Origin of the sequence: Prochlorococcus sp. ALOHA_ZT_50, assembly GCF_022447305.1 — a bacterium.
GTDB lineage: Bacteria > Cyanobacteriota > Cyanobacteriia > PCC-6307 > Cyanobiaceae > Prochlorococcus_A.
Genome location: NZ_JAKVCI010000010.1, coordinates 1 through 53,049, shown reverse-complemented (window position 1 = coordinate 53,049; position 53,049 = coordinate 1). Strand labels below are relative to the sequence as shown.

85 protein-coding genes (1 of these 85 only partly in view) are annotated in these 53,049 nt (G+C 33.0%); 83 read left to right on the top strand and 2 right to left on the bottom strand.

What is annotated here, in order from left to right; genetic code table 11:
• The 12 genes from MK115_RS03660 to MK115_RS03605 all read left to right on the top strand — a co-directional run.
• Positions 1 to 183, top strand: partial view of a hypothetical protein gene (locus tag MK115_RS03660; RefSeq protein ID WP_287609389.1) — the end only. The gene continues 255 nt to the left of window position 1, outside the view; the window shows 183 of its 438 coding nt (coding positions 256-438); the start codon falls outside the window, past its left edge; the stop codon is at positions 181 to 183.
• Positions 184 to 198: 15 nt separating this feature from the next.
• A complete protein-coding gene (locus tag MK115_RS03655) occupies positions 199 to 834 on the top strand; it encodes a hypothetical protein (RefSeq protein ID WP_287609388.1) in 636 nt (211 codons plus the stop codon).
• A 24-nt stretch (positions 835 to 858) separates the two neighbouring features.
• Positions 859 to 1,209, top strand: coding sequence for a hypothetical protein (locus tag MK115_RS03650; RefSeq protein ID WP_287609386.1), 351 nt, complete (start codon positions 859 to 861; stop codon positions 1,207 to 1,209).
• A gap of 2 nt (positions 1,210 to 1,211) precedes the next feature.
• Positions 1,212 to 1,697 carry a hypothetical protein gene (locus MK115_RS03645; RefSeq protein ID WP_287609384.1) on the top strand — a complete coding sequence of 162 codons (486 nt, stop codon included), beginning with the start codon at positions 1,212 to 1,214 and terminating at the stop codon, positions 1,695 to 1,697.
• A 296-nt stretch (positions 1,698 to 1,993) separates the two neighbouring features.
• A complete protein-coding gene (locus MK115_RS03640) occupies positions 1,994 to 2,125 on the top strand; it encodes a hypothetical protein (protein ID WP_287609382.1) in 132 nt (43 codons plus the stop codon).
• Positions 2,126 to 2,296: 171 nt separating this feature from the next.
• The gene (locus tag MK115_RS03635; protein ID WP_287609380.1) at positions 2,297 to 2,803 is read left to right on the top strand and encodes a hypothetical protein; all 507 of its coding nucleotides are present in this window, start codon (positions 2,297 to 2,299) and stop codon (positions 2,801 to 2,803) included.
• Positions 2,796 to 3,053 (top strand): hypothetical protein, encoded by a 258-nt coding sequence (locus MK115_RS03630; RefSeq protein WP_287609378.1) that lies wholly within the window; start codon positions 2,796 to 2,798, stop codon positions 3,051 to 3,053. The genes MK115_RS03635 and MK115_RS03630 overlap by 8 nt, the downstream gene beginning before the upstream one ends.
• Position 3,054: 1 nt before the next feature.
• A complete protein-coding gene (locus MK115_RS03625; protein ID WP_287609377.1) occupies positions 3,055 to 3,333 on the top strand; it encodes a hypothetical protein in 279 nt (92 codons plus the stop codon).
• A 210-nt stretch (positions 3,334 to 3,543) separates the two neighbouring features.
• On the top strand, positions 3,544 to 4,074 hold the full coding sequence (locus MK115_RS03620; RefSeq protein ID WP_287609375.1) for a DUF262 domain-containing protein: 531 nt from the start codon (positions 3,544 to 3,546) through the stop codon (positions 4,072 to 4,074).
• A complete protein-coding gene (locus tag MK115_RS03615; protein WP_287609373.1) occupies positions 4,061 to 4,240 on the top strand; it encodes a hypothetical protein in 180 nt (59 codons plus the stop codon). Before MK115_RS03620 ends, MK115_RS03615 begins: the two co-directional genes overlap by 14 nt.
• On the top strand, positions 4,230 to 4,685 hold the full coding sequence (locus tag MK115_RS03610) for a lysozyme (protein ID WP_287609371.1): 456 nt from the start codon (positions 4,230 to 4,232) through the stop codon (positions 4,683 to 4,685). Before MK115_RS03615 ends, MK115_RS03610 begins: the two co-directional genes overlap by 11 nt.
• Before the next feature lie 43 nt (positions 4,686 to 4,728).
• Positions 4,729 to 5,769, top strand: a complete 1,041-nt coding sequence (locus tag MK115_RS03605; protein WP_287609369.1) for a zinc-dependent metalloprotease family protein — start codon at positions 4,729 to 4,731, stop codon at positions 5,767 to 5,769.
• Between the two features lie 14 nt (positions 5,770 to 5,783).
• Here MK115_RS03605 and MK115_RS03600 read toward each other — a convergent pair whose 3' ends face one another.
• Positions 5,784 to 6,047, bottom strand: coding sequence for a hypothetical protein (locus tag MK115_RS03600; RefSeq protein ID WP_287609368.1), 264 nt, complete (start codon positions 6,045 to 6,047; stop codon positions 5,784 to 5,786).
• Positions 6,048 to 7,334: 1,287 nt separating this feature from the next.
• On the opposite strand from MK115_RS03600, the gene MK115_RS03595 reads away from it, so the two are divergent.
• The 63 genes from MK115_RS03595 (at position 7,335) to MK115_RS03290 (ending at position 45,073) form a co-directional block, all read left to right on the top strand.
• Entirely contained in the window at positions 7,335 to 8,828 is a 1,494-nt protein-coding gene (locus tag MK115_RS03595) for a hypothetical protein (protein WP_287609366.1), read from the top strand.
• Positions 8,829 to 8,847: 19 nt separating this feature from the next.
• A complete protein-coding gene (locus MK115_RS03590; protein ID WP_287609364.1) occupies positions 8,848 to 9,354 on the top strand; it encodes a hypothetical protein in 507 nt (168 codons plus the stop codon).
• Positions 9,355 to 9,379: 25 nt separating this feature from the next.
• Positions 9,380 to 9,541 (top strand): hypothetical protein, encoded by a 162-nt coding sequence (locus MK115_RS03585; protein WP_287609362.1) that lies wholly within the window; start codon positions 9,380 to 9,382, stop codon positions 9,539 to 9,541.
• Positions 9,519 to 9,989: a hypothetical protein gene (locus tag MK115_RS03580; RefSeq protein ID WP_287609361.1), complete on the top strand. Its 471-nt coding sequence runs from the start codon at positions 9,519 to 9,521 to the stop codon at positions 9,987 to 9,989. The genes MK115_RS03585 and MK115_RS03580 overlap by 23 nt, the downstream gene beginning before the upstream one ends.
• Positions 9,967 to 10,158 (top strand): hypothetical protein, encoded by a 192-nt coding sequence (locus tag MK115_RS03575; RefSeq protein WP_287609359.1) that lies wholly within the window; start codon positions 9,967 to 9,969, stop codon positions 10,156 to 10,158. The genes MK115_RS03580 and MK115_RS03575 overlap by 23 nt, the downstream gene beginning before the upstream one ends.
• Before the next feature lie 59 nt (positions 10,159 to 10,217).
• Positions 10,218 to 10,391 (top strand): hypothetical protein, encoded by a 174-nt coding sequence (locus MK115_RS03570; protein ID WP_287609357.1) that lies wholly within the window; start codon positions 10,218 to 10,220, stop codon positions 10,389 to 10,391.
• Positions 10,384 to 10,689, top strand: a complete 306-nt coding sequence (locus tag MK115_RS03565) for a hypothetical protein (protein WP_287609356.1) — start codon at positions 10,384 to 10,386, stop codon at positions 10,687 to 10,689. Before MK115_RS03570 ends, MK115_RS03565 begins: the two co-directional genes overlap by 8 nt.
• Before the next feature lie 55 nt (positions 10,690 to 10,744).
• Positions 10,745 to 10,957, top strand: coding sequence for a hypothetical protein (locus MK115_RS03560; protein ID WP_287609354.1), 213 nt, complete (start codon positions 10,745 to 10,747; stop codon positions 10,955 to 10,957).
• Positions 10,958 to 11,126: 169 nt separating this feature from the next.
• Complete coding sequence (locus MK115_RS03555; RefSeq protein ID WP_287609352.1) at positions 11,127 to 11,582, top strand: hypothetical protein; 456 nt, start codon at positions 11,127 to 11,129, stop codon at positions 11,580 to 11,582.
• Position 11,583: 1 nt separating this feature from the next.
• Positions 11,584 to 12,045 (top strand): hypothetical protein, encoded by a 462-nt coding sequence (locus MK115_RS03550; RefSeq protein ID WP_287609350.1) that lies wholly within the window; start codon positions 11,584 to 11,586, stop codon positions 12,043 to 12,045.
• Entirely contained in the window at positions 12,045 to 12,338 is a 294-nt protein-coding gene (locus MK115_RS03545) for a hypothetical protein (protein WP_287609348.1), read from the top strand. The genes MK115_RS03550 and MK115_RS03545 overlap by 1 nt, the downstream gene beginning before the upstream one ends.
• Positions 12,338 to 12,817: a hypothetical protein gene (locus tag MK115_RS03540; protein WP_287609346.1), complete on the top strand. Its 480-nt coding sequence runs from the start codon at positions 12,338 to 12,340 to the stop codon at positions 12,815 to 12,817. Before MK115_RS03545 ends, MK115_RS03540 begins: the two co-directional genes overlap by 1 nt.
• Positions 12,810 to 13,265 carry a DUF3310 domain-containing protein gene (locus MK115_RS03535; protein ID WP_287609344.1) on the top strand — a complete coding sequence of 152 codons (456 nt, stop codon included), beginning with the start codon at positions 12,810 to 12,812 and terminating at the stop codon, positions 13,263 to 13,265. Before MK115_RS03540 ends, MK115_RS03535 begins: the two co-directional genes overlap by 8 nt.
• Positions 13,253 to 13,879, top strand: a complete 627-nt coding sequence (locus MK115_RS03530) for a hypothetical protein (RefSeq protein ID WP_287609343.1) — start codon at positions 13,253 to 13,255, stop codon at positions 13,877 to 13,879. Before MK115_RS03535 ends, MK115_RS03530 begins: the two co-directional genes overlap by 13 nt.
• Before the next feature lie 53 nt (positions 13,880 to 13,932).
• A complete protein-coding gene (locus MK115_RS03525) occupies positions 13,933 to 14,391 on the top strand; it encodes a hypothetical protein (RefSeq protein ID WP_287609341.1) in 459 nt (152 codons plus the stop codon).
• Positions 14,388 to 14,603 (top strand): helix-turn-helix domain-containing protein, encoded by a 216-nt coding sequence (locus MK115_RS03520; RefSeq protein ID WP_287609339.1) that lies wholly within the window; start codon positions 14,388 to 14,390, stop codon positions 14,601 to 14,603. The genes MK115_RS03525 and MK115_RS03520 overlap by 4 nt, the downstream gene beginning before the upstream one ends.
• 35 nt (positions 14,604 to 14,638) lie before the next feature.
• Positions 14,639 to 14,818, top strand: coding sequence for a hypothetical protein (locus MK115_RS03515; protein ID WP_287609337.1), 180 nt, complete (start codon positions 14,639 to 14,641; stop codon positions 14,816 to 14,818).
• A gap of 19 nt (positions 14,819 to 14,837) precedes the next feature.
• Entirely contained in the window at positions 14,838 to 16,130 is a 1,293-nt protein-coding gene (locus MK115_RS03510) for a DnaB-like helicase C-terminal domain-containing protein (RefSeq protein WP_287609335.1), read from the top strand.
• 98 nt (positions 16,131 to 16,228) lie between these two features.
• Positions 16,229 to 16,633 (top strand): hypothetical protein, encoded by a 405-nt coding sequence (locus MK115_RS03505; protein ID WP_287609334.1) that lies wholly within the window; start codon positions 16,229 to 16,231, stop codon positions 16,631 to 16,633.
• The gene (locus MK115_RS03500; protein WP_287609332.1) at positions 16,633 to 16,755 is read left to right on the top strand and encodes a hypothetical protein; all 123 of its coding nucleotides are present in this window, start codon (positions 16,633 to 16,635) and stop codon (positions 16,753 to 16,755) included. Before MK115_RS03505 ends, MK115_RS03500 begins: the two co-directional genes overlap by 1 nt.
• Positions 16,742 to 16,972: a hypothetical protein gene (locus MK115_RS03495; RefSeq protein WP_287609322.1), complete on the top strand. Its 231-nt coding sequence runs from the start codon at positions 16,742 to 16,744 to the stop codon at positions 16,970 to 16,972. Before MK115_RS03500 ends, MK115_RS03495 begins: the two co-directional genes overlap by 14 nt.
• A complete protein-coding gene (locus tag MK115_RS03490) occupies positions 16,972 to 17,430 on the top strand; it encodes an HNH endonuclease family protein (RefSeq protein WP_287609321.1) in 459 nt (152 codons plus the stop codon). The genes MK115_RS03495 and MK115_RS03490 overlap by 1 nt, the downstream gene beginning before the upstream one ends.
• Positions 17,431 to 17,494: 64 nt before the next feature.
• The gene (locus MK115_RS03485; protein WP_287609319.1) at positions 17,495 to 17,854 is read left to right on the top strand and encodes a hypothetical protein; all 360 of its coding nucleotides are present in this window, start codon (positions 17,495 to 17,497) and stop codon (positions 17,852 to 17,854) included.
• Between the two features lie 5 nt (positions 17,855 to 17,859).
• Positions 17,860 to 19,179: a hypothetical protein gene (locus MK115_RS03480; RefSeq protein WP_287609317.1), complete on the top strand. Its 1,320-nt coding sequence runs from the start codon at positions 17,860 to 17,862 to the stop codon at positions 19,177 to 19,179.
• A 69-nt stretch (positions 19,180 to 19,248) separates the two neighbouring features.
• Positions 19,249 to 20,979, top strand: coding sequence for a DEAD/DEAH box helicase (locus MK115_RS03475; protein ID WP_287609315.1), 1,731 nt, complete (start codon positions 19,249 to 19,251; stop codon positions 20,977 to 20,979).
• On the top strand, positions 20,972 to 21,250 hold the full coding sequence (locus MK115_RS09330; RefSeq protein WP_353847953.1) for a helix-turn-helix transcriptional regulator: 279 nt from the start codon (positions 20,972 to 20,974) through the stop codon (positions 21,248 to 21,250). The genes MK115_RS03475 and MK115_RS09330 overlap by 8 nt, the downstream gene beginning before the upstream one ends.
• Positions 21,195 to 22,208 (top strand): DNA primase, encoded by a 1,014-nt coding sequence (locus MK115_RS03470; RefSeq protein WP_287609313.1) that lies wholly within the window; start codon positions 21,195 to 21,197, stop codon positions 22,206 to 22,208. Before MK115_RS09330 ends, MK115_RS03470 begins: the two co-directional genes overlap by 56 nt.
• 60 nt (positions 22,209 to 22,268) lie before the next feature.
• A complete protein-coding gene (locus tag MK115_RS03465; RefSeq protein WP_287609312.1) occupies positions 22,269 to 23,051 on the top strand; it encodes a hypothetical protein in 783 nt (260 codons plus the stop codon).
• 3 nt (positions 23,052 to 23,054) lie between these two features.
• Positions 23,055 to 23,720: a hypothetical protein gene (locus MK115_RS03460; protein WP_287609310.1), complete on the top strand. Its 666-nt coding sequence runs from the start codon at positions 23,055 to 23,057 to the stop codon at positions 23,718 to 23,720.
• 173 nt (positions 23,721 to 23,893) lie between these two features.
• Positions 23,894 to 25,084: an ATPase domain-containing protein gene (locus tag MK115_RS03455; protein WP_287609308.1), complete on the top strand. Its 1,191-nt coding sequence runs from the start codon at positions 23,894 to 23,896 to the stop codon at positions 25,082 to 25,084.
• Positions 25,084 to 25,497, top strand: a complete 414-nt coding sequence (locus tag MK115_RS03450) for a hypothetical protein (protein WP_287609306.1) — start codon at positions 25,084 to 25,086, stop codon at positions 25,495 to 25,497. The genes MK115_RS03455 and MK115_RS03450 overlap by 1 nt, the downstream gene beginning before the upstream one ends.
• Positions 25,448 to 26,269 (top strand): hypothetical protein, encoded by an 822-nt coding sequence (locus tag MK115_RS03445; RefSeq protein ID WP_287609305.1) that lies wholly within the window; start codon positions 25,448 to 25,450, stop codon positions 26,267 to 26,269. The genes MK115_RS03450 and MK115_RS03445 overlap by 50 nt, the downstream gene beginning before the upstream one ends.
• On the top strand, positions 26,266 to 27,012 hold the full coding sequence (locus tag MK115_RS03440) for a hypothetical protein (protein ID WP_287609303.1): 747 nt from the start codon (positions 26,266 to 26,268) through the stop codon (positions 27,010 to 27,012). Before MK115_RS03445 ends, MK115_RS03440 begins: the two co-directional genes overlap by 4 nt.
• Positions 27,012 to 27,482 (top strand): hypothetical protein, encoded by a 471-nt coding sequence (locus MK115_RS03435; protein ID WP_287609301.1) that lies wholly within the window; start codon positions 27,012 to 27,014, stop codon positions 27,480 to 27,482. The genes MK115_RS03440 and MK115_RS03435 overlap by 1 nt, the downstream gene beginning before the upstream one ends.
• Positions 27,483 to 27,591: 109 nt before the next feature.
• Positions 27,592 to 27,747: a hypothetical protein gene (locus tag MK115_RS03430; RefSeq protein WP_287609299.1), complete on the top strand. Its 156-nt coding sequence runs from the start codon at positions 27,592 to 27,594 to the stop codon at positions 27,745 to 27,747.
• A 3-nt stretch (positions 27,748 to 27,750) separates the two neighbouring features.
• Positions 27,751 to 28,215, top strand: coding sequence for a hypothetical protein (locus tag MK115_RS03425; protein WP_287609297.1), 465 nt, complete (start codon positions 27,751 to 27,753; stop codon positions 28,213 to 28,215).
• Positions 28,216 to 28,312: 97 nt separating this feature from the next.
• Positions 28,313 to 29,098 carry a hypothetical protein gene (locus MK115_RS03420; protein WP_287609295.1) on the top strand — a complete coding sequence of 262 codons (786 nt, stop codon included), beginning with the start codon at positions 28,313 to 28,315 and terminating at the stop codon, positions 29,096 to 29,098.
• Between the two features lie 108 nt (positions 29,099 to 29,206).
• The gene (locus MK115_RS03415; RefSeq protein WP_287609293.1) at positions 29,207 to 29,434 is read left to right on the top strand and encodes a hypothetical protein; all 228 of its coding nucleotides are present in this window, start codon (positions 29,207 to 29,209) and stop codon (positions 29,432 to 29,434) included.
• Between the two features lie 23 nt (positions 29,435 to 29,457).
• A complete protein-coding gene (locus tag MK115_RS03410; RefSeq protein ID WP_287609291.1) occupies positions 29,458 to 29,778 on the top strand; it encodes a hypothetical protein in 321 nt (106 codons plus the stop codon).
• Positions 29,779 to 29,856: 78 nt separating this feature from the next.
• Positions 29,857 to 30,303, top strand: a complete 447-nt coding sequence (locus tag MK115_RS03405; protein ID WP_287609289.1) for a hypothetical protein — start codon at positions 29,857 to 29,859, stop codon at positions 30,301 to 30,303.
• Positions 30,278 to 30,565 carry a hypothetical protein gene (locus MK115_RS03400; RefSeq protein WP_287609287.1) on the top strand — a complete coding sequence of 96 codons (288 nt, stop codon included), beginning with the start codon at positions 30,278 to 30,280 and terminating at the stop codon, positions 30,563 to 30,565. The genes MK115_RS03405 and MK115_RS03400 overlap by 26 nt, the downstream gene beginning before the upstream one ends.
• A 4-nt stretch (positions 30,566 to 30,569) precedes the next feature.
• Positions 30,570 to 30,860 carry a hypothetical protein gene (locus MK115_RS03395; RefSeq protein ID WP_287609286.1) on the top strand — a complete coding sequence of 97 codons (291 nt, stop codon included), beginning with the start codon at positions 30,570 to 30,572 and terminating at the stop codon, positions 30,858 to 30,860.
• 2 nt (positions 30,861 to 30,862) lie between these two features.
• Positions 30,863 to 31,285 (top strand): hypothetical protein, encoded by a 423-nt coding sequence (locus MK115_RS03390; protein ID WP_287609284.1) that lies wholly within the window; start codon positions 30,863 to 30,865, stop codon positions 31,283 to 31,285.
• A gap of 88 nt (positions 31,286 to 31,373) precedes the next feature.
• Positions 31,374 to 31,742 (top strand): hypothetical protein, encoded by a 369-nt coding sequence (locus tag MK115_RS03385; RefSeq protein ID WP_287609282.1) that lies wholly within the window; start codon positions 31,374 to 31,376, stop codon positions 31,740 to 31,742.
• 151 nt (positions 31,743 to 31,893) lie between these two features.
• Positions 31,894 to 32,637 carry a hypothetical protein gene (locus tag MK115_RS03380; RefSeq protein ID WP_287609281.1) on the top strand — a complete coding sequence of 248 codons (744 nt, stop codon included), beginning with the start codon at positions 31,894 to 31,896 and terminating at the stop codon, positions 32,635 to 32,637.
• Between the two features lie 42 nt (positions 32,638 to 32,679).
• Positions 32,680 to 32,949, top strand: coding sequence for a hypothetical protein (locus MK115_RS03375; protein WP_287609280.1), 270 nt, complete (start codon positions 32,680 to 32,682; stop codon positions 32,947 to 32,949).
• 169 nt (positions 32,950 to 33,118) lie between these two features.
• Entirely contained in the window at positions 33,119 to 33,271 is a 153-nt protein-coding gene (locus tag MK115_RS03370; protein ID WP_287609278.1) for a hypothetical protein, read from the top strand.
• A 64-nt stretch (positions 33,272 to 33,335) separates the two neighbouring features.
• Positions 33,336 to 33,983 (top strand): hypothetical protein, encoded by a 648-nt coding sequence (locus MK115_RS03365; RefSeq protein ID WP_287609276.1) that lies wholly within the window; start codon positions 33,336 to 33,338, stop codon positions 33,981 to 33,983.
• Positions 33,980 to 34,288 (top strand): hypothetical protein, encoded by a 309-nt coding sequence (locus MK115_RS03360; protein WP_287609274.1) that lies wholly within the window; start codon positions 33,980 to 33,982, stop codon positions 34,286 to 34,288. The genes MK115_RS03365 and MK115_RS03360 overlap by 4 nt, the downstream gene beginning before the upstream one ends.
• Positions 34,288 to 34,563 (top strand): hypothetical protein, encoded by a 276-nt coding sequence (locus tag MK115_RS03355; RefSeq protein WP_287609273.1) that lies wholly within the window; start codon positions 34,288 to 34,290, stop codon positions 34,561 to 34,563. The genes MK115_RS03360 and MK115_RS03355 overlap by 1 nt, the downstream gene beginning before the upstream one ends.
• The gene (locus MK115_RS03350; protein WP_287609271.1) at positions 34,560 to 35,219 is read left to right on the top strand and encodes a DNA methyltransferase; all 660 of its coding nucleotides are present in this window, start codon (positions 34,560 to 34,562) and stop codon (positions 35,217 to 35,219) included. The genes MK115_RS03355 and MK115_RS03350 overlap by 4 nt, the downstream gene beginning before the upstream one ends.
• On the top strand, positions 35,216 to 37,255 hold the full coding sequence (locus tag MK115_RS03345; RefSeq protein ID WP_287609269.1) for a hypothetical protein: 2,040 nt from the start codon (positions 35,216 to 35,218) through the stop codon (positions 37,253 to 37,255). The genes MK115_RS03350 and MK115_RS03345 overlap by 4 nt, the downstream gene beginning before the upstream one ends.
• Positions 37,256 to 37,269: 14 nt before the next feature.
• A complete protein-coding gene (locus MK115_RS03340) occupies positions 37,270 to 37,950 on the top strand; it encodes a hypothetical protein (RefSeq protein ID WP_287609267.1) in 681 nt (226 codons plus the stop codon).
• A gap of 29 nt (positions 37,951 to 37,979) precedes the next feature.
• Complete coding sequence (locus MK115_RS03335) at positions 37,980 to 38,375, top strand: hypothetical protein (protein WP_287609265.1); 396 nt, start codon at positions 37,980 to 37,982, stop codon at positions 38,373 to 38,375.
• Positions 38,376 to 38,538: 163 nt separating this feature from the next.
• Positions 38,539 to 38,922 (top strand): hypothetical protein, encoded by a 384-nt coding sequence (locus MK115_RS03330; protein ID WP_287609263.1) that lies wholly within the window; start codon positions 38,539 to 38,541, stop codon positions 38,920 to 38,922.
• Between the two features lie 20 nt (positions 38,923 to 38,942).
• A complete protein-coding gene (locus MK115_RS03325) occupies positions 38,943 to 39,452 on the top strand; it encodes a hypothetical protein (RefSeq protein ID WP_287609262.1) in 510 nt (169 codons plus the stop codon).
• The gene (locus tag MK115_RS03320) at positions 39,443 to 40,984 is read left to right on the top strand and encodes a hypothetical protein (RefSeq protein ID WP_287609260.1); all 1,542 of its coding nucleotides are present in this window, start codon (positions 39,443 to 39,445) and stop codon (positions 40,982 to 40,984) included. The genes MK115_RS03325 and MK115_RS03320 overlap by 10 nt, the downstream gene beginning before the upstream one ends.
• Positions 40,985 to 41,037: 53 nt before the next feature.
• On the top strand, positions 41,038 to 41,220 hold the full coding sequence (locus MK115_RS03315; protein WP_287609258.1) for a hypothetical protein: 183 nt from the start codon (positions 41,038 to 41,040) through the stop codon (positions 41,218 to 41,220).
• Positions 41,220 to 43,505 (top strand): autotransporter outer membrane beta-barrel domain-containing protein, encoded by a 2,286-nt coding sequence (locus tag MK115_RS03310; protein ID WP_287609256.1) that lies wholly within the window; start codon positions 41,220 to 41,222, stop codon positions 43,503 to 43,505. Before MK115_RS03315 ends, MK115_RS03310 begins: the two co-directional genes overlap by 1 nt.
• A gap of 22 nt (positions 43,506 to 43,527) precedes the next feature.
• Complete coding sequence (locus MK115_RS03305) at positions 43,528 to 43,890, top strand: hypothetical protein (protein ID WP_287609254.1); 363 nt, start codon at positions 43,528 to 43,530, stop codon at positions 43,888 to 43,890.
• A complete protein-coding gene (locus tag MK115_RS03300) occupies positions 43,890 to 44,477 on the top strand; it encodes a hypothetical protein (RefSeq protein WP_287609252.1) in 588 nt (195 codons plus the stop codon). Before MK115_RS03305 ends, MK115_RS03300 begins: the two co-directional genes overlap by 1 nt.
• Positions 44,467 to 44,703 carry a hypothetical protein gene (locus MK115_RS03295; protein WP_287609250.1) on the top strand — a complete coding sequence of 79 codons (237 nt, stop codon included), beginning with the start codon at positions 44,467 to 44,469 and terminating at the stop codon, positions 44,701 to 44,703. Before MK115_RS03300 ends, MK115_RS03295 begins: the two co-directional genes overlap by 11 nt.
• Positions 44,693 to 45,073, top strand: a complete 381-nt coding sequence (locus MK115_RS03290; protein ID WP_287609249.1) for a hypothetical protein — start codon at positions 44,693 to 44,695, stop codon at positions 45,071 to 45,073. Before MK115_RS03295 ends, MK115_RS03290 begins: the two co-directional genes overlap by 11 nt.
• On the opposite strand, the gene MK115_RS03285 is transcribed toward MK115_RS03290, so the two are convergent.
• Complete coding sequence (locus tag MK115_RS03285) at positions 45,070 to 45,456, bottom strand: hypothetical protein (protein ID WP_287609247.1); 387 nt, start codon at positions 45,454 to 45,456, stop codon at positions 45,070 to 45,072. The two genes, MK115_RS03290 and MK115_RS03285, sit on opposite strands and share 4 nt — an antisense overlap.
• A 65-nt stretch (positions 45,457 to 45,521) precedes the next feature.
• On the opposite strand from MK115_RS03285, the gene MK115_RS03280 reads away from it, so the two are divergent.
• The 8 genes from MK115_RS03280 to MK115_RS03245 all read left to right on the top strand — a co-directional run.
• Positions 45,522 to 46,034: an N-acetylmuramoyl-L-alanine amidase gene (locus MK115_RS03280; RefSeq protein WP_287609245.1), complete on the top strand. Its 513-nt coding sequence runs from the start codon at positions 45,522 to 45,524 to the stop codon at positions 46,032 to 46,034.
• Between the two features lie 47 nt (positions 46,035 to 46,081).
• Positions 46,082 to 47,755 carry a phage portal family protein gene (locus MK115_RS03275; RefSeq protein WP_287609243.1) on the top strand — a complete coding sequence of 558 codons (1,674 nt, stop codon included), beginning with the start codon at positions 46,082 to 46,084 and terminating at the stop codon, positions 47,753 to 47,755.
• 1 nt (position 47,756) lies between these two features.
• A complete protein-coding gene (locus MK115_RS03270) occupies positions 47,757 to 48,683 on the top strand; it encodes a phage minor head protein (protein WP_287609241.1) in 927 nt (308 codons plus the stop codon).
• Between the two features lie 56 nt (positions 48,684 to 48,739).
• The gene (locus MK115_RS03265; RefSeq protein ID WP_287609239.1) at positions 48,740 to 49,360 is read left to right on the top strand and encodes an XkdF-like putative serine protease domain-containing protein; all 621 of its coding nucleotides are present in this window, start codon (positions 48,740 to 48,742) and stop codon (positions 49,358 to 49,360) included.
• 46 nt (positions 49,361 to 49,406) lie between these two features.
• Positions 49,407 to 50,807 (top strand): prolipoprotein diacylglyceryl transferase, encoded by a 1,401-nt coding sequence (locus MK115_RS03260; RefSeq protein WP_287609237.1) that lies wholly within the window; start codon positions 49,407 to 49,409, stop codon positions 50,805 to 50,807.
• Positions 50,808 to 50,829: 22 nt separating this feature from the next.
• On the top strand, positions 50,830 to 52,008 hold the full coding sequence (locus MK115_RS03255; protein ID WP_287609235.1) for a hypothetical protein: 1,179 nt from the start codon (positions 50,830 to 50,832) through the stop codon (positions 52,006 to 52,008).
• 18 nt (positions 52,009 to 52,026) lie between these two features.
• Positions 52,027 to 52,539 (top strand): hypothetical protein, encoded by a 513-nt coding sequence (locus MK115_RS03250; RefSeq protein WP_287609233.1) that lies wholly within the window; start codon positions 52,027 to 52,029, stop codon positions 52,537 to 52,539.
• A gap of 34 nt (positions 52,540 to 52,573) precedes the next feature.
• Positions 52,574 to 53,049: head-tail connector protein (locus MK115_RS03245; RefSeq protein ID WP_287609231.1), on the top strand; the 476-nt coding region annotated here is incomplete at its 3' end.

Genomic DNA, 53,049 nt, shown 5'->3' with positions numbered 1-53,049 from the left:
TTAGGTACTGGTTTTAAATGCGATTTGATCCAGTTAGGAGCTGGAACTGTTTCTGTTGCTGGTGATGGTGGTATTACTGTCAATAATAGACAGGGACACTCTTCTTTAGCTGGTCAATATGCTTGTGTTTCACTTAAGGGTTATACAGCTAGTGAATTTAGTTTATGTGGTGACACGGCATAAACTTTTTTAATAATTATGAAAAAGAAAGCACTAGTTTTAGTTCAAGGTATATCCAATAAGAACAACTATATTGAGGATTCTTTACTTGAAAGTGATTTCCTTTTAGATGATTATGATAAATGGGTAACTGCTAAGACCGAAAAGGCTTTAGATGGTTTATTTGAAAAGTTTACTTTTGGTGTTACTAGTTTCATTGGTATTGTTGATACTTTTGGTGATCCATTTAGATATTTATTCTCGAAGAAACATAGAAAAGCGGCTTGTAGAGCGGTTAATTCAGAAGTTAAGAAGTTAACCGCTCAAGGTTATGAAGTTGATATTTTAGCTCATAGCTTAGGTACTATTATTGCTTTGACAAGTGGAACTGCTAAGAGCGCGATTAATGTTAATACTTTTTATTCTTTTGGCAGCCCATTAGGTAGTACTATTTTTCCTTGGTTATTTAGGAGGCATGTACAAAAGTATATTTACGGAATTAACATTAAAACTCTTTATTATTGCTGGAATAGTAAAGATTTTGTATCTAAAAAGCCTTTGAATCAACGCTTTGTAAACTCTCTATTCCTTCACGTAGGTAAGTTTTTAGACTTTCATATTAGTAGTGGTCATTCACTTTTAAGTTATCTTAATTCTTTTACTGGTATTATTTAATTATGTTAGGAATTAACAGTTTTAATGTCAGAGAAAGTCAATCAGGATATGGAAAGCCTCGCAAAGGTGGCTCTACAGACTCAAAAGGTCGTAAGAGAGGAAATAGAAGAGGCAAACCACCATGGCACTAAACTTGATTTTTTCTGTATATTAGTTTTAATAACCTGTAGTTTTGTTAATTTTTTTGCAAGAAATTTACCGATAGATCAAGCATGGTTTTGCTTTGATTTCTTTTTATGGTTTAAGTATCTTTTTCTTTTAGGCTATTTAATTTTAAAAATTAAAACTTCTAATTGGCTGCTAAAACTTTTAGCAAGTTTATATTTTGTTGTTGAAGCTTTAGCTTGTCATTTATATTTTAGTAATGGGGGGTAATTATGAATATTAGTGATATTGAGGCTTATTTATTAATTGTTTTATTTTGCTTAGTTTATATATTCTTGTTTATTAAGAAGTATAATTTTTTAATTGCAAATAGGGATAAATATAACCCTGATGTAGTTACTTTAGGGTTCACTAGCAAGCCGAATAGTTTCTTTGATGCTATGAAGATGCTTATATTTAAGGTTCCTGTATCTAATGTATCTATACTATATAAAGATCACATTTATTACTATGATGATCACGATTTATTTACAGCTAGAAGAGTTTTACCTCAAGATATTTCAAAGCATGTAATTTTACGCCATTTAAGTTTTTCTAAGAAGTTAGATTTTTCTACAATCTTGGAAAAGAGCTTTGAAGTTGATCATACTAGGTTGACCCTTAATTTAAATGAGCAGTTAGCTAGTAATCTTTTAATTGGCTTAGGTTTAGTAGAAAATTCACATTCCGCTGCTAAATTGTTGGACTTATTAGGTTAGAGTATGTTATATTGAAATCAGTGATTAAGTCGCGTGAGACTTCTTGTGAAAACAAGTAAATCTAACGATTTAATTGCCTCCAAGTATTGAAGCCCTCTGGGGCTTCTTTTTTTTGTCTATTTAACAAAAAAATAGGCATGGTCTGTATCTCCAATGCCTATTCGTTGTGCGTATTTCAAGATATCAAATAAGGTTGGATACCCCTAATTACATAATATCAGAAATTACATTTTTGTAAATAAAAGTTGTTAATTTATTTTTGCTGGTGGTATAATTATATTGGAGGTAATTAAATTATGAACTTAGAAGGTTTAAATTTAAAACAATTTAATATAGGTGTATTGCAGATATTAGCGCATGAACAAGGTATTTCAGTATCTGAAGTTATAGATTCTTTACTTAATAAAAAGGAGTCTGTAAGTGGTTAATTTATTAAATAAAAAGTTTAAGATTGGTAAAGATATATTTAATATCGAATACGGTCAAATAATATTAGATAATCCAAAAGCATATTTTAAGAATCGTCACACTTTGAGTGTAATGTGTCATAAGTATGATTTAGGTTTAGAGTTTAAGTTTAATGCTGGGAAGTTTTTCTAATGATTGATATTGAAAAAGTAGATCGAATTGATTTACTTAATAAAAAAGAAAAAGTGATTTTAGAAAAATATTTACAGGAATTATCTAAAAAAAAAGGAACTCTTTTTAAACTTAAGGAATCAGAGGTTTGGATTAATCAAAGCCCATATCTTATGGAATATTATAATAACGATGAAAAACTTTGTAAGGGTCGTGTAATTGGTTCTGTTATGCGTGAAAAAGAAAAGCAAAAGTTTGAAAAGAAGTTTAGTTGGTTAAAGAAGAATAGGACTTATTTAGTTTGCACTCCAGATGGTGAAAGGGTTAAATATAAATATACTGGTAAAGGTGGTATTCCTTATAGAACTGTAGCTGAAATTAATGATGCACCTTTATATCGTAAGAAAAATTGTTATATTGTTGAAGTTCAAGTTCCTACGGCATGGTTTCAATTACCTAACAGCATGAGTTTTTTATCAGTTTCTGCTTATCATGACTGTAAGATAAAGGAGTTTGGGAGTGAATAAAGTAATATTTAATCAAAACTCTGTAGGTTTATGTATAGACTTTATTGTTGATGATCACATGATTGGCTTTCATGTTTCCCCTGATGGTAGTAATTTAGTAGATTCTTTGAATAGTCAGTCTCCAGTAGAAGATTTTGAAATTGAAGCTACTAATTTTGATTTAACTGAATTTTATATTTGTAACTGTGATAGCTTAGTCGAGCATGTTCGTAAGAATATATTTATGAAAGTTATTGAGGGGGTTAGTTAATATGCCTAGATTTTTCAGTGCAGCAGATTTAGTAGATGATTTACACCAACTTCAACATAGTTATCAGTTTGCTTTGGACATGGGTATAACTTACGAGAATATTTCAAAGTTATCTGGTCGTTTGAGGCATCCATGGTGTTTACGACATCCTATGAAGTTAGAAAAACGAGCTTTACTTAAGCAGAAAATTAAAGATATAGATCGGTTAATTAGCTATTTACTAGAAAATGATACTCATGCTAAGGATGTTTATGATCAAACTTGGCGATTTTGGAGATAAGTTTTAAAAAACAAGTTTTAGTGGTCACTTAGTTAGTGAATTTACAAAATTGCAAGTATTAGCAAGTGATCACTAAATTTTAAATTATGCAAATAAAATACATAGTAATTAAAGATTATTCAGGTAAACCTATTAAATATAAACCGTCAGAGGCTTTTATGGGTAAGCAGGCTAAAGATTTTATAGGAAAAGAAGGAGTTAGAGTAGTTTATGGTTAAGTATCAAGACATAGAAAAAATACCAACAGCTAGGTTTCATTATGATTCTGAGGCTTATTATTTTTGCACTAAATTAATACCTCAATGGCTAAAAGAAGATAACCTTGATTTAAATCCTGATTTTCAAAGAGGGCATGTTTGGTCAGAAAGAGATCAAGTAGGTTATATTGAGTATTTATTAAAAGGTGGTAGAACGGCTAGTACTTTTTGTTTTAATAACCCTCAATGGAATGACTGGACTGAAGTTTCAAAAACAGTATGCTTGGATGGACTTCAGAGAATCACTGCTTTACAAAAGTTTATTAATAATGAACTTAAAGCCTTTGGTTACTATTTTAAGAATTTTGAGGATTGGAAATTAATTAAAAGAAGTTTAAAGGTTAGCTATCAAGTATTTACTTTTAAAACACGTAGGGAGATATTACAGTTTTATTTAACGTTGAATACTTGTGGTGTAAAGCATTCTCCTGAAGAGATAGAAAGAGTGAGTAAGTTATTGGAGCAAGAAAATGAAAATAAATAAAATAGACAAAATAGATAATGAACGTAGATATGTATATGGTCGTGATTATAATAAGTTGGTTGAAGCGCATAATAAGTTGGTTGAAGTTTTAGAAGATTATGAAAAGTTTTTTAGACCTATTTTAGATAGTGATAAGGAGTCTGCTGGGCAATCAAATGATAACTAAAACACTATTAGCATTAATAATCTCATTTGAAGGCTTTCATCCTGTAGCTTACTGGGATCATTCTCAATGGACTAATGGCTATGGCACTCAAGCTAGTTATGCACAAGAGAAAGTGTCAGAAAGTGAAGCTAAGAAACGTTTAGAAAAAGATGTTGCTAAAAGATCTAAATTCGTTAAAAAGCATGCACCTTACTTAAATGAGAATGAGCATAATGCTTTAGTTAGTTTTTGTTATAACGTAGGTTTAGGTGCTTGCAAGAAATCAGTTTTATTAGTTGCTGAAGGTAAGAAGCCTGCCGCTAGCTGGGTTATGCGTAAATATACTAATAACGGTAACAAAGGTTTAGTTAAGAGACGTAAGATTGAAACTGATTTATTAATGGAAAAACCTAAATCTAAAATTTGTATTTATCAAGAATATTTCGATAATTATTTGGTTTTATAATCCCTTAACTTTTATATGTTATATTTATGTCGGGGAAATACCGATGTACAGATCGTTATTAATTTTATGTCTTTTATTTATTGGTTTTAATCAAGTAAGTGCAGAGAATTTGCTTTGGTGGGATAGGGGGCAGTATTTTTATAGAGCAGATGTTGATATCAGTGGTTTAGTTATTGACGAGAGTTTTAGTAAAGAGTTTCAAAAAACAATTGAAACTGAAGTTAAGAAATATTATGCAATTACTAATGTAAATATTAGAGAAGTCGATCGCTTTACAAGAGTGCGTAATAATTTAGTCGTTGTTAACTTTAATAATGATGATTTTAGTTTTTGTAATTGTGGTGCTTATTATTCAAGTGGAACAATTGCGTATCAAGATGGAAATGTAAGATATTCTTTAGTCCCATTAATTGTTACGCCTGAAAATGTAGGGGTTTTAGTTCATGAACTTGGACATAGTTTAGGGTTAGGGCATGAAAGTCCTAAAAGTACTTACCGCTTAACTAAAAAGAAAAAAAAGTGGGTGCTAAACAATCAAAATAAATTACTTGCTGTTGATCAAGTCATGAGTTATGGAGCTAGACCATACTTACATTTTGATGAAATGAATTTTTCTGATAAGTTCTATTTTTATCATTATGTTGATAAGCGTTATGATTTTTTCACTTTAACTAACGATAATTTAGCTGAATACAATGGTGCTGATTTGCTGTTCATGAGTAATAGACAGAATATACCTGCTATTGAAAACTTTAACCCAAGTAGTTACAAGGATGGATACCTTACCGCTATTGGTTATCTAGAAACTGGTACTGCTGAAATTAGATTACCTTCATTTCGTGATACTTATAATGTTTATATAGTACCTAAGTCCACTAAAAATAATTTACCTAATCCTGAAGATGTTTCTAACCTTACAAAGCCTTTACGTATCGGTAAAATTGATATTAATAAAAGAAATAAAATTAAACTTAGTAAAAAGTTAAAAAAAATGGGGTTTAAAGTTAAAGAGGCTGGTCAACTTCAAGTTAAATTATTTAATAATCTTAACGAAATAGAAACTGAAGATATTATTGTTTATTAATTTTCAAAATAAGTTTACAATGTGTCAATCTCATCATCTGTACTTTTATCCAAGTGTTCAGCATTGCTATCAGTAGAATTATTAGCAAAAGCACCATCTAGCTTTTTAATAAAATTGTATTTTGTAACACCACTTAAAGACAAAATATTGTTCAAATACGATATTTCACCTTCTATGGATTTAATTTCGGCTTCTAAATCAGCTTTTTTCTTGCAACATTTTTCATATTCAAGCTTAGCTTCATTAAGCCCAATTTGTAGTATGCCTTCATTATTCATTGTTACTTACCGCCTTTTGTGGTATTCTTATGTATAAGAAATAAGTAAGTCGTTTGATTTGCAAGCATATTTGTGGTAAAATACTATATACGAAGCGGTATTATTACCACAAGTCCGATGCGATGTTTCCTGAACTTTTTCAAGCAAATCGTAGATAGTACTATTTTTCTTGTAAAAACTTATACTGAAATGTATAAAAGTGAGTAAGTATAAAGTATAGTGTTACTTACAGGAGGAATAAAGGAGGATCGTTTTACGCTCACCTCAACCTACTGGATCTAGTGTTATAAAGCTCCTGAGAAATTAGGAGCTTTTTTTTTGAAGAATTTCATTAAAGAATTCTATTGACAACTATTCATAAATCTTTTATATTTTTATCAGGAGCCTACTCCTATCTTTATCATTAAATTCATGAATCCCTCAGATTTTAACCAGCTTATTCTGAGGGATTTTTTTATGTAGGTAAAATATTGAGATTTTTACTCATAGTTTCGTAAAATAGGTAATTTTTTAGATTTTTTACTCATAGTTTTATTTGATCGTTATTTAATTACATGCCCGTTATATGGGTAATAGTTAGGCTAGGTGTGCTTATTTTTATTTGACTAGTGTTTGATTCTTGTTAGGGAATACATAGTTTTGCGTTTTTGAAACGACGGCGAGAACCTACTTTTTATTTTTGCAACGATTAAAATTACTAATTTCTGTTTTTGACATGAGTTAGATTGTTTGTGCCAAAATAGAAACACAAGTAATAAATATTCCTTAGATAAATATAAAAATAAAGATAAGTTAGGGGTGGTCGTTGGAATTGAGTTGATCGTTGTAAAAGAAGGATGAGGTTATACAGGAAATTAAAAGTGTATCGCTGGCAGGATACGTTAGTATCCGATAGCTTATATACAAAATTATGTAATTTTTATAGTTCCGCCTGAATCGGTAATTTTTTCTTGTTAATTTTTTTTGTGTCGTGAGCGGTCATAAACTTTTTTATGAGTGACCTTGACTTTTTTATTTTTCGTAGTTTAATATGTTTTGTAATTCTAGGGGGTGATTTTTCTGAGCTTCCATTACCCTCTAGGATTTTTGTAAATTATTTATAAAGTTTACGTGAAAAGTTTATATTTTTGTGGTAAATTGTAAATATATCAGCGCCCTTAACTAGCATTAATGGGTTTTCATAGAGAGAGGTTTTAGTTTTGATGGTCCTCTCTCTTTTTTTTGTTTTTAAATACTTTTAAAACCGTGGTATATTTAATTTAGCTAGTTAATTTAATCATCAAAACTATGAAAATTTTAAAACTAAAAGACATAACAACAGCCAAGCGAGAGCCCTTAGAGGTTAACAAAAAGCTTGCTTATTTAGCGCAGTGGCATGATCCAAGATTTGTTAAGTGGATTAATAATCAGAATATAATTAGTTTTAAGGCTAAAGTTTATATGCTTTTTCTGCTTTGTCAAAGTGTTTATTTAGTAGCTAAAGGTGTGTTATCCCCTAATGGGTTAAAGGCTTTACTGTATACGGCTCATAAGACCATTTTAATTAAAGATGGCATGCAGTGGAAGATTTTTAGCCAGCGATCTAGTTATACTAAATGTGATGTTTTTAATAGCTCTAATAGCTGTTCTATTGGTTTTCAAGAGTGTATCAAACTTGGTTTTATTAAACGTGTCTCCAGTGGTGAGCAGAGCTATGCTCATGCTGTAGATTTTCAAAGATTAAGATCTTTTTTGTATAGTCAAGGAATAAGTACTAAGTTTGATACTAGGTTTTTAGAGAAAGTTAGTAAAGATTATGAGCTTAACTATGAGACTATTTGTAGGTTGTTTTATGAAAATATTAGTAATTTGCTTGGCTCTATGTCTAACTCGGGTATCAGGATAACTTTATTTCTTTTCAAGAAATGTATTTTAGAGCAGTTATGGGTTCATTCTTCTAGTTTTAATGAACTTGCTCGTGACGTTAATATTTCTTGCTCTGCTGTTATTAGAAATCTTCAAAACCTAAGAAACTTACAAGTGATTGATATTCGTGAAGGTTCAGGCTGTAAAAAGAATTTCGTATTTGCTCCAGGAGATAACTATTTAAGTGAGAATACTAAGATATTAAGCGCAGGTAAGGCTTTTAAAGAGTCTGAGGGTAACAAGAAATCAAGTTTAGAAAAAGCTATTTTGTCTTTGAACTGTCCGAAAAACCCGGATAGTTGGGATTTTAGTGATTCTAAGTTTATTAAGTTAGTTCAAGAACGTGGTGAACATTTTTATAGGAATCAAAGTAACTTAAGTGTTTTTGGGAGTACTGATAATTTAGATAAAAAATGGGATCAAGGTTTGGAAGCTTATAGCTATTTAGAAGCTGCTAGCGAGTCTCAAAAAGATAGAGCTTTAGAAATAGTCTCTGAATGGTTTTGTAGAGCTTATGCGTTTACTGCACCAGACGATATTAGTAAACGCAATTTTTATATTAAAAAGGCTTTAAGAGGATTTATTGAAGCTAATTGGTATGAGCGTAAATCTATAATTTATAACCTTGATAAGAGAATTTCTGAAGAATTTAATTTAGGTCAAGTTCACGTAGTTAGTCAGGTAGGTTATAAGTTACTTTGTGAGATTTATTTAGAAAAAGGTTTGATTGTTGATAATTTTAGTGTGATTGATGAGAATTTATCAAAGTTAGCTGAAGCTCATGAATACTATAGATTAAAGGAAGAAGAAAATAAACTAAAGTTTTTAAATAAAAAAGTTGTTAAAAAATCTTTATCCGTGGTAGAATATAAGTAGGCTTGGAGGTCATTAAGTTATGAAAAGATTAGAACTATTGGAAAAGTCATTAGAGAAAAAAGAAAAAGAATTAGATAGAAGATTCGACAACTGTTTTGATCATATTAAGCAAACTAATGGTCAACCAATGAATGATAAAAGAAATGGAAAAGCATTTTTTAATAAGGTTGAAAAGAATGATAACGCCATTAGAAATCAAATGGAATCAGTGAAAAAAACTAAAAATGCTATTGATAGAGAAAAAAGCAGACTTAACTACAAAGAAAAAGTAATAGCGGACAGGGTTCATTTACCGCAAGTGGTTCAAGATTTAATTAATGATGGTACTTTAAACCAGTGGATGAAATACCCTGATTATTTTTTTGTTAATGGTATTGAAAAGTTTAGAATTAATATTAAGCAAAAGAAAACAAAAAAAGCTGATTGGACTTTTTTCCACAAGTTTGGAAATACTGTAGCAAGTAAAGAAGATCGTAATAAAATCAATGAAATTTTAAAATTATTAAGAGAAAATTTAAACAAATAAAAATATAGACTTGGAGGTCATTAAATTGAAAAAGAAAGTAATTAATCCTGAACATATGCAAGTTTTATATTCTAATTGCCTTTGGTTTACTAGAGCTTTTGGAATATCTTTTGAAGAGTTAATTCGTCAATTAAAGAAAAATCATAAGAGATTGGAGGCAAAGCATGATCAAGAGAGACAAAAGTAAAACTATTGAAGAGCAGATTCTTGAAGTTAAAGAACATGGTTATACTCCAGAGTATGTAGGTAAGTGCTTAGGTGTTCAATCTTCTATAGTGGCTAGTATATGGATTGGTCGTTATTTTGTAGGTAAAAAGAACCATAAGTGTAAAGAATTACTTTTAGAGGGTTGTAGCCATAGAGAGACTATGGAAAAATTAAATGTTTCTACTGGTTACGTAAGTCAAATATTTAATCAAATGTTTCCAGTGGAAAAAGAGGTATGTCAGTATAAGCGAGATAAACGTAAACAAGTTTTAAATGATGAAATTATGGAATTTAGAAAAACTCATACTCAAAAGGAAACATGCGCAAAGTTTAATATAGGGACTCATGCTTTAGCAAGCTTAGAAAAGAAGTATGATTTTTCAAAACCTAGAGGGAGAACTAAAGATGGTTTTACACAAATTGGTTGAAAAGGGTTTAAGTCCTGAGAAGATCGTAGGTATTACTTTTAAGAAGGGTTTTATTTTAAAACCTAAACAAAAAGCAATGATTAAAGCAGGTAGAGAGACACTTTTTACTTGTGTTTGGGATTGGTTGTTAAATAAACAGTTTTCAGAAAATAAATTGGAGGTAAATTAATGAAAAAAAATAAGAAGAAATTAACATCGAGTAATTTAAGAAGTGAGTTATGGGATACGTTGGGTGAAGTTAGAGAGGGTGTTATGAAGCATGAGAATGCACATGTTATATGTAAAGCTGCTACAGGTATTATAAACACTTATAAAATTGAGTTAGATGCAATGCGTTCAGGGTGTGGTAATGCTCAAAATATTAAAGATTTTGTAGGCAACAAGGATAAGTCTAGTGATTAAAAATTGTATTTGTTGCGATACGGAATTTGACGACAATGGTCGCTCTCATAAAAAGTTTTGTAGTGACTTTTGTCGTTATAAGTTTAAAAGTAGTAAAGAAAGATTAGAGAATCCAGAAAAAGGTAAAGCTAGAAAAAAGAAGTATTATACTGCTTTGAAAAAAGATACTCAAAGGTATGAGGATTATTTGAAAAACAATAGACTTGGTATTTATAAAAAACAGGGCTTAACAAGTGACCTAATTGAATGTCGAGAATTGATAGTTAGTATTAAAAAGGAGCTTAAAAATGGATCTTAAAAAAATAGAAAAATCTTTAAATGGTATTAAAAATGAAAAGTTAGATTGTTTACAAATGGCATTAGTGAACCAGTTGACTCATTTAATTAGTTATTCTACTAGACTGGATATGTCTAGCGTTGAATCAGATGAACGTCACGACGTTGAAAAAGTAATAGGTATGGTGTGGAATAGACTTGGTAGGAAAACTAAAGTTAATTCACTTAGTGGAAAGTTAGAAGAGTCTAGCGGTGATGAGTTTACCTTAAAGGTTAAAAAGGTTAGGTGATAAATGCGCAAACTTAGGGACTTTTTACTTCATTTACTTATGTCTTTTAACGTGGCTTGGGTGTTAGGTATCTACAGCAGTAAAGGTAATTTTGATTTTTCGCTATTAACTGGCTTTATTTCTCTTGGGACTTGGTTGCTATTTGTTTTATTTAATAAGGAGGATTTAAATGATTAAGTACGAGACTTCGCTAGAAGAGTCTAAGCAGATTAAAGAACTAGGATTTGACTTTAGTAATATATGTGAGAAGTTTGTAAATAATGATAATTGTTGTGCTTATACAAAATACATAAACAACACTGTTTACTATGTTTTCACTCAATTTCAAGAAGACCAAGGTGTTCACGTCAGGATGACTGATTGGTGTGAAATTTTAGATAATAGTTATGTTCCAGTAATTCCATATCCGATACTGGAAGCGTGTTTACCTTCTTTAACCTCTAAGGACTCTCGCTTCGCTGTAGGGCGAAGGTGGGAAAAAGCAGCAGGTAAAAACCTTTATTTCAACAAAGCCGTTGACCAAGGTGTGTCCTGTTCTCTACTTTCTGCTTTTACTTGGTGTTGTCAATTCCGTTTAGAGGAAACAAAACAACAATTCAATGAAGTAATGGGGATGTATAAGTAAATTGAAAAGACCTAAACATAAAATCATTAAAGAAGTAAGTTTAATTAAGATAAGTGAAGATAAAGCACTTAACTTTTCTCAGCAAGTGGAATTACCTAGCAAGTCTAAGCCTAAAAAGTTTCCATTATCTGATTATTTAATTAAAGGAAATATTGATCATTTAGGTGTAACTTATCAACCTAGTTTTAGTGAGATGGCAAGATTCGAAAAGTTTGGTGGTTTAGTTGATGCAGGTGAGTTTTTAAGTACTTTAGAGTATAGTTTAATTCATTTTAAAAAGATATTAGTTAGGAAGACTCAATGTATAACCATTCCTTGGTTTTTAGGGAATTATAAGTTTTTGAAGAATTATCATGTAGAAGGTTGCACTAAGCCTGAATATCGAAGGCTAGAAGAAGCTATTGAAAAATATGAGACGAAAATTATAGAGATTGATGAAGTTCTAAGGAGAAAAAGAAGATAATGATAAAAACATTGGAGCAGTCAGTAGATAATGCAATTTTAGGATTTACTAAATTGGAAAGTGAAGCTAAAGCGGCTAGACAAGCAATGCAGGCTTTAGGTGAAATAATAAATAATCAAGAAGAAAACAGAGCTGCACTAGGTATTATGTCGCGTGACCCAAATATTTTAAATGATGTAAAGAAAGTGGCTGAAGCACCAATATTAACAGCAACTAGTTTACATGAGTCTGTGGTGAAGTTTTTGCAAGAAGTTGGCAAGATGATTGCTGAAAAATTTAATGGAGATAAGTAATGCTATTTAAGATACAAGATTTTATAGATAAGTTTATAAAGGGTAGTCCGAAATATAAAGGGGCTTTAGATAGTTCTCTGAAGCACGCTAATAATTTTTTAAAAGAGGAAGTAGGTGAAACTCAAGATGCTTTATACAATTTTTCTTTAAATGAAAAGCAGGAAGGTCGCTTGGGATTTGCTTATAAAGAAATTCAGGATGAGGAGTTTGCAGGTATTCTAGATGGATGTTTAGATGTAATTTTTATTGCTTATAATATTGCTTTGCAGATTACGGAGTATTATAAGCCTGAGATGGCTAGATTTAAGCGATATAAGTTATTAGAAAGACTACTGGATGAAGTATGCGAATCTAATCTAAGCAAAGCTAACGCTGATGGTTCAGTAAAGTTTGACCCTGAGACTGGAAAGATTTTAAAAGGTGAAAACTATTTTAAGCCTAGAATTCAAAAGATTATAGAGGAGTATGAAGGTGAGTGAAATAAATACTGGTGATGGTGGTAATATCTCAACTGCACAAGCGAAGGCGCAAGAAGTTGCTATAACTCAAGAGCAATTTGATGAATTTTATAAAGATCGCTATAAAGCTAGTGGTGATCGTGCTTTTTCAGATAAAGAGATAGGCGAAGTTTTAGAAAAGCATAGCGCAAAGCAAGAAAAAGAAGAGACTCAACCAATAAACCCTAGCCATTATCACAGCCAGAGTTTTGATACCGCTGTAGTAATGGAGGAGTTGTTTCTTCAAACTGCAAAGATAGCTTTTCCTGATATGAATAAAAATCAAGAAAAAATCTTACTTAAAGGATTTTGGACTGGATTTGCTCAAAAGTATTTAATTAGGCTTGGTCAAAAAGATGATATCGACATTGAACTAAAGAAAGCTCAAAATTATTTACATAGAGCAGAAACTGGGAAGTGGATGAGGTGAAAGTTTTAGTAGCTTGCGAGGAATCTCAAGAAGTTTGTAAGCGTGCCCGGGCGGCTGGGCATGAAGCTTATAGTTGCGACATAGAACCTTGTTCAGGTGGGCATCCTGAGTGGCATTTACAAGAAGATTTAATTGGTTTGCTTGGAAAAACAACTTGGGATATGATAATAGCTTTTCCACCTTGCACTTATCTTACTGTAACTGGTAATCGCTGGTTTAATGTCAAAAAGTATGGCAAGGAAGCAGAAAAGAGGATTAAGCTCAGAGATAAAGCTATAGCTTTTTTTCTTAGAATTATTAATACGAACTGTCCTAAAATTGCAATAGAAAACCCAGTTGGAGTCATAAGTACAGTTTGGCGAAAGCCAGATCAAATTATTCAACCTTATGAATTTGGAGATCCTTTTGAAAAGCGAACTTGTTTATGGCTACAAGGTTTACCTAAGCTTAAAGCCACGAATGTAGTAGAACCACCACCAAGGCAAAAGATTAAAAATGGTAAGTCTATGCCTGAGTGGTACAGTAATGCACCAAAAGCAGAAAGGGCTAAGATACGCTCTAAGACTTTCCCGGGTATAGCTCAAGCAATGGTTGATCAATGGCTAGGAAAATAATTTGTCAAAAAACTTTTCTTGCGGTAAAATATAAATAACTTGGAGGTAAATAAATGTTTGATTTTCAAAAAATAAGAGTTCCATATAGATATCATAATGAGCCAGTAACTTGCTCTCAAGATTCTGTTAAATCTCTTTTTAATGATGTCAATTTTTATCATGGTATTGAGCCTAGTATTTATAACCTTTATTATCGTGATTTAATTTCATTAGCTAAGGAGTGCGAAGGTAAAGTTACTAATTTTTATTTAGTTGAGTTAATTGATATTTTGCGTGGAAGATCAGAGGATTTTCATAGAAGTGATTTAGGCAATAATATGTTTATTGGTATTGAAGATTTCACTTTTCAGGATATTGGTAAGTTAGACTTTTATGACCGTAAATCTTTTGAGAGTTTTACTAGAAGGAACTTAGGGACTATTAAATTTTGTATTTGTTTAACTGAATATGAAACGCAAGAAAAAACTATTTTTGAAAAAATGATTAGAAAATCGGCGGTACGTATTACATGAATATAGAATTAACAAATGAAGAAGCTTTAATTCTTCAGCATTATGCATTAGGTAGAACTAGAAAGCAAATAGGTGAATTGATGAATTACACCCATGGTGCATTAAGTAAGCTTTGTAGCGAATTAAAAAAGAAACTTTTTTTAGAAAATGAGACTCAGTTAATAATTTATGCTCATAAGCAAGCTGAGATAAAGGAGTGGTCTAGATGGTAGAAGAAAGTGGATTATACCAAACCAGTGTTAAGCTTTTGAGTTATAGTGAGCTTGATTATCAAATTCAGTTACACCACAATGCTTTATGTGAACTTAAGTATTCTGAGGATGTAGAAGATCAAGAGCTTTTTAACAAAGCTGTGACTTGTTTGCGGTGGTTAGAAGCTGAACATAATAGGCGTAACTCTAGCGCCATAAATGAAGAAAACGAATAATTTACTTGGAGGTAATTAATTGAGTTTATTTGAAAATTTTGTAGTAGCTTGTATTAACAAAAATAGTTTAGAAGGCTTTAAGCTATTTGATATAGATAAGCACTCCATAGATGAGCCTGAAAAAGCTTTGTATGAGTTTGTTAACCTATATTTTGACAAGTATAGAAAGTTGCCTAAACTTACTGAGGTTGAAACTAAATTTAATTTATCTGGTGTTGATGACTTTGATATTGATAATCCTGAGTACTATTTAGAGTTAATTATTGAACATACCAAAAAGGATTTATTTAATAAGAATTTTTCAAATGTAAATAAACAAATTAAAGAAGATAACTTTCCTGGTGCGTTAGACTCTATTCGTCATACTGTTGAAAAAATAGATACTTTAGTCCCTGAAAACGTAGTTAGTGACTTTGATACTGAAATAGTAAGCAGTTTAAGTGAATATCAGGAGAATATATTTAAACCTAGCTCTAATGGTTATACACTAGGGTTTGATTTTTTAAATGACTTAAATGGGGGCTGTTACCCGGGTAATTTAATTGTTTTAGGCGCAAGAATGGGGAGAGGTAAAACTTATGTCATGCTTCACATGCTCAAAGAGGCATGGCTTGAAGGTCACAGTATTGGCTGCTGCTCTGGTGAAATGAGTGTTAAAGAGTTAGTAGATAGAATACTTTGCTTATGTGCTAGGTTGGATTCTAATAAGTTTACTAAAAAAATGCTTTGTAGCCGTGCCTGGCAGTTGCTAAACAAGACTTATGAAGAGTTAAAACCTAGACTTGCTGAAGATCGCTTATGGTTTATTAATGCAGCTAAATACGGTGATGCTCATGAATTGTGTATAAGAGATATTGAAAGATTGATAGCCCAGAAAAAACCTAAGATATTTTTCATTGATGCTGTTTATTTGTTCAAGTTAGACAATAAACCTACATACAAGAAAGCTGATCACGAAATAGTTAAAGCTGTATTGAATAGGTTGAAAGCTATTGCTGAGAAATACCAGGTTTGTATAATTTGTACTTCTCAAGTGAACAGGGAGGCTAACGAAAACAAGCCTTTGAGTTTAAAGAATTTCTCCGATACTGACAATTTTGGAAAGATAGCACATTTAGTTTTAGGTATTCGTAAGTGTGATGAGTTGCCAGACCCTTCTAATATGCGAATAATTGATGTCTTGAAAAACAGAACTGGTCTTGACGATATACCAAGTAGATGGATTAACTTTAATATAAAGCACGGTGATATTTCTGAAATAGATGAAGCTGAACAGTATTTAAGGGAAACTAATCCAATGGTACTAGTGTAAAAGAATTACTGAAAAGTTTCTAAAAAGTGTTAAAAAAGTTTATGTTAGGGTAAAACATAAATAGAAATAACATTTACAAAAACTTGGAGGTAATTAAAATGTTTAAAAAGATAGCTGCAGTAGGTTTAACAAGCCTTTGCGTTTTGGGTTCGGTTAGCGCAAGGCATGTAAGGGTTAAGAATTCTAACGATCCTGAGATACTACTTATTCAAAGAAAGTTACATGATTTAACTAGTTATAGAAATCAAGTTTCTTTACCCAATAAAAAGAAATGGTTAACTGCTGATAAAAGAGCGGTTGAAGGTATTGAGGACTTAAAAAAGAGGCTTAGATTTACTGATCATTCGATTACTGAAAATAAGCGAGCTATGTTTGCTAGTGAACAGGCTATGCAACAAGAAAGAAGGATGTATAACAGGAATAGTGACTCGGTTGATACGGGCTATACAGTGACACCAAGTGGTTATAACGACAATAAATATCTTTCTGGAGGTGGCTACTAATGCAAGATCCAGTTTTATTAGCGAAGATAGTTAATGGTGTGCTTATTATGGTGCAATGCTTATCTTCTTTTGTTTTAGGTGCATTTATTTATAAAATGGGGGTGAAAGATGGGAAGATTTAAAAAACTTCAGATAGCTAAGGATTACTTAAAAGAAATTAAGAGACAAAAAGTTGCAACTCTGCAAAGATGGAATATGAGAAATAAGGAGTATATGACTTTAAGAACAGCATGCGATTATTTCGTTAGAGATGTTGATTGTGTATTCTTTAAGTTTGATAATCCTATAAATTATAAGGGTGTGGAAACTCAAGAAATTAAGGTGATTGGAGGTTATTAATGGTTCGCACGAAAGAGAAAAAGATATTTTATCCAGAATACTTGGAAAGATGGGATAAGAGTAAGCCTAGAAAATACCCTAGTGATGAGCAAATTAAAGAAAAATATAAAAGTATGGGCTTAGAATCCAAGCTCAATAGGGATGATTTGCAGAAGCATCATATTGACTGGGATAGGTCTAATAACAAGATTGAAAATATGGCAATGTTAACACCTAGTGAGCATGAGCAGATACACAGTCAATTAATTCAATATGTTTCAAAGTTGGTGAAGTTGGGTACTATTAAGTTTGACTACAAGAAGCCTCACTATTTTGTAACTGATGAAAAGTTGAAATCTCAACTTAGCGATCTCAGGGGTGAAGAGAAGAAGGAACAGAAGGTAAAGCAATCTGGTTTAACTGACCTTGATTTATATGCCTTGCGAAATAAATACTCTGATTATTTGCCAAAGAAATAAAAATAAATTGACAAAAAATCTTTTCACTGGGTATAATTAATAATATAACTTGGAGGTTAATTAAATGATATTAGAGGATTTAAAAAAAGATAAACCCTGGATTTATGAGCTATTAGAGCCTGTCTCTGATAGTTTAATAGATTTTCTTTACTGTAAGTTTGTAGATTTATACAAGATTGAGTTTGGTGAAGATATCCAGTTAAATGAAGATCATGTTCGTTTATATGAAAAACACACTGATACTATAGATGTTTTGTTAGCTGATTTTTACTTTAATCAACAAGATGAGTATGTCTATTTTGATGAATGTGTATGGCATCTAGGTGACATTGAAGATCAATTAGAAGCAATTCAAAACCCTATAGAAAATCCATATGAGATTTTTAGTAGAGAAGAGTTTGAATTTATAAAGAAAGGAGAATAAGTAAATTGAACATTAAATTAAAAAAACTAAATATAGAAAACTATAAAAAGATAACTGTATCTGAAGATATACCAGGTGATGCAAAGTCTGTTAATGTATCTGGGAGGAATGGAGCTGGAAAATCTAGTTTTATAGATGCTTTGTCTTTATCACTGGGTGGCAAAGGTGTACCTAAAGATCCAATCAAGGTTGGTGAAGATTATGCCAAGATTGAGTCTGAATTAATTCAAACCATTAATGGTGAAGAAGTACCATTCAAAACGCTTATGGAATTTAAGAGAGATGGAGAGAAAATTAAGACTTCATTTACTTTATTTCTTAATGGCAAAAAGTCTAAAGGAAATACTGCTAAGGACAAGTTAGATGATTTAATCAATAACACTTTCTTTGATATCTTTGAATTTGGTGATTTAACGGCTGGTGAGCAGAAGAAATTCATTTTAAAACTCTTTAGGCTGGAAGAAGAATTTGATAAGTTAGATTCTGATAGACAGGCGCAACAAGATCTTATTACTCAAACTAAAAAGCAAATAGAGTCCATCAAGATTTCTTATTCTGAATTCAAAGGTATTGATGAAAGTGAAGAGGTTCTTTACATTGATCCATCAGAGCTAATTCAAAAACAGCAAGAGGTTGGCGATATTAAGATCAAGAAAGATGCTGCATTAAATGAAACAACTAATGCTGAGATTAAACTTAAAGATGGAGTATCTAAATTGGCTGGATTAGAGCAAGAGTTAGCACAACTTAAAGCAGCTCAAAAAGCTTTAGAGGAATCTATTGAAGCTCAAAGAGATGTTATTACTAAGACTGGTAATTTAAGGGATGAATTACATAAAAAGTATGAAGCTATTACGGTTCCTGAATTGGATGCAGCTGAAGAGCTTGAAAAGATTAAAGAAAACAACATCAAATTTGAAGCTTTGAAGAAAGTCAAAGAGTTGAAAAAGCAAGAACTTAAAGAGAATAATAAGATCTTAGATGCAACTGAGGTTAAGAATAGTATTGACAAGCAAAAAGTAGCTAAATTAAATGAAGCTGTAACTAAGTTTGGTTTGGATGGACTAGGATTTAACGAGAACGGCTTAACTTACGAAGGTTTATCTGTTTCTGAAGCTCAATTAAGTAAAGCTCAACTTATGGAGTTGGGGGTTAAGATCAGTTTAGCCACTAAGCCTAACCTAAAGATTGCAAGAATTAAAGATGCAAGCTTAATGGATTCCGACACTAAGAAAAGAGTAGATGATCTTGCTGATAAGTATGGATTACTTGTATTTTATGAAATGGTTAATGATTGTGATTTATCAATAACTTATGAAGAATAATAATAAAAAAAATCGTGGACTAGGAAGGGGGTAGGCTCCTAGTCCATTTATTAATTTTAATGGGTTTTAATGTCTAATTTATCTAAAGTTCTCAAACAATGTTATTTTCAAGGTGAAACAGAAAAAGCTTATCAATTTTATTTTTTTGATAAAGGTAAGAGCCATTGGGCTCCTAAGTTTTCTGTAAGAATTAGTAATGGGGTGGTTCACTTTAATTCTTGGATTCGTGATAAAAATTCAGACATAGAGGCTACTTATCAGTTATCTAATTTACACGATTATGACAAAGAAAAGCATTTTTCAACTTTAGAGATAAGGCAAAAGGTAAAAGAGTTTGACTTCGTTTTTGAGCCTATGAACCATCAAGCAAGGTGTATAGAGTATTCAGCTGGTGCTAGCGGTATGGGTTTTTTCTTTGACCCTGGGCTTGGAAAGACTAAGACTGCTATAGATGAGTTTTGTTTATTAAATATGGATGAGCCTTTATCTATATTAATCATTTGCCCTAAGATAGCTTTAGCGGTATGGGAAAGTGAGTTTGAAAAGCATTGCAATCCCAATATTTATAAGCGCTTAAAGTTTTATAGACATGAAGGGAAATTTAGAAAAAAAGATCAAAAATTATTAGATGAGCTTTATTTGAGGAATACTGACAATGTTTTTATAATCAATTATGACTTTACAACTTCTAGTAAAGGGGTTCAAATAGTTCAAGATTTTATTACTAGTCAAAAAAATGTATATTGTGTTTTGGATGAAAGTCAGAAAATAGCTAATAGGAAAAGTGGTAGAGGACACAAGCTTACTTACCCTGAGTTTGTTGGAAGAATTAAGTATAGAAGGTGCTTAACGGGAACAAGTATTACCAATAATGTAGGCAGTATCTGGAATCAAATGAGATTTATTCATCCCTGTGCAGTGCCTGCTAGTTACTGGAAATTTCTAGAAAGATATGCTGCTGACGAAGATGGAAAGCAAGCTAAGAACGTTAATGAGCTTAAGAAGATGCTTAAGCCCTACTACTTTCAAGCCACTGAAGACATATTAGATCTACCAGAGGCGATAGATCAAGAGATTCAAGTTAGGCTAAGTCCTGAAACTGAGGCTGTTTATCAAACTTATGCTAGTGATTTTAGTTTATTTGATGCAATTAAAGAGGCTCTAAATGGTGGAGACCAAAAGTTATTTAATCAACTTACTAAAATTAAGCCAAAGGTATTAACTGAAAATATTGAAGAAGATTCGAGCTCTGATTCGGTACTAAAGCAACTAATAAGGCTTAAGCAGATACCAAGTGGATTAATTGGTAGTGTTTCGGAAGTTGTAGAGAAGTTGGAGGTTTGGGACAAGTATCAAGCGTTACTTAACCTGCTAGACCAACTGGAAGATCAGCAAGCTATTATTCTTAGCACTTCAAGGTTGTGTATAGAAAAGTACAGTCAAAAGTTTAAAGAAACTAACACTGTAGCTATTGGGCTTCATACTGGCGCGTGTGACGATAAAGAAAGGGAAAAAGTTTTAGAAGACTTTAAGGTTGGTAAAACTCAATATTTATTTGCTACTACTCAAACTGTTGAAACTGCTGTAACCCTTACTAATTGTAGATATATGATCTTTATTGATCATGATTTCTCAAGCGATAGATTTAGGCAGGTTAGAAAAAGGATACATAGGATAGGGCAAAATCAAACTTGTGTTTATTATCATTTAATCGCTAAAGATACACTGGACGAAATAGTTTTAAAGAGTTTGAGGCAGAAATGTGAACTTCAAAAAGAGGTGTTAGATAGTAATGTGTAGATTTTTAGATGATAGGTTTGTAAAGTTTTCTTGCTATAAAGGGAATTGTATTTTTTCTAAAGCTCAGATAGAAACTCTTTATTGGGTTTCTAAAGGTTATGATCGTGTTGATATAGCTAACCTTATGTATGTTTCAGATAGAACAATTGATTACCATTTATATAATATTAGAAAAGCTTTAATTTATCATTCTGGTGAGCCGTCAGCCAATGCTAATGCGTTACCTATTTTTGCTTATAAGTTTTGCGAGGTGCATTCAATTGTCTTATGATGTCAGGTCAATGCTTGAAGATTTAGGCATTACAAATATTAAAAGAAAAACTGGATATTTTGCTTGCAGTTGCCCTTTTAAAGATAGTCATAAAGATGGTGATAGGCATCCCTCATTTTTAATCAAAGATGGAGCTATTGAAGATGTTTATTTTAAGTGTTTAGGTTGCGGAGTAGGTGGCACTATTAAGACTTTTTTATGGTTTATTTCTGGTAAAAACAAAGATCTTTACAAAAACTATAAAGAAAGATATTTAGGTGAAGAAGATACGTTTAGATTATTTAGAGCAAACAAAAGAACGAGTAAAAGACAAACATTTAACTATGTTGATTGGCAAGATTTGATTATAGAAAAGGGGTTTAAAGAAGTTTCTGAAGTGCCTGAAGCCAAAGAGTATTTAAGTAGGCGAAATATTAGTGATTCAGTTATCTCAAAATTAGATATCAAGGTAGCTGATAAAGAAAAGTATATTGTGTTCCCAGTAATTCTTAGGAGCAAGAAATGCGTTGGTTATACTCGCAGGGCTTACGCTGGTCAAGATATAAGAACTAAAGATAGTAAAGGTCTCGAGAAGAATAAAATTGTATTAGGTGAGCACCTCTTGAGTAGTAAGCCGCTTTTGGTGACTGAAGGTATGACAGGCTTAGCTTGTTTATTAAGTAATAAAGTTGGCGAGAGATTTGATATAGTTGCGACTCTTGGAGCTACTTTTATGGAGTCTAAAGCTAAGAGGATGAGTGGTTATTCTAAAAGCGTATATTTACTTTTTGATAACGATAAAGATCAAATTAATGCAAAGGGCGAGCCTGTGAATCCAGGGCAAGAAAATCAAAAGTATTACAAAAAGTACTTTCAAGAAAAAGGCTTGTTTTGCTTTAGTTTTGATTGGTCTAAGACCGAGAAAGAGGATGTGGATGATTTGGGTTTAAGTGATTTAATATTTGATAATTTTATCTAAAAAACTTGTTAAAAAATCTTTGCTGTGATAAGATATAAAAAGAAATGGAGGTAATTACATATGGAATTTGCTAATTTTAGCTCAATAAAAACAGAAACTCAAAGCACGGGGTTATCTATGAACTTTACGGATAATAATGAATATACAGAAGGTGACTACATTGGTAAAAAAATAGTTTCACTAAAATCCGATGAGTCTAAAAGAATAATTATTTTAGCTAATCAAATAAGCCCTAATACGGTTGAAGGTGTATTTCAATTTTGGGTACATGAAAGCTTTTTAGATGATGGTTCTGAGTTTGGTCACAAAGCTTTTGCCCTTTGTGTTGCTGAAAATGTTGACGATGAAGGTAATACTAAGCCGTGTGAACTTTGTAAGAACAAAGTACCTTTAGTTTTCTGTATTTTGGTTCCAGTTATTGAAGAATATACTGATAAAAACGGCAATATTGGACACGCTAAAAAATTATGGGCTATTCGTCAACAAGGTAGCTACAAGAAACAAATAGAGAAGCTATTAGAGCAACTTTGTGAGTGGAACGAGAAGTATGGAACTGTTAGAGGTTTGGGGCTTACTATTGAGCGCAAAGATAAGCAAAGTTCTAAAACTGGAAGTATTGGCTATTGGCAAGATGATGATGAAAACCCAGTTAAGATTAAAAGATTTACTGAAGAAGAATTAATTGAGCAGTTTGGTTCTGATGAAGTTAGAGAAGAAGGTAAAGTTAAGTATGCCAAAAACATTAAAATAACCCCTCATGAATTGGGTTTCTTTAATTTGGAAAAACAAGCTACTTACATTGAAGCTCTCAAAGGTTTTCCAGTTAAAAAATACAAGGGGTAGTTCATGGCTGAAGAAAAAGAATCTTACTGGAAAAAACATTCTTCATACTATACTAACGAAAAGTATAGATTTGATGTTTTAAGAAAAGGTCGAGATAAAACTTTTAAAAAGCATATGCTTAAAATAGGGTGTCATTCTTATGACAGTTATGTAGAAAAAGTAATAGAAGCTAGTTTTGATCAAGTTACGAGTAATGTATTTGTAACAAATATAGAAACTAAAGTATCTTCTCAAGCTATGTCTGGTTATGGGATAGCTGAGGCACTTAAAATTCAACATTTAACCATGTTAAAGCTTTTGGGGATGCTTTTTGATTCAGAGGTTATTAAAAGAAACAATAACCGTTACTACTCCTTGATGGAATATCTAATTTTGGCTGAGCTTATGTATGCTTACAGCGTTCGTGGTGCAGGTTCACTTAAGGGTTATGAAAGAGAAATTAAACTTTTGTGTAAGATAGCTACTCGAGAGCTTGAGAAGCAAATCAAAAAGCATGGCGGTAATGTTGAAGGATTAGACTTAGGTTTTAATAAGCGTGGAGGCAAAGACGAATATGTCAATAGAGTTAAAAGATTTAGAGAAAATATTCTGCAAAATACAAGAGTTGCTAGAATCCTTAGTACTGAAAAACGAGAGCAAGAAAAAAGCGAAATGTATTCTCGGTTATAAGCAAGGGCAATTAGAAGGTGCAAATAGGGGTGAAAGCTCTAATAGTGATTGGAAAAGCTTCAGCATTGGACTTGAGCGGAATTGTGACGATAATCCAGATAGTATTAAGCAATGCTATGCAGTAATGCGTGAGCAGTTAGAGGAAGAGTTCAACAACTTTGCAGGGGGTGCTCATGAGTAAAGCTGGTAATTTTGATGCAATTAGTTTAGAAGATTTTGATAATGATAGTGCTGATACTCTTGGGTTGAGTCGAATGTGTGATATTGATTTATCTAACTCTTTTGTCCCTACTGGTATTTTTGAGTATGATTTTTTACTTGGTGGTGGTATTTTATCTAATCAACTAATGACTATTCATGGCGTAGCTGGTTCGGGAAAAACTGCGCTAATGATGCAAATAGCTAAAAATTTTCATCAAAAATACCCAAAAGAATCTATCGCCTGGAGTGATGAAGAGGGTTCTTTTTGTGATGATTGGGGTGCAGCTGCTGGTTTTGATGTAAATAAATTAATTGAAAAGAAATTATTTGTTTATAAAGAGAAAACAAAATGCGCTGAAGATTGGCTTGACATGCTTGATGAGATGCTTAAGATAGATAATTTAGGCTTAGCGTTTGTTGACTCCATACATGCACTTCAATCAATAGAACAATCTGAGAAATCAGCGCATGATACGGCTACGCCTGGTGGTTTAGGTAAGATTATTCGTAGTGCATGTCGTAAAGTATTGGCATGGAGAGCGAGGCGTGCCCGTGAGGGTAAGCCAGCTTTAATGGTTTGGGTTAACAAGAAGGTTAATCCGATTGCTATGTATACCAGAGCTAATTTTGTTGGTGGTGAGTGGGTAGAGCTATATTCATCAACAATTATTAAAATGTTTCGTGAAAGCACCGATGAAGCTAATGTTTTTGGTATTAGTCAAGTTGCTTCAGCAAAACATACTATGCAGCTTGATAAACTTAGACAAATCGCAGGGACAAAAATATCATCTTATTTAAGTTATACACCTAGTATTACTGGTGTTGAATATTTTAAAAGCGTTAAAGAGCCTGATTTTATATATGATCGTGCAAGGGATTTCAATTTATTTAATCCTCATTCAAAAGTTTACGCAGTTACGGGGGAGAAGTTCGATAAGAAAGAGGCTTGGCTGGAATGGCTTTATAAAGATAAAGCTAGTTTAAATTTCCTCAAGTCTCTTTTGATTTACTGTTACGGTCGTAAAGTTTATGCTTATGGTGGTATTCCAAAAGATGGCTATTTGCTTACGAAGATAAGTCCTACTGAATTTAAGAAAATGAAGGAGCTTTACGATACTGTGGTTGCTCCACTGGAGATGAAGGTTAAAGGGAAGAAAAGCTAGTGAAAAGACCACGTAAACAAAAAAATGCAATGAGTATTAGCCATGAAATGAGCCCTAAGTTAGAAGCTAAGTTAAAAGACGATATTAATAAGGCGTTAATGGTTAAGGGTTCAGGAAGAGGTAGAGACAAGCTTGATGTTAAAGTCCCAGGACTTGCGAGGGTAGAACATAAGGTAACTAAGAATAAATCTTACTCAGTGACACTAGAGACGCTTAAGAAGATGCGTAATGGTTGTGAAGTTAGTGAAGTCCCTTTTTTAAATGTGCAGTTTATAAATGAAGAAGGTCGAGTAATTGAAGATTGCATATTGACAAGTAAGCAAGTATTACTAGAGTATATAGAAATGGGAACCCGATTGAGGAATGACGAACATCAAGAGGTGGTTATCAAGAAGAAAAATGAAGTTCAGTAAAGGTTTTAATTTTAAAAGTAAAGGCTTATTTCAAAAGGTTAAAGAGTCTAATGATGATTACTCAGAGTATGAGTACATTAATTTACCTACTCAGTTAGTTTTTTTAAGAGGTCTTTATTATGAAGACTTTTTTGGTGAGTTGTTGGTAGATAGATTACCTTGTAATGTTTATTCTCAGGCAGTGCTTAGAGACAATGGGTGTGGAATCAACGGTACTCCTGATTTTCTTTTAAGTTTTGCAGAAGATGCAAATATCGAAGATTTAATATGTGATTTTTGTTTAGGTTTGAATGTTTTTAAAAAGAAAAAAAGAGATTCTGGATTAATGCACGTAAGTTCTATTCTCCAGGGCGATAATATTGAAGAGTTCTGGCAAAGAGAAGCCAAAAAAAATCATGTATCTAAAAAAGAACCTGAAGTTATTAATGGGGCTGAAGCCTATAAATACACTGGCAAAAGTACGATTTTAGAGCTTAAGACTAAAAACGCTAAAGATTTTTTAAAGTTAAAAACTGCTGAAAATATCCATATTAAGCAGTTAGTTTTTTATAGATACTTATTAGAGCAACTTAAAGATCAATTCGAGGTTAGGAATGGTATTAATTTAGGTGAGCTTGAGAATGACTTGTATTTGATCTACCTTTGTGATCAGAAAAATGATCAAGTACAAAACTCAGCTAAGTATTTCAAGATTAATTACTTGAGATATAAAGGCGAAATCATGGAAAGAGTTAATAGAAGTAAAGCAATGAAGGAGAAATATATAAAATGAGCAGTACAGAATTACAAGTAGTTAGCATTGGTGGAACAGATTTAGCAACGGTTGATGATGCAAAAGTGTTTTTATCAACTTTGGAAGCTGATGTTATTTCTGCAAGTGTTAAGCCATGTTTTAATACAAAAGAGTTTTTAGCTTTTTGGCTAGGTGGTTTATTGTACGAACTTGAACAAAAAGAAGTTTGGAAAGACGATGCTAAATATGCTGAAAATACAGGCGGTTATTACCAATATTGTTTAGATCATTTTGGAGTTAAAAGAAACACTGTAAATAAATACAAGGGTGTTTTTGATATTCTTACTAAGCGTGGAGTTAAGCCTAATGAAGTTATCGGAGCAGGTATTGATAAACTAGCTTTGATTTGTAGTAGAGCAGATCAATATAGTGATGAGCAACTAGCAGCAGCTTTAGAAGATGCTAGAGAAATGAACGAAAAAGAGTTTTCACAAAAATATAAGATCAGTGGTGAAGATGGCGACAAGCCAATGTCTGTAACTCTTAAATATGCAGGTGCAGAATCTGAAGAGTATGAAAGTTTAATGGGTTTAGCTCAAGAGCATTACTCTGAAGATAACTATTCTAAGATAACTTTAAATATTTTGCGTGAAAGTATGGGTGAAAAGGCTGGGTTAACACCAGATCCACGAGATGATCTTAAGACGTTTCTTAAGAAACATAAGTTAAATAAACAAGAGTTAGCTAATACTTATGTTGAGGTAACTGGAAGTCCTGAGTAATGATAATCCAGTCAGAGAAAAAGCTATTAGCTTTAGATATTTCTTTGTCTAATACTGGGTATTTTTTCGATCACGAAAATAGGGGGGTGTTAAGCCCCCCAAAATTAAAAGCTGGCGCTAGGCTTTCTTGGTTTAGAAAAGAGTTTGAGGATTTATTTCATAGCACCTCAGTAGTTTGGGTGGAAGGTTATTCATATGGCAGTAAGTTTGGCAGAGAAGCTTTAGCAGAGTTGCACGGAGTAGCTTATATTCTTGCCTATCAGTTTGGATTAAATGTTTACAGAGTTCCACCAACGACAATAAAAGCTTTTCTAGGGAACGGTAAAGCAAAAAAAGATCAAGTAGCAGAGTTGCTATACAAAAAAACAGGAAAGGCTTACAGTTCGCATGACTTAAATGATGCTTATGCTTTAAATTTATTTGCTAATGAAGTTACTGAAGCCAAAAAGAAATCGTTCCTTTATTGTTAAAATTTCTTATGTTTTGAAAACCCATAAATAATTTTTATAAAATTAGGCTAAAAAGTTGACAAAAAATCTTTTCACTGGGTATAATAAAAATATAACTTGGAGGTTAGAAATGATAAGAATTACACAAAGAGCTTTTAATGATTTAAAAAATCCACCTGAACAGGCGGAGAATCCATACTTAAGCTGTCTAATTATGGTGGGGTGTTTAGTGATTGGATTTTTAGCAGTAAGTCTACTAGTAGGCTTAGTAGAAGGAGGACTTTAAGAGATGGCTATTTATTACAAAGGTTTAAAAACAATAGAGGATTATGAAAGAATGCTTCAAGCTCATATTCAAATGAAAGTAGAAGATTTTGGGGAGTTGATTAATGATCTTAAAGAAGATGTAACTTACAAGCAGAGGCAATTTCATTTCATGGCTGGCAAAGAAGGTTTTGATATTAAAACTGCTGCTGGTATAAAACATTTATTGATTCAGTATTTAGGTAAAAATGTTAAGTATTTAACAAAGAAAAAACAAGTTTTAAATACTTTTGCTGAGGCAATGGAGCATGTATCTATTCCACGTCATATGAATGTCAAGAAAGACCCAGAATCTTTGCTTGATGACCTTTGTACTAATATGGTTTTAGATATTTGTAAATTAGAGAAATTTAGTGAGTTTGAAAAAGATTTACTTTCTGAATGTGTTGAGTTAAAAAGATTAGAGGTGTTAAAGAAGTTGTATGAATGATAACTGTGTAGGTTATATAACTTGCGCAGATTGTTTAAAAAATATACCAGTTGACCTAGATACTCCATAGGAAATATTTGAATGTAAGGGATGTGATTTGAAGCCAAGAAAAATATATAGCTACGACACTAGTGAATTAATATTTATTCATCATTATCAAAGACAAAATTTAAACTTTATTTGGCATGGAGTGATTGATCAAGATCATGGTTTTGGTGAAAGGTTTTATGTTCAAAAAACTAAAGAGTTTAAGGAAGAAAATATAGCTAAACTTGCAAAGCATGAAAAAGAAGCGCTTCAAGATACTGTTGATTTAAGTGGATTTCAAAGAGAGTTTGAAGCTTTTTCTAGAAACAAAAGAGTTTATATTGGTCATTCAATTTTAAAAGCTCTTGAATTTCTAAAGGAAAGATATTCAAGTTATAAGGAATTAAACCCATTTGATCACTGGCAGAATAAATATACACCCATAGACCCGATTAAATTAGACGTATGGGTTGGAAATGATCAATATTCGACATTAACCCCAGATCAGTATCAAAAACTTGACTCAGGGGCTTCTAGCGTAGTTCAGAAAGTGCAATTATATTTTGACTATCAAATGGAATATGAAAAGTGTAAATCTCTGAGTTATGAACAGATATCAAAGTACTCAATTGGTGATTACAAATTACCAGGGAAATGGTTCTACGTAAATGAAAAAAATGAAGCTTGCTTTAAAATGGGTAAATATAAAAATCAAGCAGTTCATGCAAGAAACGAAAATCACATAAATTATATTAAGTGGCTTAAGCGTGGTAAGTTCCCTAATGATGGTGGAGACATACGCAAAACTAAAGAAGAGGAAGAGTTTATTAAGGAGTTTTTGAAGTATGCAAAATAGTTTATGCTATGAAAACCCATAAATAATTTTTATAAAATTAGGCTAAAAAGTTGACAAAAAATCTTTTTATTGGGTATAATAAATATATAACTTGGAGGTTATTAAATTATGAAACTTATAGACAAAGAAATTTTAATAGAGCAAATAGCAAGAACGGCAGATGCAAGACATGCTCAAGAAATAGTTATTCAAAATATTGAATTAACTAATCAAGGTCGTGAGCAATATAAAAACTTACCTGAGCTACTAGTAGTTACTGGTGAAATCAAACTTAAAACAAAAGTAAAAGAATTTACACACACTTTTTGTAAAGACAATAATAGGCTTATCTTTTAGGTAAGCCTTAAAGGGAAATAAAAATGCCAGAAGAAGACAGGTTGAATAAATTTATAGAAAGAATAATTAAACCAGAAATAATAATCAGAGTACATGATTATCTAGCAGATAACGAGGTTTTAGTAAGTAGAAAGATGTACGAATGCATTAACAAACATAAGGCAATTAACGAACATAAGGCAATAAACGATTTAGCGTGGCAATTCTACAGGATGCACGGGTATGTTGCGCCAGAAGCTTATGACTTCTCCGAGTCTATACACCCTCAAGAACAGCTAATGTGGCAAATGGCTGAATGTGCCTACGAGTTTGACTGGAAAGACTACGAAGAAACAAGTGAATGATAAGTAATTTCTTAACATTTTGTTCACTTAACAGGCTTATAGATTATGTAAAACATTTACAAGTGGAGAAAGAAAAGAATGGAAAATAAATACACCAAAGAGCAATTTTTACGAGATTTCGAAGAAAGGGCAGGGGGTTTTCTTTCTTATGATATAGATAATCACAATTACGATCATGATTCGGATACAGCTTTTATCGAATTCGGTCATGTCGATCATAGGTTTGGAGCCGTAAGTTTTAGCCTTTATTTCAACAACCTTAGACTTTACTATGATGAATCCTGTATAAACCCCATAGGTTTATGGCAAGAAGAAGATGGCGAAATGTATCACTTAAATCATATGGGTGAGTCTGAGTATAGTGAAGCAATTAAAGGTATTTGGGACGCTCAGGAAATGTATGATCTTTTTGGGCAAATGTCTAGAGCTTTAATTGAAAAAGAGTGTATTAAGCTTGGTGAGAGGTTGATTAGTGAATATAGAGATAAGGATAAAAAAAATGAAAGTAACAATAATAAAACCTAATAAAACATGGTCTGAAAAGACTGTAAATAAAATAGCTGATAAGTATGAAAATTGTATAGTTGGTGAGCGAAAGTATGACAAGTCTGAGGTGTATACAGTTGATTTGCAAGAGGTTTATTATTCTGTGATATTTAATTCAAAATCTTTATCTAGATTTGATGTCTTTAAGAACTTTTTAATTTTAATAGGTGGTTTAGAAGATTTAGACATTAGAAAATCGTCATTTATTCAAGAGTATAAATCTAGGATTGATTTAGGGTAGTAGTATGGGCAGTATTGATTGGGGTAAATTAGGTATCGAAGTAGTTCGCAGCGATTTTGTTGAAAATGATTTAGACTCAGGATTTGATATTAATAAATTTATGGATGGTGACACAGAGTGGCTTTTTTGGCTTGAAAGGTTCATTATTCCAAGTGAATATGTTGCAAATTGGGATGTAATACGTTGGCAAGAAAAGCGTATTAGTGATTTTTGCGATGTAAAAAAATGTGACTTTGAAGAAGTGCGTAACAATAGAGTGTTTATCCAAGAGTATAAAGAAAAATTTGGAGGTTAAATATGAATGAATTGAAGGATATAGTAACAACTTATAAAACATCGTTAATACTTAAGCAGTATGGTTTTGATTTTCAGCTTCATACTGGCTTTTGGGGTGTTTGTGCTGAATTGGATGGTGTAGAAATGTGGTGTGATGAGAAATCATCTAATGCTATAGATTGTGGGTACATGCATGATATGGCGTGGAATTTATCAGAGAATAGGTGTAAGGCTTATACTGCATATGATCTTTTCTGTTGGTTAGTTCAGAGGAAGAAATATTCAAAAGACTATGAAGAAGCTATTAAGTCAAAAAAGGCATTGTGCCAACAAGAGTTTTTCCAGTTTCATGTTTCGCAATTTTTGACCGAACTTGATGACGTTGAATCTATGGCTAAGTTTGTTTTGGAAGAATTGGTCACAAGGCGTAAACATGGGGTGTGATTAATGGGGTGTTGGTAAATTGAGTCAATTGAAAAAGAAGTATATTATTGAATTTACTAAAGATCAGCAAATTGTGTCTTGTTTTGAAATGACTGAAGCTGAAGTTAAATTTTTGATTTATTTGGACAAAGGGTATCCATTGTGGTTAATATCGGCAAGGATGCACTTATCGGCTTGGAGTCTAATTGATTTACAAACTAAAATTGTAAAGCGTTATGATTGCCCCTGTGATACCCCTGAGCGGTGTATTGAGTGGTTACATAAGTTTGCCAGGCGTGTTTGTGAATTTTTAGAGCAACTTAGGTTGTTGGAAATTAAGCATCCAGCTTGTATGTCAAGCGATACGCCGCGTAATTTCAAAAAGTTGTGGAAAATAATGGATAAACCTGTTTATGGATATGAGCTAGAGAGGGGCATGGGTACTAAAAAAGATATATTAGCGCTTGGCAAATATTAACAAACTTGGTATAATTACTAGTGGGGGAATAGTGTTTTTGTATCTGTAAACCCATTATATTTGTCAATTTACTTTATGCCCTGAACTTGCATAAAGTTTTTTGTTAAAAATATACAAGAGAGTCGATAGCCTAAATAGACTGAATAATAATATGAACGAAAAAACATTAACTAAATCAAAAGGGCAAAGACAAAACCCAGTAGAGTTAATGATTAATTCTCTAGATTTAGAAATCAGCAATACTAACCAAAAATTAGACACCCAAAGATATACTCTATTAACGAAACTAAACAAGTTTTTACAAAAAGGAATGGACTACAGTCACCCAAGAGTTAAACCCACTCTGTTTGAATACATAAGCCTAGCAACACTTCAAGGAAAGTCTATAAGGCAAATAGGTGAAGAGTTATGCTGTGTAGATATTGAAGAAGCCGAAAGCCTTATTAGTGACTATAAAGAAGCTAAAAGAAAAGGCTTAACAGACCCTAAGTTAGGATATGACATTCTAATAGACCAATTAGAGTTCTTTAATTCATTTAAAGGTCAAGCATTTACTATCTTTAATCAAACCCATAATGCTCTCCAAGACTGCAACTTTAAGATAGACTCTTTAGGCGATAAAGCAGCACTACCTAAGCTATTTAATGATTCTGGAGCATTACTCTGTAAAGCTCAGCAATTGCAGACCGATCTATTTGCAAGACTAGGAATGTACGACAAAGCATCTAAAGACCTAAGAGCAGATCAATCTAAGTTAGCCCATCAAGAAGCTAATGAAATAAGAAGCCATGTAGAGAATGTAGTCAAGGGTGAAAAGATAGATACTGACTCAATAAAGGCTATACAAGCTAGTTTTGAAGACAGGCTAAGTGATGATGCCTTTAATATGAACTAACTATTTATAACAATTTTCATAAAAATACTTGGAGGTAAAAACATGAATAAAACAAAGAAAGCAACACTAAAGACTAGGCAAAGACTAGATCTTATATTCGGATTAGTAGCTGCTAAGACGAAATGCCAGGATGAAGTCAAGAAAGAGGCTTTTAATGGGGTTATTAAAGAAGAATTAGAGGCTATTGGCTTGTATTACGACTATGAGAATATGCCTTTAGCGACTCAAATGGAGCACAAGAAAGAGTTTAATAGGTTGATTTATAACGTTGATCAATTTGCTAAAGATTTAAGGGATATTGGTGTAGAGTAGATGGTTATCTTGAAACTAAGCGTATTTAACTTAAATGGCTTACAATTATTTAGAGCTCGTAAGAGCCAATTATTAAGGAGCCTTTAAAAACCCCGAGGATTTTGATCAAGCTTCAAGATAAGTGTTTGGGTTCAAGAGAATATCTTAAGGTTTTGTAAGGGTGGTAAATATGTGTAATTTTAAAGCTTTAAAAACAAGCAAAAGGCATCAAGGTCAGCAGAGGTTGAAAATAAATGCTGTGCCGATAAGTAACCTTGAGGGAATATTTCTTTACAAAAAACTTTCTAAAAGATATAATAGTAATAACTTGGAGGTAAATTAAATGTCAGAAATAGAACATATTAAAATAGAAAGATTATCATATCAGCAAAGGTTTAAGGTGTTCGGTGAGGATCAGTAGTAAAGTAGATTATACTAAAAAAGTTTACAAAAGCAAAAAATATGCAACCCATGAGTACCTTGAGTTTGATGGCACGGAAGCTTGTGCAGAGTTTGTGAATGAATGGGTTGAGCGCGGTATGGTGCAATCTTTCTATTTAGACTCTAATAGTATTCAATACTTTGAGGTATCTCTGAGAGGTAAATGGTCTAGACTTGATAGGGGTGTGTACTTAAAGAGGGTTTGGAACCCACCGATGCCCCATACATTACTAAAGCCTCATAGCAGGCGTGATGGTTTTTATTTGATTGATGCCTTGCTGGATATTGATTCGTTTAATTTGATTAAGGGTGATTTATATCAACTAGATGGTGTTTGTGAAAATAATTTTAAGGAGATAAATAATATGGCAAAAATGAGCGAGTTACCCCCAACAATAAAACCCCAAAAACCAATAAAGATAGTGCATAAAATATCTCAACATAAATTAAATGAAGCGTTAAGGTTTATTGGTATAGACGTAGATGAGTATAGATTAGACGATATGGAAATCTTATTTTATTCAGTTTCTAGTTTAGGTGAAAATCCTAGGCTTGATTATGAATTTACTTTTGTTCAAGATGTTGTAGAAAAGGAAGAGAAAAGCGGTTCATGAATGAAGAAATAAAAAAACCATATATAAGCGGACTAGATGATAATAACTTAAGTAATCTCTTAAGATCTTGGTTTAAACATGAAAGATTAACTAGTGTTTCTGAAGAAGATCAAAAAATAATAAGAGAAGAACTTCAAGAATATGCAAATCAACTAGATGAGAGTAGGATGGAAGTAGATAATTTTATGGATGGGATGCTGGCTATGAGACCCGTGATTATTGATGGTAGTAAAGTTAAAGAAGAAACTTTAATTAAGTTGAAAGAAACAGGCTTTGAATTTAAAACAACGGGGATAAACATTTAATGGCTGATAGATTTTATAAAACTAAATTAGGTTGGCTTTTATCAAAAGTAGTTTTATTATTAGAGTTTTTTGAGCGATTTACTGACGATAGATTTTTAAAGCATTATAAAGAAGTGAGGCAAGGTTGTCTTTACAAGGTTAGCGAACCAGTACTGGCTAATTATTTTAGGGTATTGCAATCTGATTTATGGGAGTATATAGAAAAGATTGATCCCAGTCCAGTACCAGGTAATACTTTGCCAAGTAATTTTTATAGTAGTGGGGGTACTTTTTGAACTTAAAAAATCAAATAATTCACGCAAAAATAGAAGACGTAATAGATGATTTACCAGATGTTGATTTATTGCTTATTGATCCACCTTATGGAATTTCGGTTGATTCTATTATGTCGAAACGAGGAGAAAGAAAAAATGACCTAAGGTTTAAAAAGTCTTTTAGTCGTCAATATACCAATTACGATTGGGATAAAACTACAGTAAATCAATCATTAATTGATAAATTAATTTCTAAGGCTAAAAATTCAATAATTTGGGGGGGGAATTATTATGCTTTACCGCCAAGTGCTTGCTGGATAGTTTGGGATAAATTAAACGGTACTACTGATTTTGCTGATTGCGAGCTTGCATGGACAAACTTAAAAAGTTCTGTAAGGAAAATAGAGCATAGATGGAATGGAATGTTAAGAGAAGGTCAAGAAAAACGCTATCACCCAACACAGAAACCAGAGAATGTCATAAGTTTCTGTATAGACCTTTATACTAAAGTAAATAAAGAAAAGCCTAAACTAGTTCTTGATTGTTTTGCTGGTTCAGGCACAACATTAAAAGTATGCCAAAAGAAAGGTATTGATTTTATTGGGGTTGAAATGATCGAAGAGTATGTAAACATTTGTAAAGAAAGATTAAGTCAGGGTAGTTTATTTAGTTTATGAATTTAAAAAACCTTCAAAACCAATATAAAGAAAAGTATTTAAATGACTATGATACAAATAGCAAGATAAAGACGATTAATTATTGGGGCGAAGAATTACTAAACCTTAGAGATGTTTATAAAACTAATGGAGAGGCTAGAAAAGCTAAGATATTCCACAATGCAGCTTTCAGTGTAATTAAGAAGCAGAGATTTGATTTTCTTGAGGCTATTATGGGGATGCGCCATGTACCTCCAACTATTCAAGAGTTTTGTGAGAGTAACGAATATTTATCAAATCAACTTTATAGACCTAAGATAAGAGAAATGCTTTACGAGTGTTACCCAGACGTATTAGCTGGTGAAGATCCTGTTACTGAAGTTATTCATGGCGGTTCTATGGGACAAGGTAAAACTTTCTTTATGCAGATTGGGGCTTGTTATTCACTGCTTTATGCTAATTGCTTTGAGAATATAAGAAGAGTTTACGGCATGGCTGAGCAGACTGTATTAGTGGCAGGTGTTTTATCAGATGGTCAAACTGAAACTTATAAAGTGTTTTATGAACCTTGTAGAAAGATGTTTTTATCAATGCCTTATGTTATTAAACATGTACCAGTTAACAAGAGGAAGGAATCAGCTTTAGAGATTGGTGATAATAATGAGTTACTTCTATCTCCAATGCTAGCTACTAGTAAGTATGGTAAAAAAGCGATAGCTTACTTCTTTGTTGGTATGGATGAAATGAACCACCAGCCGATAATTACTAATTCTAAAAAAAAAGATACTGAAGATACAGGTGGTTTACTAGATGTAGCTGAAAGAAACTATAGAACTTTAGAATCTAGAATACAAACTAGATTTGGTGCTTATGATTTCAACTTTACAAAAATGATAGTAGCTGGTTCCGCTAGGGTTGAAGATGATTTTACTCAAAGATTAGCTCAAGAGTTTACGAATTATAAAGAGCATTGCACTAGAGTATATGAATATGCTTTATGGGAAGTTAAAAAGTTTGAAGATGAAGAGTTTTTCAATTTTAGGTTAAGTGATAGCAAATATCCACCTGGAGTCATTGAAGAAAAAGATATTAAGGATGACATGACCATTAGAAATGATTGCCCAATGTCTCTTTATGAAATAGCTATTACTAATCCTTATAAGTTTCAAAAAGATTTTATAGGGAAAGGCGCTAAAGCTGTTAATCCATTCTTTGATACTGGTGAGATTATCGATCAAATATTTTATCCAAAAGATAAAGAAACTTATTGGGCTTTAGATTTAAAAGATAATACTGATCTATGGAAGCGTAGAGGTAATTTTAATAGTCAAATAGAATGGAACAAAAGAAATATTCAAAGAGAACACCCTAGGAAGATATTTTTTGAGCACACTGACTTGGCTGTAAGTAATTGTAAGGCTGCTATGGCGTTTGGTTATTTAGCTAAAGTTGAAAAAGTAGGTAATGCTTTTAAAGCTTATATAGACGTTCCATTTGCTTATACATTAACTCCAGGTAATGGTGTCAAAGTTAATATTGCTCAAATTAGGAAAGATCTTATAAAGCTTAGGGATTGGGGGTTAAACTTACAATATATTAGCTATGACTCATTCCAGAGTACGGAAAGTATTCAAGAGTTAGAGAATGAAGGTTTTTATACAAGAGTTATTAGTACAGTTAGAGACCCCAAGCCATTTGATGATTTAAAAGAATTAATTGAACAGGAAAGAGTATCAGTAGTTGATAATAAATTATTAAGTAGTGAACTTAGAGCTTTAGAAGAGATTGTTACTGGTGAGAAGCGAGTAATTGAAAAGCCTGTAGGTGGTAGTAAAGATATATCAGATGCAGTTGCAGGGGTTTGTCATAATATTCTAGAAAGTGTAGTTTATGCAAATATTAAGCGTAAAATGCTTTTAGAGAATTTAGATGTTTGGACTTATGACTATGAAAGGAAAATAGAAATAGAAAAGCCTAAAGTCTCTGTAGATGATTACTTGGAAGAAAGATTAAATAGAGAATACTTGTCTGATGAGATAGATATGTGGAGAATGTGAAATATAATTAAGTTATGAATTTTGGGCTAGGTTTAGATTTGAATTTAGGTAATCCTTCTAAAGGTGATATAGTATCACCCCCTTCGCCAGCGCAGATAACTTATGCAGGGAGTGTTACAGGTAGTCGAGGTAGTACATTTACTAATGTGCCTTTAGGTACAGCATCTTTAGACCGATTGGTTTTGTTTGTGACGACTATAACTCTTACTGGAACTAAGGCTACTACGATGACGGTTAATGGCAATGCCGCCAGCTTAATAGCGAGTCTTGGACCAGGTTTTGTAAGTAGCCAAATTTGGGCAATAAAATTAGCCACTGCAACTACTGCTACAGTGGTCTTAAATAATACAAGTAGTTTTGGTTCGGCTATACATTCTTACTACACTGAATGTACGGAGAATATATCGCAGGTTTTAGCTACTTTCAATAGTAATACCGGTTCTAGTTCACCTGTTTCTCTAACTGCTGATCCTGATAGTTTTTTATTAGTAGGGTCTATATCAAACAATAATTCAAACTTTATAACGCTTGGTGGTGTTGATACTCAAGATTTTTCAGCGGATGTTAATAGCACTGAATTTGCAGCTAGTGCTCATAGTAACAATGTTTCAGGATTACAGAGTATAACTGCAACTAATTTAAACGGCTTATCAAATGTTTTAGTCGTAGCAAGCGCTGCTTTAACTTCACCGTAAATATATTAAGGATGAATTATAATTAAGTTATGTCAGTAAACCGATTTCAAAATACTTTAGCTGAAATAGTTACCCATGACCCCAATGGTGATGAAATTCAATTTATCAAGTTAAATGGTGGTTCAGCTACAGGTGGTAATTTTCAGTTATCCGCCAGTACTGCAAGAGAAGTAGAGTTCCTAGTTGATGCTGGGGTTATGCTTCAAACCGACAAAGATCTTAATTATAATATTGCTTTTGGTGGTGGTGGAACAATTACTGTCCCTGCTGCAACCGTTGTATCCACTAATCGCAAGTTTGTTTCTGGTGAAAAACAAATATTTTTTGTTAAACAGGGTACTAAGATGAGTTTAATTTCTGGTTCTGATGCAAATGTAAATTTAACTTTAGTCGAGTATAAATCTGATAGAGAAATCAGTGACTAAATAATGACAATTGATTTAGATTTACAACTAGATTTAGGTTTGGACTTGGATGTTTTTATAGATAATTTAATAGCTTTGGCGAATTGTTTTAATAATTTATTTACAAAAACCTTGATTTAATCCATAATAATATCAGGGGGTTTAATTTATTTTATGTTCTTTCATGACACAAAGTAAATTAACAAAAATGCAAGATTATCTAATAGTTTTTATTGATCAACTTAAGGAGTTAAACCCAAAGGTATACAAAAGGCTTAAAAGTGAGCTAAGTGGAAGAGGTTTAACTGTAGCAACATGGGAAGCTATCAAGCATTTTAAGTGTTTACAAGAAGCTTTTAAACAAAGGTTACAAAAGTTAGATCCCAAAGCTTGGTATAAGCAATATAGATTAAATACCGACTGTTGCCAGTTTGCTGAGTATCAAAGTTATGAAGCTTATTTAAAGTTTCAATTAAAATCAGGTGCTTTTATTGAAATAAATGGCAAGTATTATAACAAGTTTAAAGCTCATGATTATTTGAATTTCTGTCTTAAAAAGCGTATGTAAATCAAAGTTAAAATATATATATGGTTGAGGAAAAAGACCAAAATTTTATTAAAAATGTAATGCTTTTTTATTCCAATATAAATAAAAGCTGGAGCGTTGCAAGAAAAGAGCGTAAAGCTTTAAGGCAAGATTTATTTAAGTGTCGTTTAAAAGCAGAAAAGAAAGAGCAGTTATCGACTCAAGAGCAAAGTCTTGTAAATGGCTATATTAAGCAGTTACCAGTATCCTTAAGGGTGAAAGGTATAAAAAGTTTTCCAGAGCTTTGGGATATTGGAGACCCTAGTATTGTTAGACATAATAGTTCTTTCCAAGGTAAATTGAAAAGCGTAGCTTCTTACTTAACTAGTTTAGATACTGTAGTTTTTGAAGATAAGATTGAAGGCTTAAATGCTGGCTTGCTTCAGGAAGCTATAGATTATTGCAAAACTGTTTACCCAATAGAGCAGAGTGGTATGAGAAGTCCTTTATTCCACTATGGCATTACTTTATATTGCCTTGAAAAATGCGGAGGTGCTACTAAATGGCTTTAATTACCGATCCAGATTTTTTAAACCAAGGTACAGAAGTTACATTTAATACTACTGGCTTAACAATAGCTTTAGCTGAAGCAGGTAATTTGTCTAGTGATGGGGTAACTTTAAAAGCTCTTTATTCGTTTGAGAAAGAAGAATGGAAAGATGATGCTAACTTAATTAAGTTCCCTTTCCCTAAAACACCTATTACTGATGAAAGTTTTGAGTTGAAAGATGGTTGGGACTTCTTAAATGATGCTTCTAGATTTTTAATTAGAACTGGTGGCTGGTCTGTTCTAAATATTTCAGGTAATGTTACGCAGCAATGGGCTAGTGTAATTGGTTTAGGTTCAATTGAATCAGATGATCAACTTTATTATGATAACGGCGTTGGTGCTACAGATTTTGAGTTAACAGGTCAGGTTAATCAAGCTATTCAAATCCTTTCAGACCCTAACGGTGATGGCTCTTATGGTGATGGGTTTGATAGAAGGTCTAGCTTTAGCATATTTGTTAGGGAACAGGGGCAGTTATTTGGTTCATCAAATATATCCACAATTGGTGAGACAACCTTAGCTTCTCAAGCTTATAGATTTCCAATTAGTACGGCTACAGATCTAAATATAACTACTGCTGATATTGGAATAGATGCTAATTCAGATGGTACTCCAGATGTAGCGCCATACGATGCAATGACTATTACTTATATTCCTCACCAAAATGAAGGTTCTTGGACTGTAAGTACTGTCTATGACGCTAATGATGTAGTGCAATCCAGTACTGATAATAGATGGTATATAACTACAGCTGGTGGAACAAGTGCTGGTAATGATAGTGACCTTGCTGGCGGTTCAGATACTGGTGTGACTTGGGTTGCGTTTACTGGTGAAAGATTAATAGGTACTTCTTATTTCGCTTTTGGTGTAATTATCGATGGTAACTCTGCAACTGCTGAGCAAATATATGAGTTTGCACAACATCAATTAAGGCAAAACATTGATATAGACGATGGTACTGGAACTCAAATAGGTAATATTGCTGATGAGTTATTAACGTTTGTTGGTAGTGACTTAAAGACAGTAAGACAGTCTAATAACAATGGTGTTTTCATCGATAATTTTCAAGCGGCTGATACAAATAGATTATTCTTTGTTGATGACACTGGAACTGAAAGGCAATTCCCGTTTGTTGCAGTTTTGACTTTACAATTCAATGCAAATTTACAAAATGATACAAATGGTTATTATAGAGTTTTCTTTACTGACGCCAATGGTAATCAATATGGCTCAACTAATGCGATTCTTGTAGATGATAATGGAGGCTCTGATATGTCAGGGAATATTTCAGCAGCTACTAGTGTTCAATTAGATTTTGACTACGACAACAATACGCAGGGTGGTCGATCTGCTGGTACTGATGCTGACATAACAGTTGTAGCAGGTGGATTAGATACAGCTCAGAATGTTGTAGCTACTGGTACTATAGCTAGAAGTACAGCGAATGTAGTTTCTTTAGTTGCTCCACTTGAAAGGAACTATGCTAATCCATAAGAGGGTACTTTCCCTTGGAGCATAAGAGGAAGGCTTGGTTTACGATTTAGATTATGATTATTACACCAGAAGACAGAATTAAAAAAGCAGATAAACCAAGGATTTTAGAAATCCCGATCAATACTGTCGCTGATAAAAAGATTTTTGATGGGTCGAAAACCAAAGCAGAAGAGTGCAATAAGTCTTTTAATGAGTATGTTTTATTAACTTTAGAAGAAAGAATAGGAGATAATTAGTGGCAATAACCACCACTGCACCTTATAAGTCAGGAACTCTATCTAGTATAGGAACTGGCGCTAATGGACTTAACACTAGGCTTAACACTTCTGGGGTTAGTTGGGCTGCTGGTGATGTAGGTAGGCATGTTTACTTTTATTCAGGTAATGCTCAGTGGGAAAGCCGAGAAATCATAGCCCAAGGAACCAATTATTGTGACATCTTATTTCCTTTTGGTGAATATCCTGTCCTGAAGCCTGATGGCACAGAAGTTCCTAGTGATATACCAACCACTGGAAACAACTTAGGGGTTAGTTATCAGTTGGATGACTTGGACGATGGTTCAACTTTGATTAAAGAAAGTGTTAACTTCTATCGACATACCACCAGTAACGCTTGGACAATTGGTCAAAATGTCATGATCCAGGATATTAACAAAACTCTAGAATTTAATTCTGAATGGACAGATCTTGATGGCATAATGCAATTTGGTAATTTAGATAGTGATGGTTTTGTTATAGATTCTTGCTGTTTAATGGATAACAGTACTGGTTTTGGTGGTTTTTCACAAACGGGAAATAATGTAAGTACAGCAGATGATTTTGGTTCTTTTAGATTATTTGGTGGAGCTTTTCTTATAACTGGTACAACTCAATTTCTAAGAATGTATCGAAATAGTGGCTCTTCGGAAGCGATTCAAGTTCAAGCAGTCAACTTTAATGGAGCGGCAGGTGGAAGAGTGGATGGAACCAAATCTTATTTTCTAAATCCAATATATTCAAATCTAAACAGCTCCATAGGCCCAATTAACCCTAAAAGCAACGTTGCCATGATTAAGGGCATACGTGTTAATTCTGGTGCTCAAGTTGTATATCATTTTTGGAGTTTATCGCAATCCACCACAGTACCTGGCGTAAGATTTAATCCAAATGGTATTACTGATCGTTTTGCCAGGTTAAGCAGTAATGGCACTGGTTATACTTTAACTTTAGAAGATATTTTGGTGAATGATATTCAAACCCTACAGGACAATGGTATTACGATATTTGATCAACAAACGGCACTATCAGGTTCTAATACCGTTAAAATTACCAATCCTCTAACAGTTACGACACAAAACAATGCTTCTGGAATGAGACTTAGAATTAAAAACACTAATGGGGTAGAGGTGTTCGATGGAAATTCGGATGGTAATGGAGATTGGGCGAAAACTTCTTACGAATGGGGAAGGGTAACTATAAGTGCTTTAACTACTTATGATTTAGACGATGCTGTAATCGTGGCACCTTATGTGTGCAACACTAGAAAGTATGACAAGATAACACAGTCATTTTCTTTTGATGCAAGAGCGCCATTAAGCACAGTAATTTCAGATGTAGATGATTCAAGCATCACTGAAACAACTAAAGCTACAGTCCTTGCTTACGGCACGCTAGAAACTTTAGATAAGTTTAGGGATAGGCACAAGGCAGAACATGTTGATAATGATGATATAGAAGACATTTCCGCTGGTGGTGGTGCTGTAGATTTAACGACTTCTACTAATACTGAAACAAGCTACACAGGGTATGCTTTAATTATAGATTCCATTGCTGGAGCTTGGTCTCACAGTTCAGGCACTATAACCATAGGTGCTAGTACCCTTACAAGTGGTTCTAATTATACAAATTTAATTCCATTTAGCACGTTAACTTTTGCAAATGGAGCTACAGCAAGTTGTAATGTAATTCTTAATAATACAGTTGTAGCAACAACAGCAAATCAAGGTGTACTAACTGGTAATGTCAATATCAATAATGGCGGAAGATTAGATCTAGTAGACCTTACTACAAATCAATTAATAGGAACTGGAGCAAGTGGTGGAAGAATTAAAATTAATGGAGCTTCAACAAGTACGATAGTTGACCTAAGAGCTTATACGATTAATTCAGGATTTGAAATTCAAAATAATTCAGGAATAGCAGTTACTGTAAGATTATTACCAACTCAAGCAATTCCAACGCTTGTTGAAACTAGCGGTACTTTAACTGTAGATAATTCGGTATCCTTAATATTTACTGGACTGCAACCTAATTCAGAGGTCAGGGCTTATGTTGGTACCAATCCTGCTACTGCTATAGAAATAGGTGGTGTTGAAAATTCTGGCACTAGTTTTAATTTTGAGCATACTGAATTTGGCAACGATGGTTTTATAGTTATTCATTCATTGGCTTATATAACTCAAAGAATTAATATTACTTATGCTAATGAAAATCAATCAATCCCAATACAGCAACAATTAGATAGGCAGTTTGAAAATCCTTAGTACAATTAAGGTAAGGTAAGTAATGGCAATAATAACAATACGTGATAATAATGGGCAGGTTCAAGAACAATTAATTTTTGATAGATGGCATAACACTAAGTGGACTGAAGAGTATATTGATCGTGTTAATGGTATTAGTACTGAGCTTGAGAAAGTTACTAGGGTTATATGTGAATATCAAAAATTTGCCGATGACACACAGGGTAAAAGATATTTTTTGGAATCATCTAAAATCACTACAGAGTTCGTGTTAGAAGACGAGATTCAAAAATTACCGCCAGAAAAACAATTAGAAGCTTTAACTATCATTCAAAAAAATTACGAAATAGACATTTTTGTTTTAACTGAGATACTAGGAATTGACGCTACGTTAGAGGTTAGTTAGTGGGTTTTGTATTTGATGGAACAGATAAAACAATTTCATTAACATTAGGCACTACTAGCTTTGATGTCCAAGACTTATATTCTAGATGGAAAGACTGGGTGCTGTTAGGCGATAATTCTAAGTTTTTACCAGCTTTTGCAAACAGTGTAGGTGGAGAGCCTTTGGGTAGTGGTCAGTTTGTAGGTGGTTACTTTTTCTTACAGAATGGTTGGTTAATTAGACCGCAAGAGGCAAATCATACATTAATTGTTAATGGTAACTTATTCCCAATTCCAGATAGTGCAGCTTTGTTTGCTGCTACTTTGGGAGGATTTCAAGTCAATATTCAATTAAGGGTAAGTTCTTTAACTCAAGCAATTGCAACTGGTGGAGGTTCTACCGTATGGAGTACAGCGCAAAGGGATCAAGTTATGTTAGATAGCCAAATAGCTAGGAAGTTTCAAACTAATAGAGCGCAAGTTAACGCTGGTACTAATCAGTTGGTTATTTATGATGACGACGGAACCACACCTTTATATACGTTTGACTTAACCGACGAGAATGGCACGGCTAATTCTGAGAGGATATACGAAATAGATGGTGCTTAAATATTTAATTCTAGGAAGAAATTTTAACGAAGAGGGGGAAGGTGTTGAGTTGGTAGCATCTCCAGTAATTGGTATAAGTGCTGGAATTGAAATAAACACTATTAAAGCTTCTGTAGATACCATTAAAAGTTCTTCTACTGTAGAAACAAATGATTTAAAAGCTAGTATTGAGATACCAGATATTGATACTAAGATAGAAGAAAGTGAGGTGTTAAGTGAGTTGTAAGAATAGTATATTTTTTGGAAGTCAATTACCTATTGATATTAATATCAGTGGTTCGTTTGCAGCTTTAGCTATATCGGCTAACACTGGAGTAACTGGCGCAAATTTTGCAATTAAAGATTTTTCGGGGAATACGATAGTTACAAAAAGTCTTGGTTCTGGGATAGCTAATCATCCAACTGATACTAAGAAGCTTAGGGTTACTTTAGAGAATTCAGACTATGGTACTACTACCAGTGAGCTTCAGGCAGATAATACTTATGATATGTTCCTTGAATTAACTACTGCTGCTTTGTCTGATTTAGAGGAAGTCAACCTTAGTAGTGGTGATAAGCAGTTATTTATTAAACCTAGAAATATAAGTGTTACTTAGTCGTGGTGTTTAATATTAAGCAGTAAGTCGGTGTTTAGTTTTTGTCTTATTAAGTGTTCGGATAGCTTTTCTTTCAGTAAATCATTTTGCTTAACATTCTCTTCAAGAATTTTAGTTAGTTTATCTATGTTGCCATTTAAGTGATTATTGTTCTCGGCTAGTAATTTATTTGTTGTTTCCAGTAAAGTAATAATCTCATTGTATTTAATACATTTAAGATTTTCGTAGTGTTCAAAATCTGTATCTGATAACTGTTTTTTCGCATTCTTTTCTTTTTTGTTAAGAAAGTTGATGACGTAAATGACTGCAATAAAAAACAAAGCTATTAATGCTAGTGGGTTATGCCAGTTTTCGAGTAAAAATTTAAGTCCTTGAGTTTCCATGAGCCCCCCAGTAAATGCTCTATATAATTATTTTATAATTTATAATTACTTGATAGGGGGGATTTATGATTAAGTTTTCAAAACCTGATAGAAAAGTTATAAAAGTTTTTTTACATTGTTCGGACAGTGACATACCTGAGCATGACAATATTGAAACAATAACTAGATGGCATGTTGATGAAAATGGTTGGACTTACATAGGTTATCAATATGTGATTACTCAAGATGGTGTTGTTCATAAAGGTAGAAGTCTTGAAATACAGCCAGCGGCTCAGTATCCATTTAATAGGGATACCATAGCTATTTGCTTAACTGGTAGATATGAATTCAGTGAAGCTCAATATGATTCTTTACGTGAGCTGTGTAGCCAAATAGCTGAAGCTTATGAGTATGAGATAACTTTTCATGGTCATAATGAGATAGATATAAGTAGAACTTGCCCTGTGTTTCCTTACCGTAATGTATTGGGTTTAGATAAGCATGGCTATATCACAAAAGCTAAACCTGTTATTAATAAAGAGCCAAAAAGCGGTAATATTATAAGTAGGTTCTTTAGTTTTTTCGGGGATCTTTTCTAGTTGTCAAAAAACTTTATGTTATTTAATGACACAAAAGAAATTAACAGATGTCAAATATATTAGGTGATCTTTTTAATACTGTCTATGGAACTTATCAGCAAGTTACTAAAGGTTCAGTAAGTCAAAAAATAGGTATTATTGACTTAAATTCTAAACAAGATTTTTATAGTTTTAATTCGGGTTCTACTCAAGTAATAACAAACGATAGTAAGAATCATTTAAGTGATTTCGTTGAAGGTGATTTCACTAAATTTACTAATAACATTTATGGTAATTTTTCAAACTTAACTCTTAGAAGATCATTAGGGCAAAGAAGAACATTTAAGAGCCCAATGATTAGTAAAGATTTACTTATAACTGAGGCAACTATTAATACTGCTTTGCATTCCAATATTAATGTAATGTCTGCTGAGGCTTCAGGGGTTGAATATTCACTAGTTTTAAATCCTGAATATAAAGATAAAGCAGACAAGCAGTATGTTGAGAATGAAAAGCTTAGGTTGCAAGCGATTTGTGATTATTTATCTCCAGGCTTGACGATTAATGAACTTGCTAAGAGGTGGGCTATTGATGAGTATTCTTGTGGTGAGGCTTACTCTGAAGTGGTTAGGGATCGTTTTAATAGAGTTAAGCAAGTTTATCACTTGCCAGCTAAAACTATTGAAGAAGTTCTTAGCGAAGATGACGAGGTTAAAGTTATTGATAAAGTTTGGATGAACGGCGAAATAGTAGAACAAGAAGTTGTTAAAAAAATGCCTCGCTATATGGTTAATGAAGGTGGGGAGTATCGTTATTTAAAATCTTTTGGTGATCGAAGAATTATCAATCCTGAGACAGGTGAAGTTGATCCAAGTTTAGACTACATAGATAGCGCTAGCGAGGTTGTTAAGATTAGTAACTATTCTGCTACTTGCTCAGATCTACCTATATGGATTGCTAACTTGAGTCTGGTTAAAGGTTTAAGAAAAGCTCAAGCTCTCAATCTAGACTTCTTTGAAAGTAATGGTATCCCTGCAATGATGGTTACTGTCGCAAATGGTAATTTGAAGCCTGAGAGTTTGCATAGGATCAAGCAGGCGTTTAGCCCAGGAGCCACGAAGAGTCAACATAGGGTAATAGTTGCTGAGGCTATGGGTTCTGAAAACGGTGATGCTATGGGAAGAGCAGTAGGTAAAGAAACACCACAGATTAACGTAGTCCCTCTTAACAACCTTAAACAGCAAGAAGTAATCTTTGAGAAGTTTATGGGGATTAGTGAAGAAAGTATTGATAAAGATTTTCGTATTCCACTTATATACAAAGGTGTTAGTCACGATTACAATAGGGCAACTGCTGAGACAGCTATGCTCATGGGTGAGTCTAAAGTATTTAAACCTTTGAGGCAAAAGTACGCAGATATATTTAATAACTATATCTTTCAAAATAATAGGGGAGAAAAGCCTAGATACTGGTCTTTAGTTCCTGGAACTAGCCCTGGGTTAGTTCGTTTGCAGACTGAAAAACAGATAGAGAATTTATCAGATCAAAAACTACTTACTTTAGATGACCATATAGAATTAACGAATAAAGCTTATGGTACTAATTTACCTAAGCGAGAAACTGCTTACAGTTCAATTCCACCGATGATCCTTGAAGAGTTCACTAGGAAGTTTGAAGGTAGTATTTCAGAGTTTTATCAAGAGTTAGATAAGTTTTATCAAAACAAGATGATGGAGAGCTAACTTGGATTGGCATCAACACTATGAAAATAAAGACTTAATTCGTGAAAACGAATCTGGTAAGCAGTTGCTAGCAGATTATAAAAGAGGTTTGGATAGAGGTGTTAGAGCAGAAGAAGATTTTGAGACCGAGGAGTTATTACTTACTTTAGTTGCTTTTGATTTTCTGATCTATAAATTTGATAAATTTAATGCTCCTATAGAAGATGCTTTTGGGGCTTTGTTTGAGCGTAAGATATCTAGAGTTAAGTTTGATAGTTTACTTACCAATTTTGCTAATGATATAGAAGGTGCAAAGTTTGTTAACAGTAGTTTGAGGGCATATAATGATGCTTTTCGGGATTTAGCTCAGCGTGGTGCGCTTCAAGTGTTCCCTAGCATGTCGATAGAAGTAGCTGATATTAGTAGGTTGATGAAGGCTAGTGCTGAATCAATGGAACTTTACGCTAAAGGTAGTTTTCGCAGGGTGATAATGCCTCGGATTAGAACCAGAGTAGATAGAATCTTTACTAGCTTAGATAACGCAAGTTTAAGTGATATGACGGCTTTAAGAAACAGTATTTATAATCATTACCAAAAGAGTGCTTATAGTAGAGTTTTAGCGAATGCTTATGCCAATAGAACTTACAACTGGGCAAGCTTAGCTAATGCTAGAGCCAGAGGAGTCACCAAGTATAGGTACAACGCTGTATTAGATGAAAGGACTAGTGCTATCTGTAGACATTACAATGGTCAAGAATTTAATGTTATAGATGCTTTGCCGAGTGCAGAAGCAGCGCTTGAATCAACAACTGAGGGAGGTATGGAGACTATAGATCCATATCCAAATAGTAAGCAAACTGAAGAAATTATCGCTGGTAATGATAACGCATACATACCATATCCACCGCTTCACAATAGGTGTAGGTCAGTGATAACCCCTATTGCGTAATTCATAAAAAACTTTATGCCACGAGAAAGCATAAGATAAATTGACATAATATAAGTATGACTAGAGACGATATAGATCAAAAGATATTTTTAGATGAGATCCAAAAACAGGAAGATCAGCAAATAGTTGAAGGTATAGCTCATATGGCTAATGTTGTAGATGCTCATAACGATTACTTTTCTGAATTTGGTATTAAGAAGTTTTACGACATGATGGAAACTGCTATCAAGGATGGTAGAGAAGTTATAGACGGTCAACACGATAGGATTGCTAAAGACAATACAGTTATTAATCACTATATATCTGATGGCAAAAGCCCTAGTTCATTAACTGGTAAGGTTTACCCTAAGACTTGTCATATAGTAGCTATTAAAGTTCACGATAAAGATGAATGGGAAAAGTGGAAAACTAAAAAATACAATGCTTTCTCGTGGGATTTTATGGCTAGGGTAATTAAAAGAAAAGCAGTTATTAGTTTTGCAAAACAAGTCTTTACTAAAACTTCTGCTGATGATGGGCATGAACATCACGCTTGGTTGTTTTATGACAATGATGGTAATTTCGTAAAAGGTTACACTTCACCCGAGTTAGATTCAAATGGAATTTTACATAATCATATGATTAAGAATGTTACAAATACTAGAGAAAATAGCCATGGTAAGCACCGAGTTTTATAAAAATTCGTGAAAAAAAGTAAGCTTATTTTTAGGTTAAGATTAAAGTGTGGTAATAAAAAGAATTACTAAGAAGAAACAAAAACAGGTAAACGAGCTTATACCAACTAGCTTTAAGTTTTTAAGTCCTGTTGATAACCCTGCTAACGAAGAAGCAGTTGATGTTGTAAAGTCTAGGGAGAAGATAGAAGTGATTGAGAAAAAGAAGAAACTAGCCGAGATGCTAGACGGTGAAAATATTGCACCTGTAGAATTCCAATTTAGTAAAGATTTTTATGAAAATGAAGATCGTGTTAAAGCATGGTTATCAGACGAGGGTTATGAAGGTTTTTCTGTGACTGAAAATGATGAAGTATTTATTGTTAAAGCTGATAAAGATTTAGAGGTTGAAGCTATTAAAACTTCAGCTATTCAGCGTGAAGATGGTGTAACTGCTATTGTTAAAGAATTTGATTTTTCTGATTTAGAAGAAAATACTATTGAAGAGATTAAAGGTTTACAGAAAGAAGAAGCAACACCCAGTGAAGAAGTTACTGAGTCAGAAGAAGGTGGGGAGCCTGCTACAGAAACTCAAGAAGATGAAGTTGCTGAAGAGGTTGAAGGACAAAAAGAAGAGCCTATTGCTGAAGATGTAGCTACTGAAGGTGAGCAAGCTGAAGGTGGTGAAACTGAGCCTACTATAGAAGGTGAAGGCGAAACAGTAGAAGGTGAGGTTGAAGAAACTAAAGGCGATAACTCAGACATAGTTCTTATGTGTAGAGGTAAGAACATTCTTGAAATTACTAAGGGTATGAAAAAGTCTTTAGACTATTTACAAAACGTCAAGGAAGTTAAAAAAGATTACAGTGAGTATTTAGGTGCTTATTATGGTGCTGAAACTATTCAAGAAGCTTTAGCCATTGGTGGTTATGATGGTGGATTCCCTGGGATGGATGAAGTCATGGACACTTTAGAAGAGTTTATTAAATGTTCTTTACTCAAAGGTAATTTAGAAGGTGCTAGAGGTGCTTTTGATGTTGCTGCTAACTACATTAATGACCTTAAAGGCATTTATGATACTTATGCTGATTCTGAAACATTAGCAATGTTTACTGAGCGCATGATGTCTGCTCCAGTTGAAGAAGAGTCTAACAAGTCGACTGAAACTAAAACTGAAAGCTTAGATAACGCACTTTTGAAAGAAATTCACAAAGAGTTATTAGTATTAAATAGTGCTTCTGATCTTCAGAAATCAGAGAAAGAAGATATTACTGCAAAGATTACTCAATTAGAGGAATCATATAGTAAAGATTTTACAAACTTAGGCGATAAGCTAGATAAAATATCTGGTTCATTTGAAGAGTTTGTAAGCATAGAGCAAACTAGGGTCAAGTCTAGTTTACCTGCTGTTGAGGTTGATAACTCAGGGGAAAGCCAAGATAGTAGAAAATTCGTGTTGAAAGACATATAAACAAAAGGGAGAAGTAACACAAATGGCACAAACTGCTGAACATAACAGTAAAACATTTGCTGAGGTAATCAAGTCAACTGGTAAAAAGGTTAAAAGACTTAGTTTGACTGATAAGCCTGAAAACGGCATGGTTTTTACTAAAAATGAAAATGGTGTATGTGATTTATCTGCTGAAGATAAGCAAAAAGCCGAAAATATATCTAAAGACAATCAATTGTTAGCAGATATTAAAAAAGCGATTACAACGGCAACGTTAACCGCTAATGATGCAAATAAGAGACCAGATCCAGCTAATATTTTAGAAAGAATTAGATATGAATCTGCTTTCCTTGATGCAATTAACTTAAAAAGTATTGATAACTGGAATAAGGATAACTACAGAATTACACCTGGCGCAACTGTTTGGAATGATGGTGCAACTCAGACAACTGCTGAAGTTACTAACTATAAGAACGATACAGCTAGAATCACTGTAAGAATCCCTATTACTTTAGATGCGATACAAAAATTACCAGGTTATGGAACTGCTGGTAATAGACCTTTTGAAGAAGGTTTTGACCCAATGAACTCACCTGTACTTGATGGTTTAATTCAAGATATCTTACTTGAGACTCCAAAGAACTTAGAAGCATTATTCCTTGAAGGAGATACTACTGGTTCTGGATTATTAAGTGTACTTGATGGTTTAATTGAGCAAGCTAAAGATAGTGGTGTTGTTTATGACCACTCTGGTGGTACTGTAGGCGATTCAAACGCTGCTTTTGGTGGTGCTGACTTGATCACTTTGCTTAACAATAGTGCTGTAGTTACTCCTGAACTTGCTACTCAAGTAGGTCAAGGAAACGTAATTACTGTATTGCCTCCAGCTGTTTACGGTGGTATCGCAGTAGGGATGACTGGAACTGGTAACAATGTTGCTGATAGATCAATCATGAATAGAGATAATCCATTTATGATCGGCGGTTCTAGAGTTCTTTATGGTGGTGCAATGGCTACTACTAACCACGGTCTAATTGTTCCAACTAGAAATGTTGATGCAATCATTGATAATGATTTCATTATTCATGTGGTTGATTCAGTTGATGACTCAACTGGTGCAATTCAGTATGAATATGTTGTAAATGCTTTTGTTGGTGTTAAGCTACTTGAGCCACAGCATGCTGTTAAGTTAGTTGATATTGGCGCAGCAACAACATTCTAATAGGGGGAATATAGAACAATGGCAGATACACAGAAAAAAGAAGTTGATGTAGAGAAGTTAATAGCTGATGCGGTGGCGAAAGCCACTGCTGCTATTGGCGAAGAATACAAAACTAAAATAGAAGACCTTACAAATCAAGTTAAATCTTTAAAGTCAGTCGATAGCAAAGGCAAAGAGACTGAAAGCGGTAAAGTAACTAAAACTAAACCAACTGGGAAAGTTTTTAAAGCCACTTATGTTCTTGGTAACAAGCTTGCTATTAACGTTAAAGGTCATAAGGAAATTGGTGAATTAGCGCATTTAGGTATAGTTAATTCTGCTGGCTCTGTTGGTTTAGAGCCTGGCAAGGCAATACCTGTGACTCAAGGTCTTAAAGATATGCTTGAGGCGAAGTATAAAGTTAAAGAACTTAATAAATACAAAGTTGGTAATACTGTTAAGTATCACGAACCAAGTAAGAAAGATGATAAGTACATTGAACTTTGTCCATTTGAATTTGAAGAAACTTCACTTAAAGATTTAGGTCTTTAAACCCAAAAGAAAATAATAAAGGTTACTGATTAGTATGCTTGAAAAGATATTAGAAAAGAAATGTGATTTAATAGTGTCTTTAGAGGATGTGAAAAGTAACCTTGTTATTTCTGAAGATGAAGATGTAATTGATAGTGATGAACTTCTAAAAACAAGAATTTTAATAGCTCAATCGTTATGCGAGCAGTATACAAATAAACCTTTAACGAAAACAAAGTATGCAGTACGTTATGACTTGCCATACAATAACCAGGACAGTTATTTGAGTTTTAGTGATCCTGGAAACATTTTTAAAAATATAAGATTACCTTATAGACCGCTTATAAGTGTTGAGTCTATGACTAGTGTCCGATATAATGGTGAAACTTTTCCAGTAGATGTTAGTGACTATGTTGTAGATACTGAGTTAGATATTGTTTATTTTAATAATTACCCTACTCGTGGCGAAATGCTTAAGATTATTTTTTTGGCAGGTTATGAAAGAGTAAGTGATGTCCCTGCAAGTTACAA

Bases quoted from the DNA above. Each gene is read 5' to 3' on its own strand.
- MK115_RS03655 (WP_287609388.1), top strand. From the start codon at position 199: ATGAAAAAGAAAGCACTAGTTTTAGTTCAAGGTATATCCAATAAGAAC.
- MK115_RS03650 (WP_287609386.1), top strand. From the start codon at position 859: ATGTCAGAGAAAGTCAATCAGGATATGGAAAGCCTCGCAAAGGTGGCT.
- MK115_RS03645 (WP_287609384.1), top strand. From the start codon at position 1,212: ATGAATATTAGTGATATTGAGGCTTATTTATTAATTGTTTTATTTTGC.
- MK115_RS03640 (WP_287609382.1), top strand. From the start codon at position 1,994: ATGAACTTAGAAGGTTTAAATTTAAAACAATTTAATATAGGTGTATTG.
- MK115_RS03635 (WP_287609380.1), top strand. From the start codon at position 2,297: ATGATTGATATTGAAAAAGTAGATCGAATTGATTTACTTAATAAAAAA.
- MK115_RS03625 (WP_287609377.1), top strand. From the start codon at position 3,055: ATGCCTAGATTTTTCAGTGCAGCAGATTTAGTAGATGATTTACACCAA.
- MK115_RS03620 (WP_287609375.1), top strand. From the start codon at position 3,544: ATGGTTAAGTATCAAGACATAGAAAAAATACCAACAGCTAGGTTTCAT.
- MK115_RS03615 (WP_287609373.1), top strand. From the start codon at position 4,061: ATGAAAATAAATAAAATAGACAAAATAGATAATGAACGTAGATATGTA.
- MK115_RS03610 (WP_287609371.1), top strand. From the start codon at position 4,230: ATGATAACTAAAACACTATTAGCATTAATAATCTCATTTGAAGGCTTT.
- MK115_RS03605 (WP_287609369.1), top strand. From the start codon at position 4,729: ATGTACAGATCGTTATTAATTTTATGTCTTTTATTTATTGGTTTTAAT.
- MK115_RS03600 (WP_287609368.1), bottom strand. From the start codon at position 6,047: ATGAATAATGAAGGCATACTACAAATTGGGCTTAATGAAGCTAAGCTT.
- MK115_RS03595 (WP_287609366.1), top strand. From the start codon at position 7,335: ATGAAAATTTTAAAACTAAAAGACATAACAACAGCCAAGCGAGAGCCC.
- MK115_RS03590 (WP_287609364.1), top strand. From the start codon at position 8,848: ATGAAAAGATTAGAACTATTGGAAAAGTCATTAGAGAAAAAAGAAAAA.
- MK115_RS03580 (WP_287609361.1), top strand. From the start codon at position 9,519: ATGATCAAGAGAGACAAAAGTAAAACTATTGAAGAGCAGATTCTTGAA.
- MK115_RS03575 (WP_287609359.1), top strand. From the start codon at position 9,967: ATGGTTTTACACAAATTGGTTGAAAAGGGTTTAAGTCCTGAGAAGATC.
- MK115_RS03560 (WP_287609354.1), top strand. From the start codon at position 10,745: ATGGCATTAGTGAACCAGTTGACTCATTTAATTAGTTATTCTACTAGA.
- MK115_RS03555 (WP_287609352.1), top strand. From the start codon at position 11,127: ATGATTAAGTACGAGACTTCGCTAGAAGAGTCTAAGCAGATTAAAGAA.
- MK115_RS03545 (WP_287609348.1), top strand. From the start codon at position 12,045: ATGATAAAAACATTGGAGCAGTCAGTAGATAATGCAATTTTAGGATTT.
- MK115_RS03540 (WP_287609346.1), top strand. From the start codon at position 12,338: ATGCTATTTAAGATACAAGATTTTATAGATAAGTTTATAAAGGGTAGT.
- MK115_RS03525 (WP_287609341.1), top strand. From the start codon at position 13,933: ATGTTTGATTTTCAAAAAATAAGAGTTCCATATAGATATCATAATGAG.
- MK115_RS03520 (WP_287609339.1), top strand. From the start codon at position 14,388: ATGAATATAGAATTAACAAATGAAGAAGCTTTAATTCTTCAGCATTAT.
- MK115_RS03505 (WP_287609334.1), top strand. From the start codon at position 16,229: ATGTTTAAAAAGATAGCTGCAGTAGGTTTAACAAGCCTTTGCGTTTTG.
- MK115_RS03500 (WP_287609332.1), top strand. From the start codon at position 16,633: ATGCAAGATCCAGTTTTATTAGCGAAGATAGTTAATGGTGTGCTTATT.
- MK115_RS03495 (WP_287609322.1), top strand. From the start codon at position 16,742: ATGGGAAGATTTAAAAAACTTCAGATAGCTAAGGATTACTTAAAAGAA.
- MK115_RS03490 (WP_287609321.1), top strand. From the start codon at position 16,972: ATGGTTCGCACGAAAGAGAAAAAGATATTTTATCCAGAATACTTGGAA.
- MK115_RS03485 (WP_287609319.1), top strand. From the start codon at position 17,495: ATGATATTAGAGGATTTAAAAAAAGATAAACCCTGGATTTATGAGCTA.
- MK115_RS03475 (WP_287609315.1), top strand. From the start codon at position 19,249: ATGTCTAATTTATCTAAAGTTCTCAAACAATGTTATTTTCAAGGTGAA.
- MK115_RS09330 (WP_353847953.1), top strand. From the start codon at position 20,972: ATGTGTAGATTTTTAGATGATAGGTTTGTAAAGTTTTCTTGCTATAAA.
- MK115_RS03470 (WP_287609313.1), top strand. From the start codon at position 21,195: ATGCGTTACCTATTTTTGCTTATAAGTTTTGCGAGGTGCATTCAATTG.
- MK115_RS03465 (WP_287609312.1), top strand. From the start codon at position 22,269: ATGGAATTTGCTAATTTTAGCTCAATAAAAACAGAAACTCAAAGCACG.
- MK115_RS03460 (WP_287609310.1), top strand. From the start codon at position 23,055: ATGGCTGAAGAAAAAGAATCTTACTGGAAAAAACATTCTTCATACTAT.
- MK115_RS03455 (WP_287609308.1), top strand. From the start codon at position 23,894: ATGAGTAAAGCTGGTAATTTTGATGCAATTAGTTTAGAAGATTTTGAT.
- MK115_RS03445 (WP_287609305.1), top strand. From the start codon at position 25,448: ATGACGAACATCAAGAGGTGGTTATCAAGAAGAAAAATGAAGTTCAGT.
- MK115_RS03440 (WP_287609303.1), top strand. From the start codon at position 26,266: ATGAGCAGTACAGAATTACAAGTAGTTAGCATTGGTGGAACAGATTTA.
- MK115_RS03435 (WP_287609301.1), top strand. From the start codon at position 27,012: ATGATAATCCAGTCAGAGAAAAAGCTATTAGCTTTAGATATTTCTTTG.
- MK115_RS03430 (WP_287609299.1), top strand. From the start codon at position 27,592: ATGATAAGAATTACACAAAGAGCTTTTAATGATTTAAAAAATCCACCT.
- MK115_RS03425 (WP_287609297.1), top strand. From the start codon at position 27,751: ATGGCTATTTATTACAAAGGTTTAAAAACAATAGAGGATTATGAAAGA.
- MK115_RS03415 (WP_287609293.1), top strand. From the start codon at position 29,207: ATGAAACTTATAGACAAAGAAATTTTAATAGAGCAAATAGCAAGAACG.
- MK115_RS03410 (WP_287609291.1), top strand. From the start codon at position 29,458: ATGCCAGAAGAAGACAGGTTGAATAAATTTATAGAAAGAATAATTAAA.
- MK115_RS03405 (WP_287609289.1), top strand. From the start codon at position 29,857: ATGGAAAATAAATACACCAAAGAGCAATTTTTACGAGATTTCGAAGAA.
- MK115_RS03400 (WP_287609287.1), top strand. From the start codon at position 30,278: ATGAAAGTAACAATAATAAAACCTAATAAAACATGGTCTGAAAAGACT.
- MK115_RS03395 (WP_287609286.1), top strand. From the start codon at position 30,570: ATGGGCAGTATTGATTGGGGTAAATTAGGTATCGAAGTAGTTCGCAGC.
- MK115_RS03390 (WP_287609284.1), top strand. From the start codon at position 30,863: ATGAATGAATTGAAGGATATAGTAACAACTTATAAAACATCGTTAATA.
- MK115_RS03385 (WP_287609282.1), top strand. From the start codon at position 31,374: ATGACTGAAGCTGAAGTTAAATTTTTGATTTATTTGGACAAAGGGTAT.
- MK115_RS03380 (WP_287609281.1), top strand. From the start codon at position 31,894: ATGAACGAAAAAACATTAACTAAATCAAAAGGGCAAAGACAAAACCCA.
- MK115_RS03375 (WP_287609280.1), top strand. From the start codon at position 32,680: ATGAATAAAACAAAGAAAGCAACACTAAAGACTAGGCAAAGACTAGAT.
- MK115_RS03370 (WP_287609278.1), top strand. From the start codon at position 33,119: ATGTGTAATTTTAAAGCTTTAAAAACAAGCAAAAGGCATCAAGGTCAG.
- MK115_RS03360 (WP_287609274.1), top strand. From the start codon at position 33,980: ATGAATGAAGAAATAAAAAAACCATATATAAGCGGACTAGATGATAAT.
- MK115_RS03355 (WP_287609273.1), top strand. From the start codon at position 34,288: ATGGCTGATAGATTTTATAAAACTAAATTAGGTTGGCTTTTATCAAAA.
- MK115_RS03345 (WP_287609269.1), top strand. From the start codon at position 35,216: ATGAATTTAAAAAACCTTCAAAACCAATATAAAGAAAAGTATTTAAAT.
- MK115_RS03340 (WP_287609267.1), top strand. From the start codon at position 37,270: ATGAATTTTGGGCTAGGTTTAGATTTGAATTTAGGTAATCCTTCTAAA.
- MK115_RS03335 (WP_287609265.1), top strand. From the start codon at position 37,980: ATGTCAGTAAACCGATTTCAAAATACTTTAGCTGAAATAGTTACCCAT.
- MK115_RS03330 (WP_287609263.1), top strand. From the start codon at position 38,539: ATGACACAAAGTAAATTAACAAAAATGCAAGATTATCTAATAGTTTTT.
- MK115_RS03325 (WP_287609262.1), top strand. From the start codon at position 38,943: ATGGTTGAGGAAAAAGACCAAAATTTTATTAAAAATGTAATGCTTTTT.
- MK115_RS03320 (WP_287609260.1), top strand. From the start codon at position 39,443: ATGGCTTTAATTACCGATCCAGATTTTTTAAACCAAGGTACAGAAGTT.
- MK115_RS03315 (WP_287609258.1), top strand. From the start codon at position 41,038: ATGATTATTACACCAGAAGACAGAATTAAAAAAGCAGATAAACCAAGG.
- MK115_RS03305 (WP_287609254.1), top strand. From the start codon at position 43,528: ATGGCAATAATAACAATACGTGATAATAATGGGCAGGTTCAAGAACAA.
- MK115_RS03295 (WP_287609250.1), top strand. From the start codon at position 44,467: ATGGTGCTTAAATATTTAATTCTAGGAAGAAATTTTAACGAAGAGGGG.
- MK115_RS03285 (WP_287609247.1), bottom strand. From the start codon at position 45,456: ATGGAAACTCAAGGACTTAAATTTTTACTCGAAAACTGGCATAACCCA.
- MK115_RS03280 (WP_287609245.1), top strand. From the start codon at position 45,522: ATGATTAAGTTTTCAAAACCTGATAGAAAAGTTATAAAAGTTTTTTTA.
- MK115_RS03275 (WP_287609243.1), top strand. From the start codon at position 46,082: ATGTCAAATATATTAGGTGATCTTTTTAATACTGTCTATGGAACTTAT.
- MK115_RS03265 (WP_287609239.1), top strand. From the start codon at position 48,740: ATGACTAGAGACGATATAGATCAAAAGATATTTTTAGATGAGATCCAA.
- MK115_RS03255 (WP_287609235.1), top strand. From the start codon at position 50,830: ATGGCACAAACTGCTGAACATAACAGTAAAACATTTGCTGAGGTAATC.
- MK115_RS03250 (WP_287609233.1), top strand. From the start codon at position 52,027: ATGGCAGATACACAGAAAAAAGAAGTTGATGTAGAGAAGTTAATAGCT.